The 57671-nt window shown below is 39.6% G+C and carries 50 protein-coding genes and 1 tRNA gene (2 of these 51 cut by a window edge); 37 read left to right on the top strand and 14 right to left on the bottom strand.

All coding sequences use genetic code 11. The annotated features are described in order from the left end of the window. The 8 genes in view from E4T92_RS03490 to yfbR are tightly spaced (at most 51 nt apart) and all read left to right on the top strand, a layout consistent with a single transcriptional unit that may run on beyond the window. Window positions 1–158, top strand: the 3' end of a protein-coding gene (locus tag E4T92_RS03490) for a type II secretion system protein J (RefSeq protein ID WP_077541056.1). Its footprint begins 550 nt before the window's first position; the window shows 158 of its 708 coding nt (coding positions 551–708); the start codon falls outside the window, past its left edge; its stop codon occupies window positions 156–158. Then, window positions 155–847, top strand: coding sequence for a DUF2572 family protein (locus E4T92_RS03485; RefSeq protein ID WP_077541054.1), 693 nt, complete (start codon window positions 155–157; stop codon window positions 845–847). The genes E4T92_RS03490 and E4T92_RS03485 overlap by 4 nt, the downstream gene beginning before the upstream one ends. A 4-nt stretch (window positions 848–851) precedes the next feature. Next, window positions 852–1127, top strand: a complete 276-nt coding sequence (locus E4T92_RS03480; RefSeq protein WP_228063537.1) for a DUF5374 domain-containing protein — start codon at window positions 852–854, stop codon at window positions 1125–1127. Between the two features lie 51 nt (window positions 1128–1178). Beyond that, entirely contained in the window at window positions 1179–4592 is a 3414-nt protein-coding gene (recC, locus tag E4T92_RS03475) for an exodeoxyribonuclease V subunit gamma (RefSeq protein WP_135093458.1), read from the top strand. A gap of 44 nt (window positions 4593–4636) precedes the next feature. Continuing rightward, window positions 4637–5086, top strand: a complete 450-nt coding sequence (gene nrdR / locus E4T92_RS03470; RefSeq protein ID WP_135093457.1) for a transcriptional regulator NrdR — start codon at window positions 4637–4639, stop codon at window positions 5084–5086. A 2-nt stretch (window positions 5087–5088) separates the two neighbouring features. Next, window positions 5089–6210, top strand: a complete 1122-nt coding sequence (gene ribD / locus E4T92_RS03465; RefSeq protein ID WP_135093456.1) for a bifunctional diaminohydroxyphosphoribosylaminopyrimidine deaminase/5-amino-6-(5-phosphoribosylamino)uracil reductase RibD — start codon at window positions 5089–5091, stop codon at window positions 6208–6210. Beyond that, window positions 6211–7233 (top strand): outer membrane-stress sensor serine endopeptidase DegS, encoded by a 1023-nt coding sequence (gene degS / locus E4T92_RS03460; protein ID WP_077541047.1) that lies wholly within the window; start codon window positions 6211–6213, stop codon window positions 7231–7233. It begins immediately after the preceding gene. Between the two features lie 7 nt (window positions 7234–7240). Continuing rightward, a complete protein-coding gene (yfbR, locus tag E4T92_RS03455; RefSeq protein ID WP_135093455.1) occupies window positions 7241–7834 on the top strand; it encodes a 5'-deoxynucleotidase in 594 nt (197 codons plus the stop codon). Window positions 7835–8002: 168 nt separating this feature from the next. Here yfbR and dnaJ read toward each other — a convergent pair whose 3' ends face one another. Together dnaJ and dnaK are read right to left on the bottom strand one after the other, a co-directional pair. Continuing rightward, window positions 8003–9154 carry a molecular chaperone DnaJ gene (gene dnaJ, locus E4T92_RS03450; RefSeq protein WP_135093454.1) on the bottom strand — a complete coding sequence of 384 codons (1152 nt, stop codon included), beginning with the start codon at window positions 9152–9154 and terminating at the stop codon, window positions 8003–8005. A gap of 372 nt (window positions 9155–9526) precedes the next feature. Continuing rightward, entirely contained in the window at window positions 9527–11422 is a 1896-nt protein-coding gene (dnaK, locus tag E4T92_RS03440) for a molecular chaperone DnaK (RefSeq protein ID WP_135093452.1), read from the bottom strand. A gap of 267 nt (window positions 11423–11689) precedes the next feature. Between dnaK and E4T92_RS03435 the strand changes: the two genes are divergently transcribed. Then, window positions 11690–13159: a YdgA family protein gene (locus E4T92_RS03435; protein WP_135093451.1), complete on the top strand. Its 1470-nt coding sequence runs from the start codon at window positions 11690–11692 to the stop codon at window positions 13157–13159. 95 nt (window positions 13160–13254) lie between these two features. Here E4T92_RS03435 and mgsA read toward each other — a convergent pair whose 3' ends face one another. Further along, window positions 13255–13713: a methylglyoxal synthase gene (gene mgsA / locus E4T92_RS03430; RefSeq protein ID WP_135093450.1), complete on the bottom strand. Its 459-nt coding sequence runs from the start codon at window positions 13711–13713 to the stop codon at window positions 13255–13257. A 311-nt stretch (window positions 13714–14024) separates the two neighbouring features. Here mgsA and aceE point away from each other — a divergent pair, with 311 nt between their 5' ends. The 7 genes from aceE to E4T92_RS03395 all read left to right on the top strand — a co-directional run bounded on the left by aceE (window position 14025) and on the right by E4T92_RS03395 (window position 25669). Next, a complete protein-coding gene (gene aceE, locus E4T92_RS03425; RefSeq protein WP_135093449.1) occupies window positions 14025–16682 on the top strand; it encodes a pyruvate dehydrogenase (acetyl-transferring), homodimeric type in 2658 nt (885 codons plus the stop codon). A 63-nt stretch (window positions 16683–16745) separates the two neighbouring features. Next, window positions 16746–18659, top strand: a complete 1914-nt coding sequence (gene aceF, locus E4T92_RS03420) for a pyruvate dehydrogenase complex dihydrolipoyllysine-residue acetyltransferase (protein ID WP_135093448.1) — start codon at window positions 16746–16748, stop codon at window positions 18657–18659. Window positions 18660–18753: 94 nt separating this feature from the next. Next, window positions 18754–20178: a dihydrolipoyl dehydrogenase gene (lpdA, locus tag E4T92_RS03415; RefSeq protein WP_077541028.1), complete on the top strand. Its 1425-nt coding sequence runs from the start codon at window positions 18754–18756 to the stop codon at window positions 20176–20178. Window positions 20179–20341: 163 nt separating this feature from the next. Beyond that, window positions 20342–20890, top strand: a complete 549-nt coding sequence (locus E4T92_RS03410) for an NlpC/P60 family protein (protein WP_135093447.1) — start codon at window positions 20342–20344, stop codon at window positions 20888–20890. Window positions 20891–21226: 336 nt separating this feature from the next. Beyond that, window positions 21227–21769, top strand: a complete 543-nt coding sequence (apt, locus tag E4T92_RS03405; RefSeq protein WP_135093446.1) for an adenine phosphoribosyltransferase — start codon at window positions 21227–21229, stop codon at window positions 21767–21769. 10 nt (window positions 21770–21779) lie between these two features. Then, complete coding sequence (gene dnaX / locus E4T92_RS03400; RefSeq protein ID WP_135093445.1) at window positions 21780–23849, top strand: DNA polymerase III subunit gamma/tau; 2070 nt, start codon at window positions 21780–21782, stop codon at window positions 23847–23849. Window positions 23850–24148: 299 nt separating this feature from the next. After that, window positions 24149–25669, top strand: coding sequence for a catalase (locus tag E4T92_RS03395; protein ID WP_077541022.1), 1521 nt, complete (start codon window positions 24149–24151; stop codon window positions 25667–25669). A gap of 50 nt (window positions 25670–25719) precedes the next feature. Here the strand turns inward: E4T92_RS03395 and E4T92_RS03390 are convergent, their stop codons facing one another. From E4T92_RS03390 to E4T92_RS03380, 3 genes are all read right to left on the bottom strand, one after another. Beyond that, window positions 25720–26373, bottom strand: coding sequence for a hypothetical protein (locus E4T92_RS03390; protein ID WP_135093444.1), 654 nt, complete (start codon window positions 26371–26373; stop codon window positions 25720–25722). A gap of 57 nt (window positions 26374–26430) precedes the next feature. After that, window positions 26431–27684: a glutamate-5-semialdehyde dehydrogenase gene (gene proA / locus E4T92_RS03385; RefSeq protein ID WP_135093443.1), complete on the bottom strand. Its 1254-nt coding sequence runs from the start codon at window positions 27682–27684 to the stop codon at window positions 26431–26433. A 229-nt stretch (window positions 27685–27913) separates the two neighbouring features. Continuing rightward, window positions 27914–28717: a sulfite exporter TauE/SafE family protein gene (locus tag E4T92_RS03380; protein WP_135093442.1), complete on the bottom strand. Its 804-nt coding sequence runs from the start codon at window positions 28715–28717 to the stop codon at window positions 27914–27916. A gap of 202 nt (window positions 28718–28919) precedes the next feature. On the opposite strand from E4T92_RS03380, the gene E4T92_RS03375 reads away from it, so the two are divergent. From E4T92_RS03375 to E4T92_RS03355, 5 genes are all read left to right on the top strand, one after another. Next, the gene (locus tag E4T92_RS03375) at window positions 28920–30599 is read left to right on the top strand and encodes a solute:sodium symporter family transporter (RefSeq protein WP_135093441.1); all 1680 of its coding nucleotides are present in this window, start codon (window positions 28920–28922) and stop codon (window positions 30597–30599) included. Beyond that, entirely contained in the window at window positions 30599–32044 is a 1446-nt protein-coding gene (locus tag E4T92_RS03370; RefSeq protein WP_135093440.1) for a sulfatase-like hydrolase/transferase, read from the top strand. Before E4T92_RS03375 ends, E4T92_RS03370 begins: the two co-directional genes overlap by 1 nt. An 89-nt stretch (window positions 32045–32133) precedes the next feature. Beyond that, window positions 32134–32730, top strand: a complete 597-nt coding sequence (locus E4T92_RS03365) for a Crp/Fnr family transcriptional regulator (protein WP_077462341.1) — start codon at window positions 32134–32136, stop codon at window positions 32728–32730. A gap of 1 nt (window position 32731) precedes the next feature. Continuing rightward, the gene (locus E4T92_RS03360) at window positions 32732–33898 is read left to right on the top strand and encodes an anaerobic sulfatase maturase (protein ID WP_135093439.1); all 1167 of its coding nucleotides are present in this window, start codon (window positions 32732–32734) and stop codon (window positions 33896–33898) included. Further along, window positions 33882–34709, top strand: coding sequence for a D-hexose-6-phosphate mutarotase (locus E4T92_RS03355; protein WP_135093438.1), 828 nt, complete (start codon window positions 33882–33884; stop codon window positions 34707–34709). Before E4T92_RS03360 ends, E4T92_RS03355 begins: the two co-directional genes overlap by 17 nt. Before the next feature lie 209 nt (window positions 34710–34918). On the opposite strand, the gene E4T92_RS03350 is transcribed toward E4T92_RS03355, so the two are convergent. After that, the gene (locus tag E4T92_RS03350; RefSeq protein ID WP_135093437.1) at window positions 34919–35581 is read right to left on the bottom strand and encodes a trimeric intracellular cation channel family protein; all 663 of its coding nucleotides are present in this window, start codon (window positions 35579–35581) and stop codon (window positions 34919–34921) included. A 99-nt stretch (window positions 35582–35680) separates the two neighbouring features. Between E4T92_RS03350 and E4T92_RS03345 the strand changes: the two genes are divergently transcribed. Continuing rightward, window positions 35681–36481 (top strand): hypothetical protein, encoded by an 801-nt coding sequence (locus tag E4T92_RS03345; RefSeq protein WP_135093436.1) that lies wholly within the window; start codon window positions 35681–35683, stop codon window positions 36479–36481. Continuing rightward, window positions 36478–37350 (top strand): DMT family transporter, encoded by an 873-nt coding sequence (locus E4T92_RS03340; protein ID WP_135093435.1) that lies wholly within the window; start codon window positions 36478–36480, stop codon window positions 37348–37350. The genes E4T92_RS03345 and E4T92_RS03340 overlap by 4 nt, the downstream gene beginning before the upstream one ends. Window positions 37351–37427: 77 nt before the next feature. Here E4T92_RS03340 and lysS read toward each other — a convergent pair whose 3' ends face one another. Both lysS and prfB read right to left on the bottom strand, forming a co-directional pair. Further along, entirely contained in the window at window positions 37428–38936 is a 1509-nt protein-coding gene (gene lysS, locus E4T92_RS03335) for a lysine--tRNA ligase (protein WP_135093434.1), read from the bottom strand. Window positions 38937–38995: 59 nt separating this feature from the next. Beyond that, a protein-coding gene (prfB, locus tag E4T92_RS03330) for a peptide chain release factor 2 (protein WP_135093433.1) occupies window positions 38996–40094 on the bottom strand; the annotation gives its coding sequence in 2 pieces (ribosomal slippage) (window positions 38996–40018 and window positions 40020–40094; 1098 coding nt in all). A 131-nt stretch (window positions 40095–40225) separates the two neighbouring features. On the opposite strand from prfB, the gene dsbC reads away from it, so the two are divergent. The 11 genes from dsbC (at window position 40226) to yciH (ending at window position 49573) form a co-directional block, all read left to right on the top strand. Beyond that, window positions 40226–40915: a bifunctional protein-disulfide isomerase/oxidoreductase DsbC gene (gene dsbC / locus E4T92_RS03325; RefSeq protein WP_135093432.1), complete on the top strand. Its 690-nt coding sequence runs from the start codon at window positions 40226–40228 to the stop codon at window positions 40913–40915. A 67-nt stretch (window positions 40916–40982) separates the two neighbouring features. Beyond that, window positions 40983–42710 (top strand): single-stranded-DNA-specific exonuclease RecJ, encoded by a 1728-nt coding sequence (gene recJ, locus E4T92_RS03320; protein ID WP_135093431.1) that lies wholly within the window; start codon window positions 40983–40985, stop codon window positions 42708–42710. Window positions 42711–42720: 10 nt separating this feature from the next. Then, a complete protein-coding gene (locus E4T92_RS03315; RefSeq protein ID WP_167753990.1) occupies window positions 42721–43404 on the top strand; it encodes a thiol:disulfide interchange protein DsbA/DsbL in 684 nt (227 codons plus the stop codon). 3 nt (window positions 43405–43407) lie between these two features. Further along, window positions 43408–44097, top strand: coding sequence for a 5'-methylthioadenosine/adenosylhomocysteine nucleosidase (locus E4T92_RS03310; protein WP_135093430.1), 690 nt, complete (start codon window positions 43408–43410; stop codon window positions 44095–44097). Window positions 44098–44105: 8 nt separating this feature from the next. Next, window positions 44106–44777, top strand: coding sequence for a (d)CMP kinase (cmk, locus tag E4T92_RS03305; protein ID WP_135093429.1), 672 nt, complete (start codon window positions 44106–44108; stop codon window positions 44775–44777). A 96-nt stretch (window positions 44778–44873) separates the two neighbouring features. Next, complete coding sequence (gene rpsA / locus E4T92_RS03300) at window positions 44874–46523, top strand: 30S ribosomal protein S1 (RefSeq protein WP_135093428.1); 1650 nt, start codon at window positions 44874–44876, stop codon at window positions 46521–46523. Window positions 46524–46671: 148 nt separating this feature from the next. Next, the gene (locus tag E4T92_RS03295; protein ID WP_077540982.1) at window positions 46672–46956 is read left to right on the top strand and encodes an integration host factor subunit beta; all 285 of its coding nucleotides are present in this window, start codon (window positions 46672–46674) and stop codon (window positions 46954–46956) included. A gap of 83 nt (window positions 46957–47039) precedes the next feature. Continuing rightward, window positions 47040–47339: a LapA family protein gene (locus E4T92_RS03290; RefSeq protein ID WP_077540980.1), complete on the top strand. Its 300-nt coding sequence runs from the start codon at window positions 47040–47042 to the stop codon at window positions 47337–47339. Beyond that, window positions 47339–48517, top strand: coding sequence for a lipopolysaccharide assembly protein LapB (lapB, locus tag E4T92_RS03285; RefSeq protein WP_135093427.1), 1179 nt, complete (start codon window positions 47339–47341; stop codon window positions 48515–48517). Before E4T92_RS03290 ends, lapB begins: the two co-directional genes overlap by 1 nt. 37 nt (window positions 48518–48554) lie before the next feature. Then, window positions 48555–49250 carry an orotidine-5'-phosphate decarboxylase gene (gene pyrF / locus E4T92_RS03280; protein ID WP_135093426.1) on the top strand — a complete coding sequence of 232 codons (696 nt, stop codon included), beginning with the start codon at window positions 48555–48557 and terminating at the stop codon, window positions 49248–49250. Window positions 49251–49252: 2 nt separating this feature from the next. Next, a complete protein-coding gene (gene yciH / locus E4T92_RS03275; RefSeq protein WP_135093425.1) occupies window positions 49253–49573 on the top strand; it encodes a stress response translation initiation inhibitor YciH in 321 nt (106 codons plus the stop codon). 45 nt (window positions 49574–49618) lie between these two features. On the opposite strand, the gene E4T92_RS03270 is transcribed toward yciH, so the two are convergent. The 3 genes from E4T92_RS03270 to ettA are packed head-to-tail and all read right to left on the bottom strand — an operon-like array spanning window position 49619 to window position 52257. Then, entirely contained in the window at window positions 49619–49960 is a 342-nt protein-coding gene (locus E4T92_RS03270; protein ID WP_135093424.1) for a SirB2 family protein, read from the bottom strand. A 27-nt stretch (window positions 49961–49987) separates the two neighbouring features. After that, window positions 49988–50533 (bottom strand): hypothetical protein, encoded by a 546-nt coding sequence (locus E4T92_RS03265; protein WP_135093423.1) that lies wholly within the window; start codon window positions 50531–50533, stop codon window positions 49988–49990. 53 nt (window positions 50534–50586) lie between these two features. Further along, window positions 50587–52257, bottom strand: coding sequence for an energy-dependent translational throttle protein EttA (gene ettA, locus E4T92_RS03260; RefSeq protein ID WP_135093422.1), 1671 nt, complete (start codon window positions 52255–52257; stop codon window positions 50587–50589). A gap of 339 nt (window positions 52258–52596) precedes the next feature. Between ettA and zevA the strand changes: the two genes are divergently transcribed. Both zevA and zevB read left to right on the top strand, forming a co-directional pair. Continuing rightward, entirely contained in the window at window positions 52597–53217 is a 621-nt protein-coding gene (gene zevA, locus E4T92_RS03255; RefSeq protein WP_135093421.1) for a zinc transporter binding subunit ZevA, read from the top strand. Between the two features lie 12 nt (window positions 53218–53229). After that, window positions 53230–54183: a zinc transporter permease subunit ZevB gene (gene zevB / locus E4T92_RS03250; RefSeq protein ID WP_135093524.1), complete on the top strand. Its 954-nt coding sequence runs from the start codon at window positions 53230–53232 to the stop codon at window positions 54181–54183. Window positions 54184–54292: 109 nt separating this feature from the next. Here zevB and E4T92_RS03245 read toward each other — a convergent pair. Then, a tRNA-Asn gene (locus E4T92_RS03245) sits at window positions 54293–54368 on the bottom strand. Between the two features lie 398 nt (window positions 54369–54766). On the opposite strand from E4T92_RS03245, the gene uvrB reads away from it, so the two are divergent. Continuing rightward, a complete protein-coding gene (gene uvrB, locus E4T92_RS03240) occupies window positions 54767–56803 on the top strand; it encodes an excinuclease ABC subunit UvrB (RefSeq protein WP_135093420.1) in 2037 nt (678 codons plus the stop codon). A gap of 627 nt (window positions 56804–57430) precedes the next feature. Here the strand turns inward: uvrB and E4T92_RS03235 are convergent. Beyond that, on the bottom strand, window positions 57431–57671 hold the final stretch of the coding sequence (locus E4T92_RS03235; protein ID WP_135093419.1) for a cysteine ABC transporter substrate-binding protein. 617 nt of this gene lie beyond the right edge of the window; the window shows 241 of its 858 coding nt (coding positions 618–858); its start codon lies beyond the right edge, outside the window; it ends in the stop codon at window positions 57431–57433.

Genomic DNA, 57671 nt, shown 5'->3' with positions numbered 1-57671 from the left:
CGGATTTACTTGATGAACGGGAATATGAAATCACCCGTTTACAGTTTAATTTTATTGCAGAAAGAAAAGGTGTTGAGATTCAACTTGCCGGTCATTTAAAAAGGTATCCAATGATTCAGTATGAAACGGCTATGGTGGTAGCATTGTGGAATCAATGATTTTATTCCGGGGAAGAAAGGGGATTGTGACACTCACTATTTTGATCTTTCTTTCTGGGTTACTGACGATAATGTTATTTTTTGATGATAGTACGCTGAGTTTTTTTCGTGCTCAACAAATGCAACGTAAAAATTATGTGGAGCGAACCGTGGCACTACAAAAAATGGCATCGAAAGAGAAGCAGAAAGTTTGTTCATTATTGCCTTTGGATAATTCGGATCGGGTTCGGCAAGTTTCTATAAATAGGCAAGGTGCCGAAGATGCCATTCAATATTCTTTATGGTGTCAACGTGTTGGAATATTCAAGAAACCTCCAACGAAAGGCGTCAATCAAGGTTTATTGACAAACTTTATCCACTTAGAAAATCTTGATGAATTTAGACCGCACTTTTTAACGCCTCCGAATCCTTTCATTGAGAATAAAATGCCACGCTTATATTGGTTTCAAAGAAAGCAAGCAGAATGGGACGTGAACGGCACTGTATTGGGAATTTTAGTCGCGGAGGGGGATTTAACCTTGCGTGGTAAAGGTCGGGTGAGTGGTGCAGTGATTACAGGTGGACACCTTGTTTTGGAAGGGGTGAGCGTTGCCTATAGCAAAAAGATCATTGAACCCTTGGTATATCAATACAGTAAATGGCAATTAGCGGAGAAAAGTTGGAGTGATTTTAAAACCCCTAGCGAATAAGGGAATGTCACTGATTTCTGTGATGTTTACACTAATGATGTTAAGTATATTATTTCTCGTATTTAATCGCTGGACGACAAATCAACGTCAAAGTGCGGTGAAAATTTATTATGATTTTCAAGCGTTACAGATTGCAGAAAATCAAGCACAACGGCAATTTTTAGGTTTACCTTGTGAACAACAAGTGAAACAAAATGGCACACAATTTCAGATACAATGTCAAAGTCATCAAGTGGTTATTCGCTCTCATATGGGGGAATTTTCGCTGAAAAATGATTAAAAAACAGGTAAAATTAGCCTTTATTTTTGCTTACTTTGATAGGTTGCCATCGTGTTTATCGTTTACTATTCCAATCAACTTGAAAAACAGAAAGATATTCTTGCCGAATTGTTCAAAACGCTTCCACGAGAGGATCCTTTTCAACAAGATATTATCTTGGTGCAAAGCCCCGGTATGGCACAATGGTTACAGATGGAATTAGCAAAGAAAAATGGTGTTTCCGCTCATTTGGCTTTTCCCATGCCGGCAACCTTTATTTGGCAGCTCTATGCAGATAATTTGTCTTCTGTTTCCTTGCAAAATCCTTTTGATAAAGATTCAATAATGTGGCGTTTAATGAAGCTTATGCCCGATTTTTTAGAACGGGAAGAATTTTTACCACTACGTCATTATTTAGTTTCTTCGCCACATTCCGAACAATATAAACGTTATCAATTAAGTCGCAAGATCGCCGATCTTTTTGACCAATATTTGGTTTATCGTCCCGAATGGATTTTTGCTTGGGAAAAAGGAGAAGATGAGCTTATTGCCACACAAATTAAGGCACAACAAGCTCATTTAAATGAAACTTTGTTACAACAAATTCTCGGTAATGTGGCGTGGCAAGGGGCATTGTGGCGTGCTTTAGTGTCGGATATTAAAGCAGATATGGGAGAATATGCTACCCACCGTGCTGCCTTGCATGAGCAATTTCTTACCTTATTAAATAATAAAAATCAGCCGAAAAAATTGCCAAGTCGCCTTTTTATTTTTGGTATTCCGGCATTACCGGCTGCTTATTTGTCTATTTTACAAGCGATGTCATCAGAAGTGGATATTCACCTCTTTTTTAACAATCCTAGCCAAGAATATTGGGGGGATATCCGTAATTTGCGTATGGATTATCTTTCCGGCCGTACACGCCGGAGCTATCAAAATTCCTCTGAAATTCAACCGCTCTTTTCAGAAGCGCAATGTTCCGCTTTGATACAAGGGAGGGGAGAAACAACTTATCATAATGAACATCTGCAAATTGGCAATCCACTGTTGGCGGCTTGGGGAAAAATGGGGCGTGATTTTCTTTATGCATTGGTTCGAGATGAAGAAAATGTGCCTACTTATTCAGTGAATGCTTATGAAGAAATTTCAGCCTCTACATTGCTTGGACAATTACAATCTCATATTTTGCATTTAGACAATCAGCCTTTAAATTTTGAAAAAAATGACCGCTCTTTGACGGTGCATGCTTGCCATAGCGCTATGCGGGAAGTTGAGGTGCTGTATGACTATCTGTTGCATTTATTCAACCAAGATCCTTTGCTCACCCCGAAAGATGTAGTGGTGATGGTCGCAGACATTAATCAATATACCCCCTATATTCAAGCGGTTTTCGGTCAGAAAAATGGGGAGGCAATACAGATCCCTTTTTCTATTTCTGATAATAAATTATCGGAAAGCGATGTGTTGGTTTCTTGCTATTTAACATTATTGCGTTTAAAAGAAAGCTCATTTACTGCGGAAACCATACTGGCTTTATTAGATATTCCGGCACTGCGTGAGCGTTTTGATATTGCCCTTTCCGATTTACCTTTGGTACGTGAGTGGGTTGCAGAGGTGGGGATTCGTTTTGGTTTGAAGAAAACCCAAGACGGGATCAATTTCAATTCCTGGCAAGCCGGTTTAGAGCGTATGGTATTAGGCTATGCGATGCGAGAAGAGCATGGGATTTGGCAGGATAGTTTGGGGTTTGATAGTAGTTATGGTTTAAAGGGGTTATTAGCTGGGAATTTATCCCGTTTTTTCACCCAGCTGTCTTATTGGCATGATATGCTTCAAGAATCCCATTCAATAGAAAAATGGCATGAAATACTCACCGCACTTTTGGCAAACTTTTTTGCAAAAAATGAAGAAACCAACGATACGATACTTTATATTCAAGAGAAAATTAATGAGGTGGTACAGCAACTCTCCTCACTTCATTTTGATTTAGCGCTACAAGCAGAAGTGATAGCCGATGTGATGACCGGCAAATTGGAAGAAAGCCCGAATAGTTTGAAATTTTTGGCCGGTAAAGTGAATTTTTGCACCTTGTTACCAATGCGTGCCGTTCCTTTTAAAGTGGTGTGTTTGCTTGGTATGAATGAGGCGGATTATCCTCGTTCGCAAACACCAAACAGCTTTGATTTGATGCAATATCATCATCAAAAAGGCGACCGTGTACGTCGTGATGATGATCGTTATTTATTCCTTGAGGCTTTGCTTGCCGCACGTGATTACTGCTATATCAGTTATGTTGGGCGTTCAATTGTTGATAACCAAGAAAGGGAACCTTCCGTATTGGTGAGCCAACTGCTTGATTATATTAATCAAGATAAAACGGACAAGCAGAAGTTACAGGTTCAACTGCATACGATGACAGCATTTAGCCCGAGCAATTTCAGCAATGACGATGATTTCAACCGCTCTTTTGCCAAGAAATGGTTGCCTATGGTAAAAAATGGTGGGAAGGTTGCGCAAAAAGAGTTTGCTTCGGTGATGGAAAATAGAGAAAGCGTGACGGAAATTGAGCTAGAACGTTTAGTTGGATTTATAGAAAATCCCGTAAAATTTTTCTTTGAAAAACAACTCGGTGTGTATTTCCGTGATGAAGATGATCGCATTGCTGATAGCGAAAATTTTACCTTAGACGGATTGGATAACTATAAGCTCAATAATGATCTGGTGTATGCGGATGAACAACAATTTGAGGCATATTTTGCACAAGCTGCTGTGAAAGGTATATTGCCTCGTGCCCAATTTGGGCAGGTCGCAGCTGAGATCGTGCGTGATACCGTGTTGGCGTTTAAACAAAAAATTGTTGATCTAGGAGAGCCATCTCATTGTTCTATTGACTTCATAGTAAATGTGACTTGGCAAGGAAAAGTGCAGCCTATTCGCTTGTTTGGCTATATGGATAATCTTTTCAATGAAATGCAACGGGTGATTGAATGGCGTTTTGCCACCTACAAAGAGCGCTATTGTATTCGCCCTTGGCTTTATTATTTAATTCAATGTGTGACGCAAGAAAATGTAATACCGCCAAAATTAATAACAAAAGACCAAGAAATCGAATTTCCTCAGGTTACGCCTGAAACCGCATGGGCACAGTTGCAAATCTATGTACAGGCTTATTTACAAAGCCAGCTAGAAATTCAGCCTGTTCCAACCATAGAGAAAATATCGGATTTCATTGTAAAAGATGAAAGTGCGGTAGATTTTGATGTAATTTTGATGAAACTACAAAAATTAGCAGAAGATGAAAAACGAGGAAACTATATCAAAAAAGCCGATCCCTATTGGATGCGTATACTCGCCCAAACGACAAAATTTGAACACCAAGAGCATTTATTGGCATTGTTAAAACAAACGACAGATTGGTTTGGGTTATTGTTTCTAAAAGAAGATAAGAAATCAGTCACTGGAAAGCAAAGTAAATCGTCAACATAGACTTTTTTTGCTAAGATAAGCGCCCATTTTCACGAGGATTCCCTATGCGTTGCCCATTTTGTTCCACTGAAGAAACGAAGGTTATTGATAGCCGTTTGGTCTCCGATGGTTATCAAGTTCGCCGCCGCCGTGAGTGTGGCAGCTGTCACGAACGTTTTACTACCTTTGAAACGGCAGAATTGATCGTACCTAAAATTATTAAAACTGATGGATCTCGAGAGCCTTTTAATGAAGAGAAACTTCGTAGCGGCATTCAACATGCGTTGGAAAAACGTCCGGTGAGTTCGGATGATGTGGAAAAAGCCATTAGCCATATTATTTTACAATTGCGTGCTACCGGTGAGCGTGAAGTGCCGAGCCAATTAGTCGGGAAATTAGCGATGAGCGCACTAAAAGAGTTGGATAAAGTCGCTTATATTCGCTTTGCTTCGGTATATTTAAGTTTTGATAATATCAACCAATTTACGAAAGAAATTGAAAGCTTGAAGGATTAATTATGTCTTATCAGTTTACCGATCAAGATCATCAATTTATGCAACGCGCATTAGCTTTAGCCTCGAAAGGAATTTATACCGCAGCACCTAATCCTGCCGTAGGGTGTGTTTTGGTTAAGAACGGTGAAATTGTGGGGGAAGGTTTTCATTTTAAAGCCGGGCAACCTCATGCGGAGCGGATAGCATTGGCACAAGCGGGTGAAAAGGCAAAAGGGGCGACTGCTTATGTCACCTTAGAACCTTGTTCTCACTATGGGCGTACGCCGCCCTGTGCATTAGGTTTGATTGATGCGGGGGTCGCCAAAGTTATTGCGGCAATGCAAGATCCAAATCCACAGGTAGCGGGGAAAGGATTGTGCTTATTGGCTGAGGCCGGTATTGAAAGTGCGGTCAATTTGTTTGAAGATTCCGCAGAAAAGCTCAATAAAGGTTTTTTAAAGAGAATGCGTCAAGGTGTTCCCTTTGTCCAATTAAAACTGGCGATGAGCCTTGATGGAAGAACTGCAATGGCAAGCGGTGAGAGTAAATGGATTACAGGTGGGGAATCCCGTTCTGATGTGCAGAAAATGCGGGCTAAATCATCCGCACTTTTATCGACCTCTGAAACAGTTTTAGCCGATGATCCGAGTTTAAATGTGCGTTGGGAAGATTTTACCGATGATCTCAAAGCAGATTATCCCAAAGAAACAGTTCGTCAACCTGTTAGGGTTATTTTAGATTCTCAACATCGTATTCAACCGACACATCGATTATTTCAGACTGAATCACCGGTCTGGTTGGTTTCTAGTCAGGAAAGAGATCTTTCTACTTTTCCCTCTTTTTGTGAACAAATTGTTTTGCCTAAAGAAAACTTATTACAGGCGCTAATGCTTGAATTAGGCAAACGCCAAATTAACCTTCTTTGGGTAGAGGCTGGGGCAAATTTAGCCGGTAGTTTGATCGAGCAGAAGCTAGTAGATGAATTGATTATTTATATGGCACCGAAATTATTAGGCGATCAAGCACGTGGTTTATGTCAGTTACCTCATTTAGAACGGTTATCTGATGCTCCGGTATGGCAGCTTAACGAATTTCAACAAATTGGCGAGGATATAAAACTCATTTACACGCCAAAAGGATCTTAAATGTTCAAAAAACTTTTTCATTCCGCTCTGTGGGGGCTTGCCGCAGCAGGTGTTATTCTCTTTGCCGTTCCCAGATTAAATTCAAGTCGTATTTTTACTTCAGACGATATTGTGTCCTTCAAAAACGCTGTGCGTATTGCTTCCCCGGCAGTGGTGAATGTCTATAACCGATCTTTTTCTTCCGCTAGCATTAATGATAGTGATCAATTACAAGTCAACAATTTGGGATCAGGTGTGATCATGAGTAAAGATGGCTATATTCTTACCAATAAACACGTGATTCAAAATGCTGATCAAATTGTCGTAGCATTACAAAATGGCAATATTTATGAAGCAAGTCTTATAGGTTCGGATAATTTAACGGATCTTGCCGTGTTAAAAATTCGTGCTGATAACCTTGCTACGATCCCACAAAATTCAACGCGCCAAGTTCATGTCGGAGATGTCGCTCTCGCAATCGGTAATCCTTATAATCTTGGACAAAGTGTTTCCCAAGGCATCATTAGTGCGGTAGGGCGTAGTGCTGTGGGGGATTCCCTTGGCAGACAAAATTTTATTCAAACAGATGCGTCGATTAACCGAGGAAATTCTGGCGGGGCTTTGATCAATTCTGCCGGTGAATTGGTGGGAATTAGTACATTGAGTATAGGCAAAACCTCAAATGAAATCGCAGAAGGACTGAATTTTGCTATTCCAATGGATATCGCCAATGATGTACTTTATAAAATTATTCGTGATGGGCGAGTGATTCGCGGTTATTTTGGCGTACAAAGTGAGATTAGTGCCAGTACAGAGCAAGGAATTTTAATCACCGGGGTGAGTGCCAATAGCCCCGCAGCCAAAGCAGGTATTCAAGTGGGCGATGTGATTTTAAAGCTTAATAATCAAGAGGCAATTTCAACCACTGAAATGATGCAAATTATCTCTAATACTCCGCCGAATACGACAGTGACGGTGACGGTGATGCGTTTAGGGAAAGTGTTTGATTTACCTTTGGTCGTGGAAGAATTACCTTCTAATTAGAGGTTATATGGAAATTAAAACCAGTCACTTTTTTGCTTGTCTGGATCGCCTACGTTTGATTCAACGTTGGTCGCTAATGCGTAATATTGAAAAAGAAAATCTTGCAGAACATAGTCTGCAAGTCGCATTTGTCGCACAAGCACTGGCAATTATCAAAAATAAATTTTTTGGTGGTAAGATGAATTCTGAAAGAATTGCTGTGATGGCAATGTATCATGATACGTCAGAAATTTTTACCGGTGATTTACCCACCCCTATAAAATATTTCAACCCTGAAATTACCCAAGCTTATAAACAAATTGAGAGTGCGGCAGAGCTACATTTAATCAGCCTTTTACCACAAGAACTGCAAGATGATTTTGCGCCCTATTTAGACAGTGAAACTTTTTCTGATGAGGAAAAACATTTAGTCAAACAGGCGGATTTAATTTGTGCTTATATTAAAGCACAATTTGAACTAGACAATGGCAATCAAGAATTTAAAGCCGCAAAAACAAGATTAGAAACCCTAATGCAACAATGGCATACCCAAGAAATGGATTACTTCTTACAAGTCTTTATGCCAAGTTTTGGACGATCTTTGGATGAGATTGCGTTGTAGACTCAACGAAATGTAGGGGTAATACCGCCTCCATATGCATAGACAAAGCCATATTTGTATCGTGGTGTAATTCTGTTTAAATCATCAAGTACGGTCAAAAGCTACCGCATTTTTATCACAAGCAAAATGAAAAAAGCCCGCAGAGTGCGGGCTTTTTTAGTCAAGTTTTTATTTATCGGATTTACCCAGATTATCAAAGAATTTTTTCACACCATCTAAAAAGCCGGAGGATTTTGGGCTATGTTCGCTTAATCCCTTTCCTTGCAGACTTTCTTCAAGTTGTTTGAGTAATTCCTTCTGCTCACTACTTAAATTTATTGGCGTTTCGACTACAATACGGCAGATTAAATCACCCGCATAACCGCTGCGGTTAGACATTACACCCTTGCCGCGCATTCGGAATAATTTTCCTGTTTGGGTTTCGGCAGGAATCTTGAGTTTTACTCGACCGTCTAAGGTTGGGACTTCAATTTCACCACCCAATGCAGCGGTAGCAAAGCTAATCGGTACTTCACAATAAAGATTATTGCCGTCACGTTCAAAGATATGATGTTCTTTTACGTGAATCACAACATAAAGATCACCTGCAGGTGCTCCGTTTTCACCGGCTGTGCCCTTGCCGCTTAAGCGAAGTTGGTTACCGGTATCCACCCCAGCCGGGATTTTAACTGAAAGGCTTTCTTTTTTATGAACGCGACCATCTCCGTGGCAAACGTGGCAAGGTTTTTCAATTTTCTTGCCGGAGCCGTGACAAGTCGGACAAATACTTTCAGATACAAAGAAACCTTGTTGGCGGCGAACACGTCCTGCTCCGTGACAGGTTGGACATGTTTCAACTTTTGAGCCTTTTTCTGCGCCACTGCTATCACAGTTATCGCAATGGGCAAGAGTATTGATTTGAATATCTCTGGTTGTTCCTTTTACCGCTTCTTCTAAGCTGATTTCAAGATCATAGCGTAGGTCTTCACCACGTACGACACGTTGGCGTGAACGACCGCCACCGCCAAAAATATCACCAAACATATCACCGAAAATGTCACCAAAATCTGCGCCGCCGAAACCGCCGCCAAATCCTCCGTTACCGAAACCGCCTTGTTCAAAGGCTGCGTGTCCGTATTGATCATAAGCTGCACGTTTCTCTTTATCGCTGAGAATTTCATAGGCTTCTTGAATGGTTTTAAATTTTTCCTCTTTTTCTTTATCACCCTGAGTACGGTCGGGGTGATATTTCATCGCGAGCTTTTTATATGCACGCTTAATTTCTTTTTCATCTGCACCTTTTGAGATGCCAAGCAGTTCGTAGTAGTCTTGTTTTGCCATTATATTTTAGTCATTATTGTTTAATAATTTTTGTAGTAGTTTTCTATGCTCTTAATTAAATAGTAAGATAGACCTAATAAAATAGGAAAACCTATAAATTTAGAAAACACGGCTTCCTTTATTCCCCTAATGCCAATAGATTCGAAATAACTCTCTAATGCTATGAGTTGAATACTATCTATATGTTGAGATATTCCCATAAAGTTCATTATATAAATTCCCACAGTATCATATAGAAAACCTGAAATTATATAAGCCACTATCAATATAAAAAAACAACGTAATGGTTTTTTTTCCATTTAATACCTTAAATAATTACTAATTAGACTAAAAGGGCGTTTTGCAACGCCCTTGTTAGTATTAACAAATGAATTATTTGTTATCTTTCACTTCTTCAAACTCTGCATCAACAACATCATCATTTGGTTTGCTGTTGCTTTGAGCTTGTTCGCCTTGTGGTTGGGCGGTTTGAGCAAGTTTTTGTGCTGCTTCTGCAAGAGCTTGGATTTTCGCTTCAATTGCTGCTTTATCTTCACCTTTTGCCGCGGTTTCTAGGTCGCTTAATGCGCTTTCAATTGCACCACGATCTGCTGCTGGCACTTTGTCACCCGCTTCTTCTAATTGTTTGCGGGTGCTGTGTACAAGGTGATCCGCTTGGTTACGAGCTTGTACCAATTCTTCAAATTTGCGATCAGATTCCGCATTGGCTTCCGCATCACGCACCATTTGTTGAATTTCTTCATCACTTAAACCGGAAGAAGCTTTAATGGTGATTTGTTGCTCTTTACCTGTACCTTTATCTTTCGCAGAAACGTGGATAATACCGTCAGCATCAATATCAAAGGTTACTTCAATTTGTGGCATACCACGTGGAGCTGGGTTAATGCCTTCAAGGTTGAATTGACCTAAAGATTTATTTGCTGACGCTTGTTTACGTTCACCTTGTAATACGTGGATAGTTACCGCACTTTGGTTATCTTCTGCTGTTGAGAAAACTTGAGATTTCTTAGTCGGAATCGTAGTGTTTTTCTCAATGAGGGTAGTCATCACACCACCCATGGTTTCGATACCAAGTGATAATGGGGTAACGTCTAACAATAATACGTCTTTCACATCACCGGCTAACACACCGCCTTGTACGGCTGCACCGATTGCCACCGCTTCATCCGGGTTGACATCTTTACGTGGTGCTTTGCCAAAGAATTTTTCAACCTCTTGTTGTACAAGTGGCATACGGGTTTGACCGCCCACTAAGATCACATCGTCAATTTCAGAAGCATTTAAACCGGCATCTTTTAATGCTGTGCGAACCGGCTCAAGAGATTTCGCTACTAAATCTTCAACTAAAGATTCTAATTTCGCACGGGTTAATTTAATGTTTAAGTGTTTTGGCCCCGTTGCATCTGCAGTGATGTAAGGAAGGTTTACATCGGTTTGTTGTGAAGAAGAAAGCTCAATTTTGGCTTTTTCTGCTGCTTCTTTTAAACGTTGCATAGCAAGTGGATCGTTGCGTAAATCTACGCCTTGTTCTTTTTTAAACTCATCTACTAAGTAGTTGATCACACGGGTATCAAAGTCTTCACCCCCTAAGTGGGTATCACCATTGGTTGCCAATACTTCAAAGGTTTTTTCACCGCCAACTTCATCAATTTCAATAATAGATAAATCGAAGGTACCGCCCCCTAAGTCATATACCGCGATCGTTTTGTTACCTTGACCTTTATCCAAGCCATAAGCTAATGCTGCTGCAGTTGGTTCGTTGATGATACGTTTAACTTCTAAACCTGCGATACGACCGGCATCTTTGGTGGCTTGACGTTGTGCATCGTTAAAGTATGCCGGAACGGTGATCACGGCTTCTGTCACTGATTCACCTAAGAAATCTTCTGCCGTTTTCTTCATTTTTTTCAATACTTCAGCAGAGATTTGTGGTGGTGCCAGTTTATCACCTTTCACATTTACCCATGCATCGCCGTTGTCTGCGCGAGTGATTTCAAATGGCATAATATCAATATCGCGTTTTACTTCTTCATCTTCAAAACGACGACCGATTAAACGTTTGATCGCAAATAATGTATTTTTCGGGTTGGTCACCGCTTGACGTTTTGCCGGTTGACCGACCAATGTTTCGTTGTCATTTGTATAAGCAATAATTGATGGCGTGGTACGATCGCCTTCTGCGTTTTCAATCACGCGAGGTTTGTCACCATCCATTACAGCGACACAAGAGTTGGTTGTTCCTAAGTCAATACCAATAATTTTTCCCATTTTGTTCTCCTAATTAAATTTTTAAATTTAGTGTCATTTGTTACGAGTTGTAAGATGTGGATACTTCTTCGCATTTCAAGAGAAAATTAAAAAATTTTTTATTTTTCTCAATAAAAGTGCGGTTGTTTCCGTTCTTGTTTTGCAAGATAAGAGCAAACTATCAAACTTCAAGGGGGAAGCATGTTTTTTTATAAACAAGTGGATAAAAAAGAAAAGTAAGGTAGAATTGGCGAAGTTTTTTATGTTTTATAATCAAAAGGATAACTGATGAAAAAATCAAAAATTGCGATGAGTGTTGTGGCAGTTCTTGCACTTGCCTGGGTGGGGGGAACATGGTTTACCGGTCAAAAAGCAGAGATGGCGTATCAACGTCAAATTGATCAGGCAAATCAAAGGTTTCAAACTTTGGGGCTGTCGGATACGTTCAAGGTTGAATTTAAAAATAAGCAATTTGAACGTGGTTTTTTTAGTTCTCAAATCGAAGATGAGGCTGTGATTACGTTACCACAGGACGAAAAACAATGGATAATTCCTTTTTCCACGACACTTTATCATGGGCCGCTGCCTCTTAATCAATTGGTTAAATTTAATTTGATGCCGACAATGTTTTCTTTAGAAGGCACGATGGGTAAAAATGAGACGACACAACCATTGTTTGATGTGATTAAATCAGATAAGCCTATTCAGTATCAATCCTCAACAAGTTATGATTTAACAACAAAAGGCGCACTGAAGGTATTAGCCGGAGAGTTTGTAGGGCCTAAATCAGACAAAAATAAATTGATTTGGTCAGATGTGGCCATTGGCTTTGAGGTCAATAAAGATCTTTCGGGTATGTATGATACTTCAATTGATAATGTGGTATTTGAGACAAAAAATCCTAGCGATGAAAATAATCTTGAATCAGCGAAACTTCAATGGAAAGGTATTAAGTCTAGTACGACTTTTGCACCAACGAAGTGGGCATACCTCTATACGGGAAAAGGAACATCCTCTATTGAAAGTGTCGAAATGACGAATCTGGCTCAAAATGGAACGGCAATATCTTTTATGGAAAAAGGTGTAAGAGGAACATCAGAGGTGACTTTAGATAGCGATTTTTTAAGTCTTAAAGGCACAAATAATATAGATTCTTTCATCATTGATAGTAAAAACTTAGGTAAAGTAGCCTACAATTTTGAACTCAATCATCTTGAAGCAAATGCGATTAATGCGTTGTTTGAATCTCTCATTAAAGTATTAAAAGAGGGAAGTATCGGCAATATCTCAATGCTAAACCAAATTGTTGAAACATGGGGTAAGCAATATGGAATGGCGATTTTCAATCACCAACCTCAGCTGAAATTTAATCCTATTTCAGTTTCCGATGACCAAGGAAAAGTGGCATTAGAGCTGAATGTAGCCTTAGCCAAAGGGCCTAAATTTGATTTTATGCGCAGTCATTTATATCAACAATTTACGGATTTTTCTATTGATATTCAGGTAGATAAAGCAACGGCTGAGAATCTTATGATGAAGTTTGTTTCAGAAGAAGATAAAGCAAGTACTAAGGCTAAAATTGAGGAAATGGCAGCTGAAGTGGCGAGCAAGGGCATTGCCGTAAATAATGAAAAATCCGTGGTGATGAAACTGGTGCTGGAAAATGGGGAGTTGAAATTAAATGGTCAACCTGTGCCTGAAGAACAAGTTCAAGGTGTAATTTTTATGTTGTTAATGGGCGCAGCGATGCAGCGTTAAGTTTCTTCGGGTTTACATTGATGGTGTTGATTAAAGGAGATAAAGGTGATTTATCTCCTTTTCGTATTTTAAAGTGCGGTTAATTTTACCTGATTTTATCCTAAACGTTCTTTTAGATAACCTTCGTAATCCGGAATTTCAATATCCATGCTTTGTTTAAAAAGAGGTGAAGTGAGTAAAAAATCAGCTGAGGCTTGATTGATTGCAACAGGAATATTCCAGACGGTTGCAATACGCATTAGGGCTTTCACATCAGGATCATGAGGCGCTGCATTCATGGGATCCCAAAAAAAGATCATCATATCCATTTTCTTTTCTGCAATAAGCCCGCCTAGCTGTTGATCGCCGCCCATTGGCCCGCTTAATAAAGGTTGAATGGTTAAAGCTGTTTCCCGTCCGAGCAAGTGTCCTGTTGTGCCTGTTGCATAAAGTTGATGTGAGCCGAGAGCAATTTGATGTTTTTTGGCCCATTTTATGAGGCTTTGTTTGCAACTATCATGTGCCACTAAAGCAATACGTTTATGTGGTGAGAGCGAGCGAAGTGTTGATTTCATCGTGATTTCCTTATGTTAAAAGATGAGAAAACTTTAAATTAAAGACAAGGGCTATGCAAGGTTTTGAGCATTGCTTTCATTACTTCGTTAAAACTTTTCAGAAAAGAACCGCACTTCTATGATATCGCGTAATGTTTTGCGGATAAAAGCGTCAGTTTGGTGAAAATTTACTATCTTTATTTAAAAAAATCTTCTAAAATTTACAAGATTTGTTAAATGTTTGTAAATCGAAACAGGCATTTTGATATTCGTGTTTGACTTTAATAAGTAGTCGAACTAATTTTCACTTGATTAACAGATAAGGAAAACCTATGTCTGAGATTTTAAAAAATGACGTTGATCCAATTGAGACGCAAGATTGGTTACAATCATTAGATTCTTTGATTCGTGAAGAAGGCATTGAGCGTGCGCAATACATCATTGAGCAAGTAATCGGTCAAGCGCGTACTAGCGGAGTTTCGTTGCCAACAGGCGTGACTACGGATTATGTGAATACTATTCCGGTATCTGAGCAACCGGCTTATCCAGGTAATCGCGAAATTGAACGTCGTATTCGTTCAGCGGTGCGTTGGAATGCGATTGCGATGGTTTTACGTAGCCAGAAGAAAGATCTCGACTTAGGTGGTCATATTTCTACATTCCAATCTGCGGCAACCATGTACGAAGTATGCTACAACCACTTCTTTAAAGCTGCAACCGAGAAAAACGGTGGTGACTTGATTTTCTTCCAAGGTCATGCGGCTCCGGGTATGTATGCTCGTGCTTTTTTAGAAGGTCGTCTAACGGAAGAACAAATGGATAATTTCCGTCAAGAAGCCTTTGTTGATGGATTATCTTCATATCCACACCCGAAATTAATGCCTGAATTCTGGCAATTCTCAACTGTGTCAATGGGGTTGGGCCCGGTTAATGCAATTTATCAAGCCCGTTTCTTAAAATACTTAGATAACCGTGGTTTAAAAGATACGAAAAGCCAAAAGGTCTATGCCTTCCTAGGTGATGGTGAAATGGACGAGATTGAGTCTAAAGGTGCATTAACCTTTGCTGCACGTGAAGGCTTGGATAACCTCATTTTCACCGTAAGCTGTAATTTACAACGCTTAGATGGTCCGGTAAATGGTAACGGTAAAATCGTTCAGGAATTAGAGGGACTATTTACCGGTGCCGGTTGGGAAGTGATTAAAGTATTATGGGGCGGTAACTGGGATAAATTATTTGAGAAAGATACTTCCGGTAAATTAACCCAGTTAATGATGGAAGTGGTCGATGGCGATTATTTAACTTTCAAATCCAAAGATGGCGCTTATGTTCGTGAACATTTCTTCGGTCGTTATCCGGAAACAGCTGCATTAGTCGCCGATATGACAGATGATGAAATTTGGGCGTTACGTCGTGGTGCACATGATTCTGAAAAACTGTATGCCGCTTACGCTAAAGCTCAAAATGCAACAAAACCGGTTGTGATTTTAGCGCAGCAAGTGAAAGGTTATAAAATTCCTGAAGCGGAAAGTAAAAATACCGCTCACCAATCGAAAAAAATGTCTTATGAGAGCCTTAAGGGGTTCCGTGATTATTTCCAACTACCATTAACTGACGAGCAAGTTGAAAATCTTGAATACATTAAATTCCCAGAAGGATCTGAAGAATATAATTACTTGCATGGTCAGCGTAAAGCACTAGATGGTTATGTGCCGGCACGTAAACCGAAATTTGATGTGGAATATCAAGTGCCAGCATTAGATGAATTTAACGCTTTATTGGATGCTCAACCTCGTGGTATTTCGACCACTATGGCATTTTCACGTGTATTAAATACCTTATTAAAAGACAAAAATATTGGTAAAACAATTGTGCCGATCATTGCAGATGAAGCGCGTACTTTCGGTATGGAAGGCTTGTTCCGTCAAATTGGTATTTACAATCCACATGGTCAAAATTATGTGCCTTCAGATCGTGATTTAGTGGCGTACTATCGTGAAGCGAAAGATGGCCAAGTATTGCAAGAAGGGATCAATGAATTGGGTGCGACGGCGTCTTGGTTAGCAGCAGCGAACTCATACTCAGTGAATAATCAACCAATGATTCCATTCTTCATCTATTACTCAATGTTTGGTTTCCAACGTGTGGGTGACATGATGTGGCTAGCGGGCGACCAATTGGCTCGTGGTTTTATGATTGGAGGGACATCAGGTCGTACAACCTTAAACGGAGAAGGTTTACAACACGAAGACGGCCATAGCCACATTCAAGCGGGTGTGATTCCTAACTGTGTGACTTACGATCCATCATTTGCCTTTGAAGTTGCTGTAATCATTCAAGATGGTATTCAACGTATGTACGGTGAAAAACAAGAAGATGTGTTCTACTACATCACCACATTGAATGAAATAACAGAGCAACCGGCAATGCCTGAAGGTGCGGAAGAGGGTATCCGCAAAGGTTTATATAAATTTGAAACGGTAGAAGGTAAAGGTAAAGGCCATGTTCAATTGTTAGGCTCCGGTGCGATTATGCGTCACGTTCGTGAAGCGGCACAAATCCTTGCCAATGACTATGGTGTCACTTCGGATGTCTTCTCGGCACCATCATTTAATGAATTGGCACGTGATGGCCATGATGTTGCACGTTGGAACTTATTACACCCAACTTCAGAACAACGAATCCCTTATGTTGCACAAGTACTTGCAGATTTACCAACTGTGGCGTCAACGGATTACATTAAAGGTTATGCAGATCAAATCCGTGCCTTTGTGCCAACGAAACATTATCACGTATTAGGTACGGATGGTTTTGGTCGTTCTGACAGCCGTGCAAACTTACGTGAACATTTTGAAGTCGATGAGCGTTATATCGTTGTTGCTGCCCTTTCTCAATTGGCGAAAGAGGGGACTGTAACAAATCAAGTTGTTGCAGATGCTATTGCAAAATTCGGTTTGAATGTTGAGCGTATCAATCCGCTCTATGCGTAATTGATGGAAAACTGCGGTCAAAAATTTTTGTAAATTTGACCGCACTTTATAAAGGAACAAAATATGTCAAAACAAATTCAAATTCCTGATATTGGTAGCGATGAAGTTACTGTAACGGAAGTCATGGTAAAAGTCGGTGATACTATTGCGGTAGATCAAAGTATTATTAATGTAGAAGGTGATAAGGCTTCAATGGAAGTACCGGCACCGGAAGCGGGTGTAGTAAAAGAAGTTTTAGTGAAAGTCGGCGATAAAGTCACTACCGGTACACCAATGTTGATATTGGATTCTGCAGAAACAGTGGCTCCGGTATCAGCAGCGCCGGTACAAGAAGTGAAACCGGTTGATGCACCTGCGGTAGCAAGCGTAATAGAAGTCAATGTGCCTGATATTGGTTCTGATGAAGTCAATGTCACTGAAATTATGGTGAAAGTCGGTGATTCCGTTGAAGTGGATCAATCTATCATTAACGTAGAAGGTGACAAAGCATCTATGGAAGTGCCTGCACCAATTGCTGGTGTGGTAAAAGAAATTTTAATCAATGTGGGTGATAAAGTTTCTACCGGTAAATTGATTATGAAATTTGAAGTGGCAGGCTCAGCTCCGGCTGTTTCTGCACCGGTTCAAGAGTCAGCTCCTGCGACAGTTGCACCGGCAACATCTTCAGTTAAAGATGTAAATGTACCGGATATCGGTGGCGATGAAGTCAATGTCACTGAAATTATGGTTGCAGTAGGCGATACAGTTTCGGAAGAGCAATCTTTAATTACGGTTGAAGGTGACAAGGCTTCAATGGAAGTTCCGGCACCATTTGCGGGGGTCGTAAAAGAAATTTTAGTGAAATCAGGTGATAAAGTTTCTACCGGCTCATTAATTATGCGCTTTGAAGTGGCGGGGGCTACACCGGTTCAAGCTACAGCACCTGCGCAAGTTGCACCTACAGCACAAACAACAGCGGCTCCGTCTCAATCCTCCAAAACAGAAAGTGGCAATGTATCAGGTTTAAGCCAAGAGCAAGTAGTAGCAAGTGCAAGTTATGCGCATGCAACCCCTGTTATTCGCCGTTTAGCCCGTGAATTTGGTGTAAATTTAGACAAAGTAAAAGGTACGGGACGTAAAGGACGTATTGTTAAAGAAGATATTCAAGCTTATGTTAAGACTGCGGTTAAAGCTTATGAAAGTGGAACAACAGCGTCTTCAGCCGCTGGAAACGGTGTGGCAAATGGCGCGGGTCTTGGTTTATTACCATGGCCGAAAGTAGATTTCAGCAAATTTGGTGAAATTGAAGAAGTAGAATTAAGCCGTATTAATAAAATTTCCGGGGCAAACTTACATCGTAACTGGATGATGATTCCACATGTAACTCATTTCGATAAAGCGGATATCACCGATTTAGAAGCGTTCCGTAAAGAACAAAATGTGTTGGCTGAAAAACAAAAATTAGGTGTGAAAATTACCCCTGTTGTATTCATCATGAAAGCTGTGGCAAAAGCGTTGGAAGCTTATCCACGTTTTAACAGTTCAATTACTGAAGATGCACAACGCCTGATCTTGAAAAAATATATCAACATCGGTGTGGCGGTGGATACACCAAACGGTTTAGTGGTACCGGTGTTCAAAAATGTGAACAAAAAAGGGATTATTGAGCTTTCCCGTGAATTAATGGAAGTGTCGAAAAAAGCACGTGAAGGTAAATTAACCGCCTCTGATATGCAGGGTGGTTGTTTCACTATTTCAAGCCTCGGTGGTATCGGTACAACGCACTTTGCACCAATTGTAAATGCACCTGAAGTCGCGATTTTAGGGGTTTCCAAATCCTCTATGGAACCGGTATGGAATGGTAAAGAATTTGCACCTCGTTTAATTCTTCCAATGTCATTGTCTTTCGATCACCGTGTGATTGATGGCGCTGACGGCGCTCGTTTTATTAGCTATATTGGTGCTGTATTAGCGGATTTACGTCGTTTAATTATGTAATAAGTAACGCCTCTCGTGATTGAGGGGCGTTTTTTAAATGTTCCTGATTGCTCAAAAGAGCGGTCAATAATTTCAACGTTTTTACGAGGTAAAAATGAGTAAAGAAATTAAAACCCAAGTTGTTGTACTTGGTGCCGGTCCGGCTGGTTATTCCGCTGCGTTTCGTTGCGCAGATCTTGGCTTAGAAACAGTGCTTGTTGAACGTTATTCTACGCTTGGTGGTGTATGTTTGAATGTAGGTTGTATTCCATCCAAAGCCTTATTGCACGTTGCTAAAGTGATTGAAGAAGCAAAACATGCGGAGAAAAATGGGGTTTATTTTAGTGAACCTAAAATTGATTTAGACCAAGTTCGTGCGGGTAAAGATGCTGTAGTAGCAAAATTAACCGGTGGTTTAGCGGGTATGGCGAAACAGCGTAAAGTCACCGTCGTTGAAGGTTTAGCGACATTTGCTGATCCAAATACTTTAGTCGCCCGTGATCGCGATGGTAATCCAACCACGATCAAATTCGACAATGCGATCATTGCGGCAGGTTCTCGACCAATCGAATTACCTTTTATTCCACACGAAGATCCACGTATTTGGAATTCAACCGATGCACTTAAATTAAAAGAAGTACCTAAAAAATTACTTATCATGGGCGGCGGTATTATCGGTTTAGAAATGGGAACGGTTTATCACGCATTAGGCTCAGAGATTGAAGTGGTTGAAATGTTTGATCAAGTTATCCCTGCTGCGGATAAAGATGTCGTTGCCATTTATACCAAACAAATTGAGAAAAAATTTAAGCTCATGCTTGAAACTAAAGTTACAGCTGTTGAAGCGAAAGATGATGGTATTTATGTTTCAATGGAAGGTAAAGCCTGCAACGATACGAAACGTTATGATGCCGTATTGGTTGCTATCGGTCGTGTACCAAATGGTAAATTGATTGATGCAGGTAAGGCCGGTGTTGAAGTTGATGAACGTGGTTTCATTCATGTAGATAAACAAATGCGTACTAATGTACCGCATATCTTTGCGATCGGTGATATTGTCGGTCAGCCAATGCTTGCTCATAAAGGTGTTCACGAAGGTCATGTTGCGGCAGAAGTTATTGCGGGACAAAAACATTATTTCGATCCAAAAGTGATTCCATCAATTGCTTATACCGAACCAGAGGTTGCATGGGTTGGTAAAACAGAAAAAGAATGTAAGCAAGAGGGGTTGAATTACGAAGTCGCGAAATTCCCATGGGCAGCGTCTGGTCGTGCTATTGCCTCTGAATGTTCAGAAGGGATGACAAAACTTATCTTTGACAAAGATACTCATCGTCTCTTGGGGGGGGCTATTGTTGGCTCCAATGGTGGGGAGTTACTTGGTGAAATTGGTTTAGCGATTGAAATGGGATGTGATGCAGAAGATATTGCATTAACCATTCACGCCCACCCAACTTTACACGAATCTGTCGGTTTAGCGGCTGAAGTATTTGAGGGATCTATTACTGATCTACCAAATGCAAAAGCGAAGAAAAAATAATTAATCATTATGCTAAAAAGGCAATCTTTATGGATTGCCTTTTTTGTGAAATATCTCACAAAAATGTATAAAAATGCAATTTTAACTGGCTATTTACTTTTATATTTGATAGCCTTCCGCAAATTTTATTTTTATGTCTTTTAGTTATTTTAAATTTTTTACTATGTTAAAGCGATTTTTAACCATTTTGGGGATTGTCACCCTTGCTACAGCCTGTTCAAGTCGTGTTCATCATACTAATAGCAAAATTTCAGAAAGTGATGATGCTCAGTTGACGGGATTAATCAGCCATTTAGAAAAGGCAAATCGTGGTGCTCATCAGACATTAAAAACAAATCGTCCTCGATCCGGTTTAATTAGTGATAAAGCACTTGCCGGTGTCTATAATGAATGGGTTGGGACTCGTTATAGAATGGGTGGGACGAGTAAGCGGGGTATTGATTGTTCTGCATTTATGCAAACCGCATTTTGGTCTGCTTATGGTATTGAATTACCTCGTTCTACGGCAGAGCAACGTTATCTAGGACGCAAAATCAGTAAACATGAATTACAGAAAGGTGATCTTGTTTTCTTCCGTCATAATAATCATGTTGGTGTGTATATTGGCAATAACCGGTTTATGCATGCGAGTACGAGCAAAGGTGTTACTATTAGCTCTTTAGATGAAAGTTATTGGGCGAGAACCTACACCCAGTCTCGCCGTATCATGTAAAGTGCGGTCATTTTTACAAAAGAATTCAGTAATGTAGTAAATGTACAGATAGAAAAATTTATAGACGGCCATATTGGCGTTAGGATTTTAACATATTGAAATTATTTATTTTTTATTAAAGTTCATTCGTTTCTAACGGATAAGTGAAATTTAAATTTGTACAACGAGCACATAATGGTGAAATAATTTAAGCTGAATTGGAGAGTCTCCATTTCAGCTTTTTTATGCGAATTTACCTTTTAATGTTATGTCAGTAATTTTCCATTTTCTCTTATGTTTTATGATAGAATGACAGCCCAAAAATATTGATTTCCTCTCATTTTATTGAGTTTATTTATGAATACAAAACTTGAACTTATCAAATCTTCTATCAAATCCATTCCTAATTATCCGAAAGAGGGTATTATTTTCCGCGATATTACGGCACTATTAGAAGTCCCAGACGCTTTTAAAGCGAGCATTGATTTAATTGTTGACCGGTATCGTGACAAAAAAATTACTAAAGTGCTTGGCACAGAATCTCGCGGTTTTATTTTTGGTGCGCCGGTTGCTCTTGCATTAGGTTTGCCTTTTGAATTGGTACGCAAGCCAAAAAAACTCCCACGTGAAACGATTTCTCAATCCTACCAATTGGAATATGGTCAAGATACCTTAGAAATTCATGTTGATGCTATTTCGGAGCAGGATAATGTCTTAATTATTGATGATCTACTCGCCACCGGGGGAACGGTTGAAGCAACGGTCAAATTGGTTGAACGCCTAGGCGGAAAAGTTAATCATGCCGCATTTGTGATTAATTTACCGGAGCTTGGCGGTGAGAAACGTTTGAATGATTTAGGTGTAAATTGTTATACCTTAGTTAATTTTGAAGGTCACTAATACATAATTTATGAGCTATCAAGTCTTAGCACGAAAGTGGCGTCCTCAAACCTTTGAAGATGTGGTAGGACAAGGTCATATTCTCACCGCACTTTCTAACGGGTTAAAAGAACAGAGACTCCATCACGCTTATCTATTTTCCGGTACACGAGGCGTGGGAAAAACCTCCATTGCACGCCTTTTTGCCAAAGGATTAAATTGTATTAAAAATGGTATTACAGACCACCCTTGTGGCGAATGTGAAAACTGTAAAGCCATTGAACAAGGCTCGTTTATTGATTTGATTGAGATTGACGCAGCTTCTCGAACTAAAGTTGAAGATACGCGTGAACTGTTGGATAACGTGCAATACAAACCTGTAGTTGGACGCTTTAAAGTGTATTTGATTGATGAAGTGCATATGTTGTCACGACATTCTTTCAATGCCTTACTGAAAACCTTAGAAGAGCCGCCTGAATATGTAAAATTTTTGCTTGCTACAACGGACCCACAAAAGCTTCCTGTCACGATTTTATCGCGTTGTATGCAATTTCATCTCAAGGCGTTAGATGAAACGCAAATTTCACAACATCTTGCCCATATTTTAAGTCAAGAAAACATTCCTTTTGAGACACTGGCTTTAGACAAGTTAGCAAAGGCAGCACAAGGGGGTATTCGTGACAGTCTCAGCCTTACGGATCAAGCTATTGCGATGGGGGATCGCCATATAACGGTAAACCTAGTTAACACGATGTTAGGACTATTGGACGATACCCAAGCAATTGACATTATTTATGCCCTACACCAAGGCAATGGCGAAGCTTTAATGAAAACAATTCAAGCGGTTGCTGAAAAGGCCGGCGATTGGGATAGCTTGTTAGCAGAAGTGGCTGAAAAGCTACATCAAATTGCATTAATGCAGCTTCTTCCACAACATTTAACTAATGAAAGTGGGCATCTTTCTTTCCTTGCAAAACATATCTCTCCGGAAGATGTACAGTTTTTCTATCAAGTGATCATCTCAGGTAGAAAAGAATTGAATGTGGCACCAAATTATCGTGTCGGTGCTGAAATGACATTATTAAGGGCATTAGCATTTCACCCAAAGTTCCTTACGGCAGCACCCAAGATTCAGTCATCTGAATATCAGACCCCTTCTCTTGAAAAAAGTGTGGTTGAAAATCACACTAAAGATATTGATGTACCGGTGCTGTCGCAAAATATTAAAGCAACTTACGGCGCAGAAAACCAGCCTATTTCTGCTTCCTCAAATCAGCCACTTAATCTTGCAAGCCTTGCTGCTTTAGATGCGTTAAAGCAACTGAATCAAATTGAAGAGGGGGAACGCCAAGCTCATCAAAAAGAAATGAATAATGCTGTGAGTGAAACCATGCATCGCATACAATCACTTGATGGGCAAAAAATAGAAAGAAAAATGACCGCACTTCCGGTACTTGAGATGACTCCGCCAAATAAAACGGCTGCTAATCTTTCAGTTTCTAGAGTGCCAAAAAATATTCAAACTATGGAAAATACCGTAGAGGATAATACGGAGCGAGAACAGGAAGAGCAAGAACTGGTTGATGCGGAAACCTACCGCTGGGAATGGCGAAATCCAGAGTTGGCAAAGGAAACGGAGGCTATTCGACCATCTGATATTAGACAAGCCATCTTGAAAGATATAACACCGGAATTGCGCTTGCGTATTGTTAATATTACACAGAAACAGGATGAATGGACGGATATTGTCGAGCGTTCCGGGGTAACAGGGTTTTCAAAAGAATTAGCGTTAAATTGTTTCTTACTGAATAAAACTGAAGATCGCATTCAGCTTGGTCTTCATTCGGAAAAAGCCCACTTACGCCAAGATCGTAATATAGATGTATTAGCCGAATCACTCAGTCGGCTTTATGGCGTTCAGATAAAGGTTGATATTCAATTTGATGATCGTCGTATCGCTACGCCAATGGAACATCGTAAACAAGTGTATCAAGATCTCTGTGAACAAGCCCGTGATGAACTTCAACAAGATAAAAAATTACTTCTTTTACAAAAAGAGTTTGATGCAACGCTCGATGTTGAGAGTATTCGACCGGTATAAAATTTGATTTTATTCATCATTTTTTTAATTGAGACCGTTTTCCAATAGTTGAATAAATCATATTGATTGTTGAAAAAGTGGCTTGTTTTAATGAAGTGATGCCTATGCATTAAAGAAAAAACATTTATAAAAATGACCGCACTTTAACTTTATGGCTCACTTAGAACAAGTATCGCTTTTTTACAAAGAAAATCTGTTAAATTGGTTTTTTTGATTAATTTGATAGATTTTAATCGTTAAAACCTTTCTATATAATGCGCAAGAAGTTTACATTCACTAAAGATAAAGAGGAGCATCCTATGACTTCAAAATGTCCATTTTCTCATTCCACATCTTTGACAATGGGAAATGGCGCACCTGTCGCCGACAACCAAAATAGTTTAACAGCAGGTCCACGTGGCCCATTACTTGCACAAGACTTATGGTTAAATGAAAAATTAGCAGATTTTGTACGTGAAGTGATTCCTGAGCGTCGTATGCACGCAAAAGGTTCAGGTGCATTCGGTACCTTTACCGTTACTCATGACATTACCAAATATACCCGTGCTAAGATTTTTAGCGAAGTGGGTAAAAAAACTGAGATGTTTGCACGTTTTACTACCGTAGCGGGTGAACGTGGTGCGGCAGATGCAGAACGTGATATTCGTGGTTTTGCATTAAAATTCTATACTGAAGAAGGTAACTGGGATATGGTGGGTAACAACACGCCGGTATTCTTCTTACGTGATCCTCGTAAATTCCCAGATCTTAACAAAGCAGTAAAACGCGATCCTCGCACTAATATGCGTTCAGCAACCAACAACTGGGATTTCTGGACATTATTACCTGAAGCCTTACACCAAGTGACTATCGTAATGAGTGAGCGTGGTATTCCGGCAAGTTATCGTCATATGCACGGTTATGGTTCACATACTTACAGCTTCTGGAACGAAGCAGGCGAACGTTTCTGGGTGAAATTCCATTTCCACACCCAACAAGGCATTAAGAATTTAACTGATGCAGAATCTGCAGCGATTATCGCAAACGATCGTGAAAGTCACCAACGTGATTTATATGAAGCGATTGAACGTGGGGATTTCCCGAAATGGAAGATGTTTATCCAAGTTATGCCGGAAGCGGATGCAGAAAAAGTTCCTTACCATCCGTTTGATTTAACTAAAGTATGGCCGAAAAAAGACTACCCATTAATTGAAGTGGGTGAGTTCGAACTTAACCGTAATCCTGAAAACTTCTTTGCTGATGTTGAGCAATCTGCATTTGCACCAAGCAACCTAGTACCGGGAATCGGTGCAAGTCCGGATAGAATGTTGCAAGCACGTTTATTCAACTATGCTGATGCACAACGTTACCGTTTAGGTGTGAACTTCCGTCAAATTCCGGTAAACCGTCCTCGTTGCCCTGTTCACAGTAACCAACGTGATGGTCAAGGTCGTGTAGATGGTAACTATGGTGGCTTACCGCATTATGAACCAAATAGCTTCAATCAATGGCAACAACAACCTGATTTCGCTGAGCCACCACTTCGCATTAACGGTGATGCTGCATTTTGGGATTATCGTCAAGATGATAATGACTACTTCAGTCAACCGCGTGCATTGTTTAACTTAATGAACGCAGACCAAAAACAAGCATTGTTTAACAACACTGCTGGAGCAATGGGTGATGCGCCTGACTTCATCAAATATCGTCATATCCGTAACTGTCACTGGTGTGATCCTGCATATGGTGAAGGTGTAGCGAAAGCATTAGGTTTAACGGTAGAAGATGCGTTAAAAGCACGTGATACTGACCCTGCTTTAGGCCAAGGCGGTTTACTATAATTCGCTAAAAAGCAAAAGGTTGATGTCAAAATGACATCAACCTTTTTTGTTTATTGTGCCGATAATATTGGATAAGCTTTGATAAAGTCTGGTAAGCGATAAGCTTTACTAAAAATTAAGGTATAAGTATTACGATCATTATTGACGGCGATGGTGTCAGGAATTGATTCATCTAAACCAAATCGCCAAGGTTGATTGCCTATACGTGTAATCAAATATTCATTACTCACCTCAAAAGGTCCTTCATAGGGTTTTCCAGCTATTGCTACGGTTTTATATTCAATGGGTAAACTCACGGAACCATAAACAGTTTTCCAAAAGAAATAAGGCGAGGCAGTTGGGTTTAAGATAGAGCGGTTTGTTCCTTCTTTCTGTGTTAATTCAATCACTTTACCATCACTCAATTCCAAGCGATGTTGTCCTGGTTCTAACATGAGTTTTTGGGTTTGATGAGCGGCAAGGGTGATTTCTTTTTCATCTAATTTAAATGTCACGGCAGTGTCTGTTGGATTATCAGCATAAACAATATTTTTATCGTACCATGCAACAAGATCTTCCGCTTCAAACGGAAAATATTTTGCCACGAGCGAAACCACAAAATTTCGTTTGCCATCGTCAGCATTGTTATCGGTTGCAGAAGGTTGTACAGCGGCAATGCCGATTAAGGCAGCAATGATAATAAGTAATGAAAGTAATTTTTTCATAAAATTCTCCTAAAAATAACCGCACTTTATTGATGAAAAGTGCGGTAGAAATAATCGTTATTTTCTTGTGGTGTAGTTTCCTTCACACACCCATTTGTAAGTGGTAAGAGCTTCTAATCCCATAGGGCCACGAGCATGAAGTTTTTGGGTGCTGACGGCGACCTCTGCGCCTAAGCCAAATTGTCCGCCATCAGTGAAACGTGTGCTTGCGTTCACATAAACCGCTGCGGCATCCACTTGGTTCACAAATTGGTGTGCCAGAGTTTGAGAGGAAGTTAAAATGCTTTCGGAATGTTGCGTGCCATATTCACGAATATGGGCAATTGCAGCCTGAATGTCCTTCACGATCACGACATTTAAATCAAGAGAACCCCATTCTTCACGTAATTGCTGCTCGGTGATTTCATCTACTGTTGCTCCAGCTTGTTTTAATATTTCAAGTGCGGTTGATTTTGCGTGATATTTTACCTTTTTCGCTGCAAGTTGCGCCACGAGTTTAGGTAAGAATTCAGTAGCAATAGACTCTTGAACAAGTAGGGTTTCTAGGGTATTACAGGTGCTTGGACGCTGAGTTTTCGCATTGTCGATAACTAAAACGGCTTGATTTTGATCCGCACTTTCTTCCACAAAGGTATGGCAAACACCGACACCGCCTATAATCACGGGAATCGTAGAATGTTGTTTACAAAGTTCGTGTAAGCCCGCACCACCACGAGGAATAATCATATCTACATAGCGATCCAGTTTTAATAATTGCATCACGAGATCACGATTAGGATCGGTAATGGCTTGTACCGCAAATTTTGGTAATCCTGCTTGCTCAAGGGCATTTTGCACTACGTTCACCAAAATATGATTAGAATATTGGGTTTCTTTTCCCCCTCGTAAAATGACAGCATTGCCCGTTTTTAAACAAAGACTTGCCACATCAATGGTGACATTCGGGCGTGCTTCATAAATGGTACCAATCACCCCAATAGGTGTGCGGACACGTTCGATTTTAAGACCGCTATCTAGTGTTCCTCCATCAATAATTTTACCCACCGGATCGGCAAGTGAAACCACATGACGTACGTCATTGGCAATACCTTGTAAACGCTCGGGGGTGAGTAAAAGGCGATCAATCAATGCGTCTGATAGCCCGTTTTGTTTTGCCTGTTCAATATCCTTTGCATTCTCTTCTAAAATGCTCGCCGATTGTTGTTCTAACTGTTCGGCAATAATATTTAAAGCACGGTTTTTTTCCGATGTACTCAGCTGTGCCAATATAAAAGCTGCCTCTTTGGCTTGTTTGCCCATTTGTTCTAACATAGTCTGTCTCTCTAACAATAAAAAATAATGATGCGTAGCTTATCTGAAAAATAAAGAAGGTCAAATAGTTAAGCTAAAAGATTTAGCTTGTGGCATTCGGCGTGTTGATATCGCCTTAATTATTAAATAAAGTGCGGTTAAAATTAGCGTGTTTTATATCCGATTATCTAAAAAGTGAAGATTTTAGACAGATTTATTTCTTTAAGAATAAGATGATGGTTATGCTGTTTTATCCTTTCAATAAATGTAACATCAGCATATATCCGGCGATGATAAACAGAATAAGGGCGAGCAATTTTCGTGTAAGCGAGGGGGAAAGTTTGCCGCGAATTTTCATTGAGAAAAAACTCATCATAAATGCGCTTAATACCACAATGGCAACAATAGAGAAATTAACATAACCGACTTGCCAGCTTCCTGTTAGATAAAAAGGTGGGGATTTTGTCAAATAGCTGTACAGACTGCCGCTGCCGCCAATCACCATCATATAATTGGTATAAGGGGCGATTTGTTGGGGCTTAATACTTTTTAATTGACCGATTAAAGGTGCCATAATTGAACCGCCACCAATACCGGTTAGCCCTGCGATTAACCCGCCGAATAAGCATAGTCCGCTACCTTTCCATATTTCACCCGATATTTGTCCGTGATGTGGCAGGCTTTCTGAACTAAACATTATTTTTAGCGCCAGCAGGCTTAACGTTCCGACAAAAATACTAATAATTAGAATATCCGATAAGAAAAAACTAATTTCAAAGCCGGATTGCACACCGATAATGGTTGAAAATGACCAAAACAACACCGCTTTTATACGAATTTGAATTTTTTGCTGATAAAAATAAATCAAATTAATGATTGATGAGCCGATAACAATGGTGAGTGAGGTGGCGGCAATCATTTGCAGTGGAAAATCGGGAAATAATGTATAGAGAATCGGCACCATTAACACGCCACCGCCGATACCAAAAACCGCTGACATTAAATTGGTAAAAAAACCGCATAGCACTAAAATCGAAATTAGCTGTAAACTCATCATTCCTCCTGTTTTTTATTATTATGCTGAATAGGATGCCGCTTGCTTTATGATCCTGCTCATATTATTGAAAAAAAGAATGTCAAATTTGTGATCTAATTCACACCAATTTGGTTGGGGTTATGATGATTATCATAAAACTTCTTTTCTCTCTATATTATTCTAAGTATGCAGTTATATTGGATCAAAATGAGGAGGAGCTATGTTTATAACGATTGCCAGTTTTCTGGTAGTAACGGGAATTGTGGCGTTTATTTCGTGGAAAAAAACAAAAAATGATGATTTAACCACGTCTAAAGGGTATTTTTTAGCGGGAAGGGGATTAAGCGGCGTCGTGATTGGCTGTTCAATGGTATTGACATCATTATCAACCGAACAGTTAATCGGGGTGAATGCGGTATCCTATAAGGGCAATTTCTCGATTATTGCGTGGACGGTTCAATCGGTCATCCCACTATGTTTTTTAGCACTTTATTTACTGCCGAAATATATTAAAAACGGCTATACCACGATTCCTGAATTTTTTGAGAATCGTTTTGATCGCCAAACTCGTTTAATTATGTCTGCGCTGTTTTTGGTGTTTTACCTTTTCATCGTCATTCCGACCGCACTTTATACCGGTGCGATAGCCTTTAATAAAATTTTTAATTTGGAAACCTATTTTGGCTTAACCTATGCCGAATCCATTGTTTATATGGTCATGGCGATTGGGATTGTGGGCGCAATTTATGCCATTTTTGGCGGTTTAAAAGCGGTTGCGGTATCCGATACGATTAATGCGGTGATTTTAGTTATCGGGGCATTATTAGTCCCTATTTTTGCGCTCATTTATTTGGGCGAGGGCAGTTTTATTGAGGGATTAAAAACCATTACAACTTCTCATATTGAGAAATTTAATGCGATAGGCGGTAAGGATGATGCAGTGCCTTGGCCGGCAATGTTTACTGGTATTTTGATTGTTAATTTCTTCTATTGGACGACCAATCAAGCTATCGTACAGCGTGCATTAGGCGCTAGAGATCTGCAAGCGGGGCAAAAAGGTATTCTTATTGCGGCGTTATTTTTATTAACCCTACCGATTATTCTTAACCTACCCGGCTTATTAAGTTTCCATATTCTTGGTGGCGATTTAAATCCAATTGATACCTCTTATCCGACCTTAGTAAATAAAGTGCTGCCAACCTTTTTACAAGGCTTTTTTATTGCTGCATTGTTCGGGGCGATTTTAAGTACTTTTAATTCTTTTTTAAATTCTGCGGCAACCATTTATTGTAAGGATTTATTACCGTCCATTAGTAAAAAAGTGTTTTCCGATCAAGAACTGATTGCCCACGCGAAAAAAGTATCAACGGTCATGGCGATATTAACAATGGTTATCGCACCGTTATTAATGTTCGGTACTGACGGAATTTTCTTATTAACCAAACGTTTTGCCGGCTTTGTGAATATCCCCATTGTGGCACTCTTTGCCGTAGGGCTTTTCAATAAAACTGTTTCCGGATTAGCCGCCAGAATCGCCTTATTACTTCACGTTGTGCTTTATTTCTGTATTGTTTGGGTATTTAATGTCAAAGTGAATTTTGTTTATGTGATGGCGGCATTATTTGTGTTTGATGTAGTTGTGATGTTGATATTAGGGCAATTCCTCAAACGCGAGCCTTATCAAGAAAGCAAGGAAAACAAAGAGGGAGTGGATTTAACTAATTGGAAATATGCACCGCTGACAGTCGTTTCTTTGGTGTTAGGATTGATTACTCTACATGCGTTACTTTCTCCGCTTGGTTTAGCCTCCTACGACGGCAGTCCAAAACTCATTTTAGCAGGCTATGCAATATGCCAAGTGCTACTATTTGTTGTCATGCGTAAAAAAGAGGTGAAGTGATGAATATTATGTATATTTTGCTCGATCAAGTTCGCAAAGATATGTTGGGGACTTACGGGCATCAAATTGTTAAAACACCGAATTTGGATCGGCTGGCACAAGAGGGGATTCGTTTTAATAACGCATTTACACCTGCTTCGGTATGCGGGCCGGCACGAACCTCTTTATTTACCGGATTAATGCCGTCTTCGCACGGCATTATAAAAAACGGCGAAAAAGGCGGAACGGGTGAAATTCATCGAGAAGCACCGAATATTGCCAAATTAGACGGCTATAATTGCTATGTGGTGGGGAAATGGCACGTCGGTACGCAATCCGTGCCGGAAGATTATGATATTAAAGGACATAATTTTGACGGTTATGGCTATCCGGGGAGTGGTGTTTATCATAATTTAGTCTTTAACCAACCACCAACCCATTCTAACCGCTATCAAGAATGGTTGGCTGAAAAAGGCTTTGAGATCCCGACCGTCAGACAAGCCTATTTTGGTGAAAATCCACATCTTCGTGTGCAGGAGCTTTGCGGATTATTGTCCGGCAGTAAAGAGCAAACCATTCCTTATTTTATTATTGATGAAGCCAAACGTTATATTCAAGAATCCTTAGCCGAAGGCAAACCGTTTTTTACTTGGATTAACTTTTGGGGGCCGCATACCCCTTGTATCGTGCCGGAACCTTATTATTCAATGTATTCAAAAGATGATGTCGTTCTAGACGAAAGTTTTTTTAAACCGTTAGAGGGCAAACCTGGGCATTTCCGCACCATTTCAAAAATGTGGGGAATGTGGGAGGCGAGCGAAGATCGTTGGAAAGAAGTGATTACAAAATTTTGGGGTTATATCACATTAATTGACGATGCAATTGGTGAATTATTGGCGTATTTAGAGAGTAACGATCTTTATCATCATACCTTTATTGTCGCCACCGCCGATCATGGCGATGCCATGGGGGCGCACCGAATGATCGAAAAAGGCGAATTTATGTTTGATACCACTTACAATATTCCCCTGATTGTACGCGATCCGTTGTCCGAACGAAAAAATCAGCAAGATGATAACCTGATTTATCTGCACGATTTAACCTCGACGGTTTATGATATTGCCCGACAACCGATTCCGACGGAATTTGAGGGCGAAACCTTGTTACCGATTGTTCGTCAGAAACAAAATAATCAGCGCAAAGGGGTTTTAGCTCAACTGGCTGGGCATTTTGTTTATTTTGAACAGCGAATGTGGCGGCGTAAAGATTACAAATTAGTATTTAATGCGACGGATATTTGCGAACTTTATGATGTACGCCGAGATCCGCAAGAAATGAATAATTTGTTTTATGATGAAAACTATAAAGAGATAAAGCAAGAAATGCTGGAGGAAATGCGTTTAGAAATGCAAAGATTAAATGATCCTCTCGAGAATTGGGTTTATCGAATTATTAATGAAATCTAAATCGTATTTACCTGAAATAAAATCGTTTCGGGTAAATATGATGTTTCTGATAAAACAAAATTCATTTAACCTATTTAAAAGGAACGATAATGAACAAAGGATTGATTGTACCTACTGAACTTGCGCAGTGCCAATTAAACCGGCTTTCTCAAATGAACAAGGGAACGGTGATTTACCAACAGGGTGAAAAAGCGCACGAGTTTTATTATATCAAGCAAGGTCTTATCGGCCTTTATCATACCCTTGATAACGGAAAAGAGAGCTTAGTCAGACTTTATTCTCAAGGCGATTATTTCGGTTTCCGCACATTATTCGGTTTAGGCAACAATCATTATCACTGCACGGCGAAAGTGTTAATTGAATCGGAACTGATTCAAATCAAATTAGATAATATCGATCAATTTTTTCTACATAATAGTGCAATGACAAAATATTTATTGCAAACCTTAGCGGAGGAGTTAAGAGAAGCGGAACAGCGCTTAGCCAAAAGTGCCTATTTGCGTACTTTTGATCGTGTTATCGACAGTCTTTATTTTCTTACTCAACATTTCCCCTACTATAATTGGACTTACCGAGAAATTGCCGAATATGCCGGCTGTGAAACGGAAACGGCAATTCGTATCGGCAAAGAATTAAAACAAAACGGCTTATTTAAAGACGCATTAAATCATCACAAAGGCAAGTAGTATGTCATTTTTTTCGCCGAAAGCGCATTTTCATTTAATGGCAAAACCCAGTAGTTTCCATTGTAATATTCAGTGCGAATACTGTTTTTACTTGGGAAAATCGCAGTATTTTGGCAACAATGCCGCATTTATGTCGGAACATACTCTCAAAAATTATATTAAAAATTACATCGAATCACAGGCGGGAGATCGGGTTGAATTTATGTGGCAAGGCGGCGAACCAACCCTGCTTGGTCTGGATTTCTTCAAAAGTGCGGTCAATTTTCAGCGAGAATTTGCCAACGGTAAAACTATAACCAATGGGTTTCAAACTAATGGTATTGCGCTTAATCAACAATGGGCGGCATTTTTTAAGCAACATCAATTTTTAATCGGACTTTCCATTGATGGTTTAAGTGTCGTGCATAACCGTTATCGTATGACGAATAATGGCAATCCGACCTTTGAACGAGTGGTGAATGCGTTGAAATTACTAAAATCGAATCAGGTAGAATTTAACACCTTAACGGTCGTCAATGATCAAAACTGGCAAAAAGGCAAAGAAACCTATCTGGCGCTCAAATCATTGGGTTCGACATTTATGCAATTTATCCCCATTGTTGAAACGCATTTTCCGACAAACTGTACGACTGAGTTGAAAACAACAGCGTTTTCCGTGCCGCAACAAGGATACGGACATTTTTTAGTCGATGTTTTCCAAGAGTGGAAAAAACAGGATGTTGGTAAAATTTTTGTGTTGGAATTTGAAAATCTACTTGGACAATGGTTGGGTTATCCCTCAAGTAGCTGCATTCATCGCCCGACCTGCGGGCAATCCTTAGTTGTTGAAGCGAACGGCGAGGTTTATTCTTGTGATCACTATGTTTACCCAAATTACAAATTAGGAAACTTAAATGAAACCTCATTAGTGAATCTTGTTTTATCTGAGAAACAGCGCCGATTTGGGCAGTATAAGCAAAATAGTTTGACTCAGACTTGTCGGCAATGTGAATTTCGTGCCTTATGCCACGGCGGTTGCCCGAAACACCGCATTTTGCCGCAAGATAATGACGAGTGGAAACAAAACTATCTGTGTGCGTCTTATCAATATTTTTTTAAACAAACCGCCGATTATATGCAACAAATGAAATGGCAAATTCAAGGAGCTAAACATGCCGATTATCAATAAAATCACCCATCTCACGCCGGAATTAAGTTTATATCATTACAATGAGATTCCGGTTATTTGTTTGGATCATCAGGTCGGGAAAGCGAAAATTGCCTTACAAGGCGCACAGCTATTAAGCTGGAAACCGTATGACGAACAACAAGATTTGCTTTGGTTAAGTGAAATCGAGCCATTTGAATTAGGTACGGCAATTCGAGGCGGTGTGCCGATTTGCTACCCTTGGTTCGGCACAAAACAGTCGCCGGCGCACGGCACGGCAAGATTACGCCTGTGGCAGCTTTCCGATTATGAGATTCAACCCGATAAAGTGCGGTTGGTTTTTGCCTTATTTGATCAAAACCATATTATTGAAGCCAAAATGGAAATGGTATTTGAACAGAAATGCCAGCTGCGTTTTACCCATTACGGACAGCGACCGGCGGAAGTGGCGTTGCATAGTTATTTTCATATTGGTGATATTCGTCAGGTTGAGGTTTTAGATTTACCGACAAGCTGTTTTAATTCCCTGACTCAACAAATGGAAGACGTGCCGAGCAGACGAACAATCAATGAAAATGTGGATTGCATTTATACGGGCAATTTTCATCAGAATCTGATTAGCGATCATCAGTCTAAGCGCGATATTACCATTGAGCATCATAATGCGAGCGAATTAGTGTTATGGAATCCGTGGCATAAAGCCACGAGTGCCATGCAGGAGACGGACTATCAAAACATGCTCTGTTTAGAAACGGCGCGAATCAGTAAACCTTTGAATTTTGGTGAAACCGTTGGCGTGGATATTTTTGCAGATAACGATTTTTCTCGTTAATGATCTATTAAAAATAGACTCAACATTGACCGCACTTTAATACGGCACAACAACGTTGGGTTGTAGAGGGTTAGGTCTTAAACCGTAATGATAAAATGTCTGACTGATTCCAATGGATTTATTCCTGTGAGGGAAAGGATTTCTTTCTTGCATTATGATACTGAAATGGCACTAATGTATTTTCAGCAATTTTATCTTCTTTATGAGCATTATTTCTTTTTCTTTGGGGATTTATCTTTATGATCAACGGTGAGTTCTTGATAGTTAAACACGGGTAATCCCCATTCAAAGCGAATGGCTAAAATTCTCAGTGTAAAGCTACTAATTAGGGTGATTAACACCGCAAGGGTTTGTTCCACCTGTAAAGCTGACAGCCCAAAGTAGGTGAGGGTTGCACAGAGAGAAACACTGGCATAAAGTTCTTTTTGGAAAACGAGGGGAATACGGTTACAAAGCATATCTCGTAATACACCGCCAAATGCACCGGTAATGCAGCCTGCGATACAGACAATCGTGACGCCATGCCCCATATCCATCGCAATTTGAGCACCAATGATAGAAAATACCACTAAGCCCATGGCATCTAAGACTAAAAAAATCATACGGAAATAACGCATAAAATGATTGATAAAGGGGGCAATATAAACAGTCATCACTGCTGCACCGGCAACTACTAAAAAATATTCCGGATGTTTGACCCAGCCTAAAGGGTAGTGACCTAATAATACATCTCGTACAGAACCGCCACCAATAGCCGTTACTGAAGCAATGATAATCACACCAAAAATATCCATTTTTTCTCTACCGGCAGCTAATGCGCCGGTCATCCCTTCAGCGGTAATACCAATGATATATAAAATGCTCAGTAACATTCAGGTTCCTAAAGTGAGGTTAGAATCGATCGTCATTCTACTTTAAAATGAGATGAATTTTTAGCATAATGGCGTATTATTTTTTTCATATTTTTTATTATGTCAGAGCAATCTTCAAAATCCTTTTCCACACAATTTTCAATACTTGCCATCGGTATTGTGCTTGCCGTCGATCTTTTTATATTTTCTTTGCAACCTCAAAACCAAGTGATACCTCATTTAGGGTTGGCTGTGTTTGTTGTACAGTTAATTTCTTTACTGGTGTTTTATAAAGGGGAGATTTGTCCGGGACAGCGTGGGCGTTTAATTAGAGTAAATTTGGCATTTTCACTTTATTGGCTGGTATGGTTAGTGATGGGGCTTTTATTTTCCCACCCGACCTTTACAAACGTGATAAGTCTATGCGGTTTATCTGTTTTGTATTTTACTTGGAAACAACCAAAAGAGGAAAAACTTCGCAACAGTTTTTTGTTTATGGCGGCTTTGGTTGCCGGTTTGGGTGTGTTGGGATATGCGATGTCCCTTAGCCTGTTTCCTTTGCCTGCTTTTGCTGAATATAATCCGATAGCCCCTATTTTAGCTGGTGTGGTTTTATCTAATTTATTTCTCTTGCTAGCGAAAAGCCGATTACAGGGGTTGATTGCATTACTGCCGTTAGTGATGATTATTTTACTGATTTTAAATGCATCAATCATTTTTATTTTTTTGATTTTGAATGGCTTGGAAAGTGCGGTTAATTCCGAAAGTATTTTTGCCTATATCATTTATTTTGTCTGTCATTTAGTGATTGCGGGCGTTTTAGCGATTCATAGCATTCAAAAATGGACTTTAAGTGTGAATACATTATTTATTTTACTCTTTATTACGGCCTGCTTACCATTGTGGATGATATTTGTATGAATCAGAACCAACATCATTATGCCGCTGGCATGTTAGTTGTCGGATGTATTTTATTCGGTTTAGGGAGCATTATCGTTAAATTTGTACCCATAGGCGGTTATGCCATCGCATTCTGGCGTTTACTTATTGCCTCGGGTATTTTCTGGGGTTTAATGAAATTAAAATATCAACATTTCCCGAAAAGTAGAAAAGCATTATTGTATGGCTGTCTATCCGGTATTTTTCTCGCCTTTGATCTTGCCTTTTGGCACGAAAGTATTTATGCCGTAGGGCCGGGTATTTCCACTTTGTTAAATAGCTTACAAATTTTCTTTTTAGCTGTAATTGGGTTTATTTTCTTCTCGGAAAGACAAAGTAAATTACAACTATTCAGCTTGGTGTTGGCGATGGTTGGAGTGGCATTGATTGCCGGTGAAGAGTTGCAGCATAATATTGAAGGTATTTATGGTATTGTTATTGGGGTGATTTCAGCCGTAATGTTGGCGGCGTCAATGGTTATGGTGAAAAAGGTTCACCAAGAGGAAGAGGTTGCATTGTTTCCTCTCATGTTAATCATTAGTTTTAGTGGTGCCATCGTGTTAATTATTCCCTCATTAATATTTAATGCAGACAAACTTTATCCTACTCATTTTCAAGATTGGGGACTAATCGTGATTTATGGCGCTATTATGCAGTGTGTAGCTTGGGGAATGATAGCTTATGCAATTCCATTGCTTTCTTTAGGATTAACAGGGTTATTGTTACTTTCCGAGCCGGTTGCTGCATTGGTTATTGATTATTTTTATTTGCACAAAGCGATTAATCTATGGCAATGGATTGGCGCTGTCTTGACATTGTTTGCTATTTATCTGGGTTCAGTAAAACATTAAAACAAAAAAGTGCGGTTAAAAATAACCGCACTTTGGCATAGTATAAAAGACAATTAATTATTGCTTTTTTCTGCGTTTTATTTTTGACGCATCGCTGGGAATAAAATCACATCACGAATAGATGGCGCATTGGCATAAAGCATAGCGAGTCGGTCTATTCCTAAGCCTTCTCCTGCAGTTGGTGGTAAACCATGTTCAAGTGCAACCACAAAGTCTTCATCTTTAAACATTGCTTCATCATCTCCCGCTTCTTTTGCGGCAACCTGTGCATCAAAACGTTCATTTTGGTCTTCTGCATCGTTTAATTCGGAGAAACCATTTCCAATTTCACGACCTCCGATGAAGAGTTCAAAGCGATCGGTGACATCCGGATTTTCATCATTACGACGGGCAAGTGGTGAGATTTCCGCAGGGTGGGCCATTAAAAATGTTGGTTGAATTAAGTGATGTTCTGCGACTTCCTCAAAAATAGCATTCACAATACTCCCTAATCCCCAAGATTTTTGCACTTCAATACCTAAACGCTCAGCGGTTGCTTTGGCACGATCGAAATCATATAAGTCCTCTTTTACAATGCCTTTGTCTGCACCGTATTTGAGGGTGGCATCGTGTAAAGTAATACGCTCGAACGGTTTGCCAAAATCAAATTCGTATTCACCGTATTTCACGATGGTTGTACCGAGAATATCAATAGCTAATTTGCGTAACAATTCTTCAGTATTGTCCATTAAATCATGATAATCCGCATAAGCTTGATAGTATTCAAGCATGGTAAATTCAGGATTATGGCGAACAGAAACGCCTTCATTGCGGAAATTGCGATTGAGTTCAAATACACGTTCAAAGCCACCCACGACTAAACGTTTTAAATAAAGCTCCGGTGCAATGCGCAAGTACATATCTACATCAAGTGCATTATGGTGGGTCACGAAAGGGCGGGCTGCCGCACCACCGGGGATGACTTGTAGCATCGGGGTTTCGACTTCCATAAAGCCTTTTGAGATGAAATATTCACGAATACCGGCTACTACTTTAGAACGGATAATAAATGTACGGCGGGATTCTTCGTTAGAAATTAAGTCTAAGTAACGTTGGCGATAACGTACTTCTTGGTCTGTTAAACCGTGGAATTTATCCGGTAGTGGGCGAAGTGCTTTGGTTAACAATTGAACTTCACTTGCTTTAACCGTGAGTTCGCCCGTTTTAGTTTTAAATAATGTTCCTTTAACCCCAATAATATCGCCTAAATCCCAGGAGCCCACATCTTCTTTATAGACGCCTTCAGGAAGGTTATCACGTGCCACGTAAAGTTGAATTTTGCCGCTCATATCTTGAATCGTGATGAACGTGGCTTTACCCATTGCACGACGGGTCATAATACGACCTGCAACAGTGACTTCAATATTTTTTTCTTTTAAGGTTTCACCCTCTTCCGATTCATATTGATTATGTAAATCTTGTGCAAGCGAATCACGGCGGAATTTGTTAGGGAACGCATTTCCTTTAGCACGCAACGCAGCTAATTTTTCACGGCGTACTAACATTTCGCCGTTCAGGTCTAATTCTTTTACTTCTTGTTCTGACATTTTTGTTTACCTTAGTGAATTTTTAACTTTAAAAAACATGATTTAAAATGACCGCACTTTTATAATCCGGCTTTTAAACTGGCTTCAATAAAACGATCTAAATCACCGTCTAACACGGCTTGTGTATTGCGGTTTTCTATTCCTGTGCGTAAATCTTTTATCCGGGAATCATCTAACACATAGGAACGAATCTGACTACCCCAACCGATGTCTGATTTATTATCTTCCATCGCTTGTTTGTCGGCATTTTTCTTTTGCAGCTCCAGTTCATACAATTTTGCTTTTAACTGCTTCATTGCCTGATCTTTATTTTTGTGTTGGGAACGGTCATTTTGACATTGCACCACAATTCCGCTTGGCATATGGGTAATACGTACTGCACTCTCCGTTTTATTCACGTGCTGACCGCCTGCTCCAGAAGCACGATAGACATCAATACGTAAATCAGCAGGATTGATTTCAATATCAATATCATCATCAATTTCAGGATAGACAAAGGCTGCACTGAAGGAGGTATGGCGGCGATTATTGGAATCGAACGGGCTTTTTCTCACTAAGCGATGAATACCGGTTTCAGTGCGTAGCCAACCAAAGGCATATTCACCCGTTATTTTGACGGTGGCTGATTTTAATCCTGCTACATCACCATCGGAAACTTCCATTAATTCAGTTTTAAAGCCTTTACTTTCTGCCCAACGTAAATACATCCTCAATAACATTTCAGTCCAGTCTTGTGCTTCAGTACCACCTGAACCGGCTTGTAAATCAATGTAACAATCACAAGCATCGTGTTCGCCGCTAAACATACGACGAAACTCTAATTTTTCGAGTTGTTGTTCAAGCTCGGTTAATTCTGATTCGGCTTCATTGAAGGTTTCTTCATCCTCGCCTTCTATTGCAAGCTCAAGTAGTCCGTCAACATCTTCCAAGCCTTGTTCTAAACTTTTGATTGTATTGACAACCTGTTCAAGCGCAACACGCTCTTTCCCTAGAGCTTGGGCTTTATCGGGATCGTTCCATACATCGGGTTGTTCTAATTCAGCATTGACTTCTTCTAAGCGTTCTACTTTACTATCAAAGTCAAAGATACCCCCTAAGCACAGCGGTGCGCTCAGAAAGGTCTGCGATTTTATTTTTTACAGGATTTATTTCAAACATAATCAATTTACTTTACTCAGAATTTGGCGGATTATATGCTATTTTCTGATTTTTGGGTAGCGAGGCTTGCACAAATTAGCAATCTCTTTATAATCTCAGCCTTTCTTGTTTAGCAAATTTAGGGATCGAAAATGAAGAAAATTTTAACCGCACTTTTATGTGGAATATGTGGAATCGCCGTGAATGCGATGGCTGATGATGCGGCGATTAAAAGCCAATTAAAGGCATTGGGTGCTAAAAGTATTGATATAAAAGATTCACCTGTTTCAGGCGTTAAAACAGCGGTAACCGATGAAGGCATTATTTATGTCACAGAAGATGGAAAATATGCTTTTCAAGGTAAACTTTATGAATTAACGAATAAAGGCCCGCTGGATGTTTCAGGTAAACTTTTGATGGATAAACTTAATTCCTATAAGCATGAGATGATCGTTTATCCTGCGAAGAATGAAAAACACGTCGTGACGGTATTTATGGATATCACCTGCCATTATTGCCATTTATTGCATCAACAAATTAAAGCCTATAATGATCTCGGAATCACCATTCGTTATTTGGCTTTCCCTCGTGCTGGTATGAACACTGCAACAGCAAAACAGATGGAAGCAATTTGGACTGCAAAAGATCCTGTGTTTGCACTAAATGAAGCGGAGAAAGGTCATTTGCCGAAAGAAGTAAAAACGCCGAATATTGTGAAAAAACACTATGAGTTAGGTATTCAATTTGGTGTGAGCGGTACGCCAAGCATTGTGGCCTCAACAGGTGAAGTGATTGGAGGATATTTGAAACCCTCTGATCTATTGGCAGCGTTGGAAGAATAAGACAAAGGTGGGCTTAATGCCCACCGATTTTTTAGTTTATTTTTATACCGTCTGATTTATTATTGTTGTGAATAAACTCATCAAACGTCGTGAAGTATCAGGAGGGGATTTCGTTAGTGAAAATCCCCTGTTAGATCGTCTTTATCGTGCACGTCATATCCAAAATCCTCAAGAATTAGACCGCACTTTGAAATCAATGTTGAACCCAAATCGGTTATATGGCATTGAACAAGGTGTGGAATTGTTAATATCCGCTTATCAAACACAGCAAAAAATTATTATTGTGGGCGATTTTGATGCCGATGGTGCAACAAGTACAGCATTAACCGTATTGGCATTGCGACAGCTTGGTTTTAAAAATGTGGATTATTTAGTGCCGAATCGCTTTGAGCAAGGCTATGGTTTGAGTATTCCGGTCGCTGAAATGGCGATTGAAAAAGGTGTGCAATTGTTGATGACCGTAGATAATGGCGTGTCTTCTTTTGATGGCGTAGTATTTTTGAAACAAAAGGGCGTGCAGGTTTTGGTGACTGATCATCATTTGCCTCCTGAACAGTTGCCGCCGGCTGATGCGATTGTCAATCCAAATTTGGCTCAATGTGGTTTTCCGTCAAAATCCCTTGCCGGTGTGGGAGTCGCATTTTATTTGATGCTTGCCCTACGGGCAAAATTTCGTGATATTGGGATTTTTAATGCAGAAACCCAACCTAATTTTACGGAATTACTTGATCTTGTCGCATTAGGTACAATTGCCGATGTGGTGGCGCTTGATCAGAATAACCGAATTTTAGTGCATCAAGGATTAATGCGTATTCGTGCTCAATATTGTCGTCCGGGGATTGTCGCCTTGGCAGAAGTAGCGAATCGCAATCTTGAGCAAATGTCAGCAGGTGATCTTGGATTTTCTATCGCCCCCCGTTTAAATGCTGCCGGGCGATTGGATAATATGTCTCTTGGTGTAGAATTACTTCTTGCGGAAAATATGCAAAAAGCACGAGAATTAGCGTTGGATTTAGATCAGCTTAATCAAACACGTAAAGAAATTGAAGCAGGAATGAAAATTGAGGCGTTAGAAATTTGCCGAAATTTGACCGCACTTTTCAATGAGCCACCAGTTGGTATCACGCTCTATCAGGCTGATTGGCATCAAGGTGTGCTTGGGATTGTTTCCTCTCGTTTGAAAGATTTATATCATCGTCCCGTGATTGCTTTTGCGCAAGATGGTGAAGGCGTGTTGAAGGGCTCGGCACGCTCTATTGAAGGGCTGCATATGCGTGATGTGTTAGAGAGAATACATTCTTCGCACCCGGATATGATTTTAAAATTTGGTGGCCATGCTATGGCCGCCGGTTTGAGTATTCGAGAAGCTTGTTTTACCGAGTTTCAGCAAGTTTTCAATCAAACGGTTTCTGATTGGTTAGGTGAAGCGAATTTACAACATATCGTCTGGACGGATGGTGAATTACAGGCTCATGAATTAACCCTTGGAATAGCAGAATTGCTAAAAGCGGCTGGGCCTTGGGGACAAGCCTTCCCAGAGCCTTGTTTTGATGGTGAATTTAAAATTCTAGATCAGCGTGCAATCGGACAGAATAAAAATCATCTAAAAATGTTGGTTGAACCGAAACAAGGCGGGCCGCTTTTGGATGCGATAGCATTTAATATTGACACTCGATTGTATCCTGATTTGTCTGTTAGGCTGGCTCGTTTGGTCTATAAATTAGACATAAATGAATTTCGTGGTAATCGTAGCGTACAGTTATTGGTTGATTATATTGAGCCTATTGATGATTAAAAGAATAACAATGTGGCGGTGGGGGTATCTTGCGTTGTTGGGATTGCCTCAAGTGGCTTTTTCTGCTCCTCATCCCAAGGATTTTTCCACACAAAACCAACCGTTATTACCTTCAGCGGATACATTAAAATTTGAAGATGGGCGGGATTATTTTTCCTATCAAGAGCCGGTAGGAGAGGTTTTTCGTGCGGATAAAAAAATTCCTGTTCAATTCTTTTTTGATTACGATTGTCGGGTATGTTCGTCGGCACAGGATATTTTGTCTCTTTATAGCCAGATACGGGCAGATAAAATTGTGCTGGAACAATACCCCGTTGCAACAGCAGAAAGTCAATTTAGTGCGAAGGTGTTTTATACATTGAAGGCGTTGAAAGCGGATGAATTATCTCATGTTTTATTGTTTGAAACCTCGGAAAAATCACGATATGTAGAGTTGGCTTCATTGGAAAAAATTTTAAAATGGGTAGAAGATAACGGGGTGGATAAGGCGCGATTTATTCAAACTAAAAATTCTACCAATATTAAAGAGCAAGTGGAAAAGGCGATTGAACTCACAGAGGAATATGGTGTTTTTACTTATCCTTATGTTGTGATTGGAGGGCGATATGTCCTCACAGCAAGTACACTTTATAACGATGATTACAGTGTGGCAGTATTAGATTATTTAGTGAATAAGTTGGAAAAGGGAAATTAAAAAATGAAGATTGGTATTGTTGGCGCAATGGCACAAGAAGTTGATATTTTGAGTGGCTTAATGACGGAAAAAAATGAAATTCGTGTAGCAAGTGCGGTCATTTTTGAAGGTAAAATTAATGGAAAAACGGTTGCTTTGTTGCAATCGGGCATTGGGAAAGTTGCTGCTGCAATCGGGACAACGGCTTTATTACAACTAACCAAACCGGATCTGGTGATCAATACAGGCTCTGCAGGTGGCGTGGCGAAAGGATTAAAAGTTGGTGATATTGTCATTTCCGATGAAACCCGTTATCACGATGTTGATGTCACCGCATTTGGCTACGAAAAAGGTCAACTTCCGGCTAATCCCGCCTCATTTTTATCTGATAAAAAATTAGCAGATTTAGCCCAAAATATTGCGGAACAGCAAGGGCAAGCCGTGAAAAGAGGGCTGATTTGTTCAGGGGATAGCTTTATTGATAGCGAAGAAAAACTCTCAAGAATAAAAACTGATTTTCCTCATGTGACGGCGGTAGAAATGGAGGCGGCAGCCATTGCACAAGTATGCCATGCTTTTAATGTCCCTTTTGTTGTGGTACGAGCTATTTCTGATGGGGGCGATGGCGAGGCAACGCTATCTTTTGAAGAATTTTTACCTTTAGCGGCGAAGCAGTCCTCCACATTGGTTTTAGGTATGTTAGATAAATTATAGGATTTCTTATGGGAACAATTATTACCGTTGATGGGCCAAGTGGTGCGGGCAAAGGGACATTATGTTATGCTTTGGCTGAAAAATTGGGTTATGCCTTGCTAGATAGCGGTGCAATTTATCGTGTAACCGCTTTAGCAGCATTAAAAAGTGCGGTTGATTTAACGGATGAATTGGCTTTGGCCCAACTGGCACGCAATTTGAATATTCAATTTATTCCAGAGGACGGAGAAGTCCATATTCTTTTGAATGGTGAAATGGTGAGTCATCTGATTCGAACACAAGAGGTCGCAGAGGCTGCGTCCCAAGTGGCAGTTTTTCCTGAAGTTCGGGCTGCGTTGCTGCAACTTCAGCAAGATTTTGCTAAAAATGACGGATTAATTGCTGATGGACGTGATATGGGAACAGTAGTATTTCCTCAGGCTCAAGTAAAATTATTTTTAGATGCCAGCTCAGAAGAACGCGCAAAAAGACGTTATAAACAGTTGCAAAGTAAGGGAATTAATGGTAACTTTGCGCAGATTTTAGCCGAGATAAAAGAGCGTGATTTTCGTGACCGAAATCGTGAGATTGCGCCACTGAAACCTGCTGAAGGTGCGTTGTTGCTTGATAGTACAACATTAAGCATTGATGAAGTGATTGATCAGGCTTTGGTCTATATTCAACAGCGCATCAATCTTTAAACCCTGTTTATTCAAGGATGAATAGACGTTTATTTTCAACCCCGCATCTTAAGGATTAAATGTGGATGTTATTAACTTTTAAAGAAGATTATTTATATGTCAGAATCTTTTGCTCAACTTTTTGAAGAATCATTAAAAGGCCTTGAAACCCGTCAAGGTTCAATCGTTAACGGTACTGTAGTAGCTATCCAAAAAGGTTTTGTCCTTGTTGATGCAGGTTTAAAATCTGAGTCAGCTATTCCTGTTGCTGAATTTTTAAATGCGCAAGGCGAGCTTGATATTCAAGTTGGCGACACTGTGAATGTTGCATTAGACGCTGTTGAAGACGGTTTTGGTGAAACTAAACTTTCTCGTGAGAAAGCAGTTCGTCACGAATCTTGGATTGAGTTAGAAAAAGCTTATGAAGAAAAAGCAACTGTTATCGGTTTAATCAACGGTAAAGTGAAAGGTGGTTTCACAGTTGAGTTAAACGGTGTTCGTGCATTCTTGCCAGGTTCTTTAGTTGATACTCGTCCGGCACGTGATGCCGATCACTTACTCGGTAAAGAGTTAGAATTCAAAGTTATTAAACTAGATCAAAAACGTAACAACGTTGTTGTTTCTCGTCGTGCTGTAATTGAATCTGAAAATAGCCAAGAACGCGAACAAGTGTTAGAAAACCTTGCAGAAGGTTCCGAAGTTAAAGGTATTGTTAAAAACTTGACTGACTACGGTGCATTTGTTGATTTAGGTGGCGTTGACGGTTTATTACATATCACTGATATGGCTTGGAAACGTGTTAAACATCCAAGTGAGATCGTAAATGTTGGTGATGAAGTAACGGTTAAAGTCTTGAAATTTGATAAAGATCGTACTCGTGTATCTTTAGGCTTAAAACAATTAGGTCAAGATCCTTGGGTTGCTATCGCTGAGAATCATCCGGTAAACAGTAAATTAACCGGTAAAGTCACTAACTTAACAGACTATGGTTGCTTTGTTGAAATTTTAGATGGTGTTGAAGGTCTTGTTCATGTTTCTGAAATGGATTGGACAAACAAAAATATCCATCCTTCTAAAGTTGTCAGCTTAGGTGATACTGTTGAGGTCATGGTATTAGAGATTGACGAAGAACGTCGTCGTATTTCTTTAGGTTTAAAACAATGCAAACCAAACCCATGGACTCAATTTGCTGAAACTCACAATAAAGGCGATAAAGTAACTGGTAAAATCAAATCTATCACTGATTTCGGTATTTTCATTGGTCTTGAAGGTGGTATTGACGGCTTAGTTCATTTATCTGATATCTCTTGGAATGTCTCAGGTGATGAAGCTGTTCGTAACTACAAAAAAGGTGATGAAGTTTCTGCCGTTGTGCTAGCTGTTGATGCAGTGAAAGAGCGTATTTCTTTAGGTATCAAACAGCTTGAAGAAGATCCATTTAATAACTTTATTGCTATCAACAAAAAAGGTGCAGTAGTTTCTGCAACAGTTGTTGAGTCCGATGCTAAAGGTGCAAAAGTTGAATTAGTTGGTGGTGCAGAAGGTTACATTCGTGCTGCTGATTTAACAGGTGAAGTATCTGCAGGTGATGTTGTTGAAGCAAAATATACTGGTGTAGATCGTAAAGCTCGTATCGTTCACTTATCTGTAAAAGCAAAAGATCAAGCTGAAGAAGCAGCAGCGGTTGCAAATGTGAATAATAAACAAGAAGAAGTTGCTATTCCAAATGCTATGGCTGAAGCTTTCAAAGCTGCTAAAGGTGAATAATTAATATTTGGGCAAGGCTGGGGAAGTCCCAGCCTTATTTTTTAGGGTTTATTGCTAATTCATCCGGCATTCATAGTAATGATGACTGACTTATCAATAAATCTTATTGTCATAAATCAGCATATAATAGAAATAAGGGAGAAATAGAATGACCAAATCAGAACTTATTGAAAATTTATCCATTAACCATCCTTCCTTATCCGTAAAAGAAGTTGAAGGAATGGTAAAAGATATTTTAGAGCTTATCTCACAGTCATTAGAAGAAGATAATCGTGTAGAGATTCGAGGATTTGGTAGTTTTTCCTTACATTATCGTCAGCCCCGTCTTGGGCGAAATCCTAAAACCGGTGATTCTGTCAAATTAGATGCGAAATGCGTACCACATTTCAAAGCGGGAAAAGCACTGAAAGAAAGGGTGGATATATTTGCGTAGAAATAGATGAAATAGCGACACTTAGGTGTCGTTTTTCATAGGAAACTTTGGCATAATTAAGAAAATTTTTTGAGGGATTCATTATGATTAAATATATTTTAGGATTTGTTATTGTACTGGCTATCGTGATAGTGGCTATTACGGTAGGGGCTAATAATAATCAAATTATCACATTCAATTATATTGTGGCAGAAAGTCAATTCCAACTTTCAACATTGGTTGCCATTTTATTTGGTTTAGGCTTGCTCTTAGGATGGTGTATCACCGGTTTTTTCTATTTAAAACTGAAACTCAAAAATATGTCTCTTAATCGACAAATTAAACGACAAGCCTTACAGATAAACGATTTAACCACAGCTCGTGATAAAACTAGGGCTGAATAATGCTTGAACTACTCTTTCTGCTTTTGCCTATTGCGGCAGCCTATGGTTGGTATATGGGGCAGCGTAGTGCAAAAAAAGATCAGGAAGATATTAGTAATAAACTCTCCCGTGATTATGTCACGGGGGTTAATTTTTTACTTTCTAATCAAACAGATAAAGCAGTTGATTTGTTTTTGGACATGTTGCAGAAACAAGAAACTGAGAATGAAATAGAAAGTCATTCCCAATTTGAAGCGGAACTTACTCTTGGTAATTTATTCCGCTCTCGCGGCGAGGTAGATCGCGCACTTCGCATTCATCAAACGCTAGATCGTAGCCCTAATTATTCTTTTGAACAAAAACTTTTAGCTAAACAGCAGCTTGCCTGTGATTTTATGGCGATAGGTTTTTTTGATCGTGCAGAAAGCCTTTATATTTTATTAGTGGATGAACCTGAATTTGCCGAGAATGCACTACAACAGCTGCTATTAATTTATCAAAAAACAAAAGAGTGGAAAAAGGCTGTCAATATTGCAGAAAAGTTAGCGAAAATTAGTCCAAAAGAGAATGATATTGAACTTGCACAATGTTATTGTGAGTATTCTGAAAGTTTGAGTAGGGAAAGTGCGGTTGAAAAACGCAATTTTTTGCAAAAGGCGCTCCAAGTTTCTTCCAGCTGTGTCAGAGCATCAATATTATTGGCAGATATTGATATTGAAGAAAAATCTTATCCACAGGCAATTAAAACATTAGAAAATGTACTTTATCAAAACCCTGACTATATTGGTGAAGTGCTATCAACTTTAAAATCTTGCTATAAAATACTAAACCAGCTTGATAATTTTGAGTTATTTTTGATTCGTGCAGGACAAATGGTTAAAAATGATGAAGTTAATTTAGCTCTGACAAAATTAATTGAAGAAAAAGATGGAAAATCTGCTGCACAAGCTAAGCTTTATCACCAATTAACAAAAAAGCCAAGTACGCTTATTTTCTATCATTTTATCCAATATCAAATTGATGATGCAGAAGAAGGGAGAGGAAAGGAGAGTCTTACTCTACTTCATAAAATCGTCGGTGAGCGTATTAAACAAAGTGCCACTTATCGCTGTTCAAATTGTGGCTATCAGGTTCATAAATTACTTTGGAATTGCCCATCATGCCGTCATTGGGAAACAATAAAGCCATCATCAATATAATTTATACATAATAAAAGGTACACAGAGAGGTAAAATTATGAGTAGTAAAGTTATTGTCGCACTTGATTATGAAACGGAAGCAGAAGCTCTTGCGTTAGTTGATCAAATTGATCCGAGCTTATGCCGTTTAAAAGTTGGTAAAGAAATGTTTACCACTTTGGGAACAAATTTTGTTAAACAACTTCATCAACGTGATTTTGAAGTTTTCCTTGATCTTAAATTCCATGATATTCCAAACACGGTTGCACGAGCAGTGCGCTCTGCGGCAGATTTAGGCGTATGGATGGTAGATGTTCACGCTAGCGGTGGTTTGAAAATGATGGAGGAAGCGAAAAAAATTCTTGAACCTTATGGTAAAGAGGCGCCGCTTTTAATTGCTGTAACGGTTTTAACCAGTATGGAAGATTTGGATTTACTTCAAATTGGTATTAATGCCTCCCCTATGGAACAAGTATTACGTCTTGCTCATCTAACCCAACGAGCCGGATTAGACGGGGTAGTTTGTTCACCGCAAGAAGTGGAAATTTTACGTAATAGCTGTGGTGCTGATTTCAAATTAATTACCCCTGGTATTCGTCCAATTGGTGCTGATTTTGGTGATCAACGCCGTGTTATGACGCCGGCAGCCGCAATCCGTTCAGGCTCGGATTATTTAGTGATTGGACGTCCAATTACACAAGCAGAGAATCCGGCAGATGTGCTTCGTTCTATTAACGCCTCTATTGTGCAGTAGTTATGTCTGATTCTGTTTTAGTTTATTCCACAGAAAGTGGGCGAATTAAAGAAGAAAAGGTTCAGCGACCAAGACCTAAAGGTGATGGTATTGTGCGTATTCAGAGGCAAACCAGTGGCAGAAAGGGGGCTGTGGTTTCTGTCATTACTGGCTTAGATTTACCGGATGAGGAATTGAAAAAACTTGCTACGGTACTCAAGAAACGCTGCGGTACAGGTGGTTCAGTAAAAGACGGTAATATTGAGATTCAAGGTGAAAAACGAGATTTGCTCAAAGGATTACTTGAAGAAAAAGGTTTTACCGTTAAACTGGTGGGCGGCTAGAAAAGCAAAAATCCATCTTATTAAAGATGGATTTTTTATCTGATTTTAGTGAATATAAGCAATAAGAATCGCACTAATAAAGCTTATTAGAGCAAGGAGTAGGAATATTGGATTGGCTTTTACCACCTTTCTGCCAAAGAATTTTGCTGAAAAGATAACATACAAAATAAGTAGGCAGAATTTGGCGATAAGCCAAGTTTCCAACTCAAAAGGTAATAGGAAAAATATCACTAAACCACTTACGATTAAGGCCGTATCTGCTACGTGCGGTAAAATTTTTAACAATTTTATAGCTCGCCAATCTCCCCCCTTTAATTGCATTATGCCGCGGATAAGCAAAAGTCCTAAACTTAAAAATGCACAGAAAATATGTAAAGAAATTAACATAATCACTCCTAAATAGATATTATATTTCTATTTAATTTCATAAACAGTAACACCACACTCCCGATCAGTGCTTATTGGTGCAACCTCATAGTCTTTACCTGCTTCAGGAATAAAGGTGACAGTATTTCCTTTGCAGCTTTTTCCTTTGATAACAGTCGTAATTTTCTCAGTTGCGGTGTAGTGCGTATGAGTGCTGTCCATTGAAATAATTTCATTAGTGACCTGTACTTCTGCGTTAGCCGGAATAACAAATTCTTTAAAAAAGATACTTGATAATAATTTTGAATGTGCAGATGGATTCTTGCTTAATGGAGTTTCCGGCATTCCAATACTTTCGTTGTCTTTGGCTCCAACCATTGAACTAAAGGCTTGCCCTAAACCGCCACCAACGGTTACTTTTTCTTTTTTGCCATCAATATTTACTGTTAAAAAAGATGGTCGTCCATTTTGTCCGTATAAACGAATTCTGGCATCTTTTGTTGCATCATAGGGGGCATGTTGATTAGATAGCTCTGTTGAAACACAGGCTGCCGCTCCCAATGTCATGATTGAAATCAGCAATAAATTTTTCATTTTGACTCCTCAATTTATAAAGTGCGGTCAAAATTAACCGCACTTTCTTCTTTTTATTTCGCAATACGTTTATATTTCATACGATGTGGTTGCAACGCTTCGGCTCCAAAGGTTTTCTTTTTCCACTCTTCGTAGTCGGAGAAGTTACCTTCATAGAAGGTCACTTTACCTTCATCGCCATAGTCTAAAATATGGGTTGCAATGCGGTCTAAGAACCAACGGTCGTGTGAAATCACCATGGCACAGCCCGGGAATTCCAAGATGGCATTTTCTAATGCACGCAAAGTTTCTACATCAAGATCATTGGTCGGTTCGTCCAGTAAGAGTACATTGCCGCCTGCCTGTAGTAATTTTGCTAAATGTAAACGCCCACGCTCACCACCGGAGAGTTCACCTACCCGTTTTTGTTGATCCACACCTTTGAAATTGAAGCGTCCCACATAGGCTCGGCTTGGAATTTCAAAGTTACCAATAGTGAGAATATCCTGCCCATTTGACACTTCTTCCCACACGGTTTTCTTATCATCCATCGCATCACGGAATTGATCTACGGAGGCGAGTACAACAGTTTCTCCCATGGTGATTGAACCGCTATCAGGTTGCTCCTGTCCTGAAAGCATACGGAATAGAGTAGATTTACCCGCACCGTTTGCCCCGATAATCCCCACAATCGCCCCTTTAGGAATAGAGAAAGACAGGTTATCAATTAACGTGCGATCACCATAGGATTTGGTCAAGTTTTGCACCTCGATCACTTTATCACCTAAGCGTGGACCAGGTGGAATAAAGAGTTCGTTGGTTTCATTACGTTTTTGATATTCTCCGGAATTGAGTTCTTCAAAACGAGCCATACGTGCTTTGCTTTTCGCTTGGCGACCTTTCGGATTTTGGCGAACCCACTCTAATTCTTTCTCAATAGATCTTTGACGAGCTGATTCCGCTGCTTGCTCTTGGGCTAGGCGTTTTTCTTTTTGTTCTAGCCAAGAAGAATAGTTACCTTCCCAAGGAATTCCTTCACCACGGTCAAGTTCTAAAATCCAACCGGCAACATTATCCAAGAAGTAACGGTCGTGGGTAATTGCTACGACTGTCCCCTCATAATCGTGGAGGAAACGTTCTAACCATGCCACAGATTCTGCATCTAAGTGGTTAGTTGGTTCATCTAATAAGAGCATATCCGGTTTTTCTAACAAGAGACGACAAAGTGCGACACGGCGGCGTTCACCACCCGACAAATGCTCAATTTTTGCATCCCAATCAGGCAAGCGTAATGCATCGGCGGCACGCTCTAGCTGATTATCTAAATTATGCCCGTCTTGTGCCTGAATGATTGCTTCTAACTCGGCTTGTTCTGCTGCGAGTTTATCAAAATCTGCATCAGGATCGGCATAAAGGGCATAAACTTCATCAAGACGAGTAAGCGCATTTTTAACTTCAGAGACGGCCTCTTCCACGGCTTCACGTACGGTTTGTTGTGGCTCAAGTTTCGGCTCTTGTGGCAGATAGCCAATTTTAATGCCCGGTTGTGGACGGGCTTCCCCCTCAATCTCTTTATCAATCCCCGCCATAATACGGAGTAGAGTAGATTTACCTGCCCCGTTTAAGCCAAGCACCCCGATTTTCGCTCCGGGGAAAAAACTCAAAGAAATATCTTTCAAAATATGCCGCTTCGGTGGGACAACCTTCCCGACACGGTGCATGGTATAAACAAATTGTGATGACATAATCGTTCTTTCTCACTGGTTAAAAAAGTGCGGTCATTTTACTTGATGTTTAGCAAATAAGCTAATGAGAAGGCAAAAAAAAACCACCCGAATCGGGTGGTAGGAAAGTAGTTTAGCTATATTTATGATTATTTTATTTAGGAACTTTATGAATATCAAGCAATCACTTGACTGTGCGGATGATACAGAAATTTTCTTTTCAAATAAAATCCAATCTCATTGTTTCTTGATTTATATCAATAAATTTCAGTGATTTATGCAATTTCGATTATAAAGTAAACATTTTTTAGAATTTTTTTGTCTATGCTAAAATGAGTGGTCTTTTATTGGGAGCTAAACGTGAAAAAATTATTACTCTTTTCTTTATTTTATTCAGGGATAGCATTTGCTCACCCTCATGCGTTTATTGAAATGCAAACGAAAGTGCTGGTCGAAGAAAACCAATTAGTGGGATTTTCGATGAATTGGATGTTAGATGAAGCGAGTTCTTCAGCGGTATTGTACGATATGAAACAGGCTAGGGGAGAGGGCGAAAAGCAAAAGTTAGTTGATGACGTGATGGACAATGTAGTGAATGAACACTATTTCAGTTATTTCTTCAATAAACATAACAATAAGATCAAATATAAAAAGCAGGTAAAAAATTATGGTGTAAGCGTAAAAGGTAGGCGGATTCAATATTATTTTGATTTCTTTCTCTCCCAGCCACAGTCATTACAGGATAATGCCTTTACACTTATGACTTATGATCGCACTTACTATGTTTCGATGTACTATCCAGAAGATCAAAGTGCGGTCGATTTTTCAGCGCTTCCGAAAAATTGCAAGGGAAGTCTTGACGCTCCCAATGTTGATGAAAAGATACAATCTTATGCAGCATCTTTAGATAAAACGCAGAAAGATGAGGATGATTCTTTAGGCGTGATGTTTGCCCAAAAAATAAAAATTCAGTGTGAGTAAATTATGAAACCGATTTTTCCATTCAAATGGCTCATCACTCTCATTGTGGCGCTAGTGGGTATTTTCTGGTTTTTTCCTTGGCTTTTTGTGAAAGTTGTGGCATGGCAACAGATATTTAATCAGCTGATTACTGAAAACCTTCATGAGATTCAGCAACAGTCGGTATCTGCAGGGATAATATTAATTAGCGTGAGTTTTCTTTATGGCGTGCTACATGCACTTGGACCGGGCCATGGTAAATTTATTATTGCAAGTTATTTATCTACACACGAAAGTGAACTGAAACAAAGTGTGAAATTAAGTTTACTTTCTTCACTTATGCAGGGGATTGTGGCAATTACTGCAACCTCTATTATTGTGGTGATTCTAAATCTCTCCTCTCGCTATTTCAAATTGAGCCAATTATGGTTGGAACGGAGTGCGTTGATTCTATTAATGGGATTGGGCTGCTATTGGATTTATCAAGGTGTGCGAAAGCCATCGGGTTTTCGTATTAATTCCATTCAGCCGAGCGATTTAGCATTACAAAGTGCGGTCAAAATTAACCGTACTTTTAACGCGAATTGTGGTTGTGGGCATCAGCATTTGCCGAATGCGGTTCAATTAAAACAAGCTGATACTTGGAAAAGCCAATTTCTGGTGATGGTGAGTATTGGTTTACGCCCTTGCACCGGTGCAATTTTTGTTCTTTTCCTTGCTTATATGCTTGATTTATTTATTTGGGGGATCGTTGCAACTTTTGCGATGTCTTTTGGTACAGGGCTAATGTTAGCTTGCTTTGCGATTCTCGTGCGTTATGCCAAGAATGCGGCAATACGGATTGGGCAGTGGTATGATGTCAAAGGGTTAAAGAAATATAGTGGGCGCAGAGTAAAAATCATTGCCGGTGTCATCATGCTCTTTTTTGCGATCACGTTATTTTATGGGACGACTCTTGACGTGAGGGGCGGAGTGGTATTGTTTTGAAAATAGCAGATAAAAATAAAGCCCATCAGCATGATGGGCTTAAAATCTTTTGGTTGTTAATTTAGGATTCGTAAAAGGAGACAAACGAAAACTAAACCAAAAGAGAAATTGGCTCCTCCTGCTGGACTTGAACCAGCGACATATGGATTAACAGTCCACCGTTCTACCGACTGAACTAAGGAGGAATAATTCTGTATCACAATGAATCGGCGCGCATTTTAATGATCGAGTAATAGTTTGTCAACGGGTAAAATAAAAAAATTCAAAAAAATTTTAACGTATTTTTCTATCCACAAAGGCTGTGGATAACTTTGTGGATTAAAATAAAATAAGATCCTCTAATGCTGATAAATACTGGGATTGTACAAGGTGGAGTAAAAATTGACTGCAAAATAACATTTCTTTATTTATCAATTAGTTAAATAAAGTCCAGCAAAAAATATAAAAAAAGTTTTCAATTTTGTGAGGTTTTTCTCTTGACATCGCTAACACTGTGTAAAACTTACCTTTTTCACTCTATACGGAGTAAGAAATATGTTAGAATAGCGCCAGTAAAAACTCATGCAATTTTAACCGCACTTTTATGGCAGAAAAAATTAACAGTAAACCTTTTATTCTTCATTCCGATTTCAATCCTTCCGGTGATCAGCCTCAAGCTATTGAAAAACTTGCTGAAAATTTAGATGACGGGCTTGCCCATCAAACACTTCTTGGGGTGACAGGATCGGGTAAAACTTTTACTATCGCCAACGTGATCGCAAAATTGAATCGTCCGGCGATGTTACTTGCACCAAATAAAACCCTTGCCGCCCAGCTTTATGCGGAAATGAAGGCTTTTTTTCCTGAAAATGCCGTGGAATATTTCGTCTCCTACTATGATTATTATCAACCTGAAGCCTATGTGCCAAGTAGTGATACCTTCATTGAAAAAGATGCCTCCATTAACGATCAAATTGAACAAATGCGTCTTTCTGCCACCAAATCTTTTTTGGAACGCCGTGATACGATTGTGGTGGCTTCGGTTTCTGCCATTTACGGCTTGGGTGATCCGGATAGCTATTTGAAAATGATGTTGCATCTGCAACAAGGTGCGATCATTGACCAACGCCAAATTCTTGCCAAATTGGCAGAATTGCAATACACGCGTAACGATCAAGCGTTCCAACGGGGAACTTTCCGAGTTCGTGGTGAGATTATTGATATTTTCCCTGCAGAATCTGACGATATTGCCGTTCGCATTGAATTATTTGATGATGAAATTGAACGCTTAAGTTTATTTGATCCACTGACCGGGCATCATTTAGGTGCGGTGCCACGCTATACGGTGTATCCGAAAACCCACTATGTGACACCACGTGAACGCATTTTAGATGCCATTGAAAAAATCAAAGCGGAGTTGGTACAACGCCGTGAATATTTCATCAAAGAAAATAAATTGTTGGAAGAACAGCGTATTAGTCAGCGAACAATGTTTGATATTGAAATGATGAACGAATTGGGCTATTGCTCCGGCATTGAAAATTACTCGCGCTATCTTTCCGGTCGAAATGAAGGTGAACCGCCACCGACATTGTTTGATTATATGCCTTCTGATGCTATTTTGATTATTGATGAATCCCACGTGACCGTCCCACAAATCGGCGGAATGTATCGTGGCGACCGTTCACGCAAAGAAACGTTGGTAGAGTATGGTTTCCGTTTGCCTTCAGCCTTAGATAACCGCCCGTTGCGTTTTGAAGAATTTGAACGCCTTGCACCGCAAACTATTTATGTTTCCGCTACACCGGGACCTTATGAATTAGAAAAATCCAGCGATGAAATTATCGATCAAGTGGTGCGTCCGACAGGCTTGCTTGATCCGGAAATTGAAATTCGCCCTGTTGCTATTCAGGTGGACGACTTACTTTCCGAAGCACGTCAAAGAGCGGACAGAAATGAGCGTGTTTTAGTGACGACCCTTACCAAAAAAATGGCGGAAGATCTCACGGATTATTTGGATGAACATGGTATTCGGGTACGTTATCTCCATTCGGATATCGACACCGTTGAACGGGTAGAAATCATCCGTGATTTACGCTTGGGTGAATTTGATGTGTTGGTTGGGATCAACCTATTGCGTGAGGGGTTAGATATTCCGGAAGTTTCACTGGTGGCAATTTTAGACGCGGATAAAGAAGGTTTCTTGCGTTCTGAACGTTCGCTTATTCAAACCATTGGTCGTGCTGCACGTAATCTGAAAGGAAAAGCGATTTTATATGCCAATAGCATGACTAAATCTATGGAAAAAGCCATCACGGAAACCAACCGCCGCCGTGAAAAACAAATGAAATACAATGAAGAAAAAGGCATTATTCCACAGGCATTGAATAAAAAAGTAGGCGAATTGTTGGATATTGGTCAGGGTGTTACAAATAAAGGAAAAGGCAAATCACGAACCAAAACAGTAGCAGAACCGACCGCACTTTATAATGCACCGAAAAATGCCAAAGAATATCAACAACAAGTCAAAAAACTGGAACAGCAAATGTACAAATTTGCTCAAGATCTGGAATTTGAAAAAGCAGCTGCTATTCGAGATCAACTTCACCAATTAAGAGAACAATTTGTGATGAGTGAGTAGGGGAAAGTGCGGTTAGAATCTCTGCGATTTTTCGGTATTATGTAGCCAATGCAGAAAAACAGAAATTGTAACAAAACGTAGGGACATACTGTGTGTATCTGTTACAAAAACCAAATTATTTCAATAGATTAAAATTCGGACACACTCAGTGTGTCCCTACAAGAGAACAAAAAAACTTCGGATGAAATGGATATGGTGGAAGGTAGAATCGATGGGATTATTGTTGGTGTTGATAAGATTTCTAAGCCACTAGTAACATTTAGCTCTCTTTCTATGCCCACTACTTCAAAAAAATCTCATTAGATAAACTAAATCTCAGGTCAGCTAAAAAGGGTAGTTTACCAAGAGTTAGTGTAACGGAAGATGATTATGTCTTATTTAGAGAGGATCAGAGGGATAAGAAACTGATTGATAGTGAGATAAGTATAGGGATCCTCTATGTGCTAGAGGCGACTAGACGATTTGAAAAAATAAAATCTCAACTTGAAGAGTAAGGTTAAAACCCGATAAGAGTTAGGGGTTATGTTAACATAAAACCTCTAGAGTTTTTCTAGAGGTTTAGTTTAATAAAATCTGTTTCATTAGAGAATGGCTCTACAACTAAAAAACATCTCCAATATTTTAATGCTATTTATAGTCCACCAAAATATCACTTTCAGTTACGCTATCACCATAAACTGGCAATAAGGTTTTTTCGTAGGCTTGTTTGAGTACGCCTTCTTTTGACAGTTTTTCAATTTCAGTGTTGAGCCAATTTAATAAATCCACAGCATCTTTACGAACAGCAGGGGCAATGACATCTTGATCGCCGAAACTTTTCACGCCCACAGTATAACTCGGATTTTGTTTTACCCAAGCAAATAAGAAA

It is taken from the genome of Pasteurella sp. WM03 (genome assembly GCF_004570945.1).
Taxonomy (GTDB): domain Bacteria; phylum Pseudomonadota; class Gammaproteobacteria; order Enterobacterales; family Pasteurellaceae; genus Rodentibacter.
This window is presented reverse-complemented; position numbering and strand designations above follow the sequence as displayed.

Bases quoted from the DNA above. Each gene is read 5' to 3' on its own strand.
- nrdR (WP_135093457.1), top strand. From the start codon at position 4,637: ATGCGTTGCCCATTTTGTTCCACTGAAGAAACGAAGGTTATTGATAGC.
- E4T92_RS03410 (WP_135093447.1), top strand. From the start codon at position 20,342: ATGTTAAAGCGATTTTTAACCATTTTGGGGATTGTCACCCTTGCTACA.
- E4T92_RS03315 (WP_167753990.1), top strand. From the start codon at position 42,721: ATGTGGCGGTGGGGGTATCTTGCGTTGTTGGGATTGCCTCAAGTGGCT.
- E4T92_RS03375 (WP_135093441.1), top strand. From the start codon at position 28,920: ATGTTTATAACGATTGCCAGTTTTCTGGTAGTAACGGGAATTGTGGCG.
- yciH (WP_135093425.1), top strand. From the start codon at position 49,253: ATGTCTGATTCTGTTTTAGTTTATTCCACAGAAAGTGGGCGAATTAAA.
- rpsA (WP_135093428.1), top strand. From the start codon at position 44,874: ATGTCAGAATCTTTTGCTCAACTTTTTGAAGAATCATTAAAAGGCCTT.
- aceF (WP_135093448.1), top strand. From the start codon at position 16,746: ATGTCAAAACAAATTCAAATTCCTGATATTGGTAGCGATGAAGTTACT.
- dnaX (WP_135093445.1), top strand. From the start codon at position 21,780: ATGAGCTATCAAGTCTTAGCACGAAAGTGGCGTCCTCAAACCTTTGAA.
- E4T92_RS03355 (WP_135093438.1), top strand. From the start codon at position 33,882: ATGCCGATTATCAATAAAATCACCCATCTCACGCCGGAATTAAGTTTA.
- lapB (WP_135093427.1), top strand. From the start codon at position 47,339: ATGCTTGAACTACTCTTTCTGCTTTTGCCTATTGCGGCAGCCTATGGT.
- cmk (WP_135093429.1), top strand. From the start codon at position 44,106: ATGGGAACAATTATTACCGTTGATGGGCCAAGTGGTGCGGGCAAAGGG.
- E4T92_RS03365 (WP_077462341.1), top strand. From the start codon at position 32,134: ATGAACAAAGGATTGATTGTACCTACTGAACTTGCGCAGTGCCAATTA.
- E4T92_RS03380 (WP_135093442.1), bottom strand. From the start codon at position 28,717: ATGAGTTTACAGCTAATTTCGATTTTAGTGCTATGCGGTTTTTTTACC.
- E4T92_RS03480 (WP_228063537.1), top strand. From the start codon at position 852: ATGTCACTGATTTCTGTGATGTTTACACTAATGATGTTAAGTATATTA.
- E4T92_RS03360 (WP_135093439.1), top strand. From the start codon at position 32,732: ATGTCATTTTTTTCGCCGAAAGCGCATTTTCATTTAATGGCAAAACCC.
- E4T92_RS03370 (WP_135093440.1), top strand. From the start codon at position 30,599: ATGAATATTATGTATATTTTGCTCGATCAAGTTCGCAAAGATATGTTG.
- dnaJ (WP_135093454.1), bottom strand. From the start codon at position 9,154: ATGGCAAAACAAGACTACTACGAACTGCTTGGCATCTCAAAAGGTGCA.
- E4T92_RS03270 (WP_135093424.1), bottom strand. From the start codon at position 49,960: ATGTTAATTTCTTTACATATTTTCTGTGCATTTTTAAGTTTAGGACTT.
- lysS (WP_135093434.1), bottom strand. From the start codon at position 38,936: ATGTCAGAACAAGAAGTAAAAGAATTAGACCTGAACGGCGAAATGTTA.
- E4T92_RS03390 (WP_135093444.1), bottom strand. From the start codon at position 26,373: ATGAAAAAATTACTTTCATTACTTATTATCATTGCTGCCTTAATCGGC.
- E4T92_RS03435 (WP_135093451.1), top strand. From the start codon at position 11,690: ATGAAAAAATCAAAAATTGCGATGAGTGTTGTGGCAGTTCTTGCACTT.
- dsbC (WP_135093432.1), top strand. From the start codon at position 40,226: ATGAAGAAAATTTTAACCGCACTTTTATGTGGAATATGTGGAATCGCC.
- E4T92_RS03345 (WP_135093436.1), top strand. From the start codon at position 35,681: ATGTCAGAGCAATCTTCAAAATCCTTTTCCACACAATTTTCAATACTT.
- lpdA (WP_077541028.1), top strand. From the start codon at position 18,754: ATGAGTAAAGAAATTAAAACCCAAGTTGTTGTACTTGGTGCCGGTCCG.
- uvrB (WP_135093420.1), top strand. From the start codon at position 54,767: ATGGCAGAAAAAATTAACAGTAAACCTTTTATTCTTCATTCCGATTTC.
- E4T92_RS03485 (WP_077541054.1), top strand. From the start codon at position 155: ATGATTTTATTCCGGGGAAGAAAGGGGATTGTGACACTCACTATTTTG.
- degS (WP_077541047.1), top strand. From the start codon at position 6,211: ATGTTCAAAAAACTTTTTCATTCCGCTCTGTGGGGGCTTGCCGCAGCA.
- E4T92_RS03340 (WP_135093435.1), top strand. From the start codon at position 36,478: ATGAATCAGAACCAACATCATTATGCCGCTGGCATGTTAGTTGTCGGA.
- E4T92_RS03310 (WP_135093430.1), top strand. From the start codon at position 43,408: ATGAAGATTGGTATTGTTGGCGCAATGGCACAAGAAGTTGATATTTTG.
- ribD (WP_135093456.1), top strand. From the start codon at position 5,089: ATGTCTTATCAGTTTACCGATCAAGATCATCAATTTATGCAACGCGCA.
- dnaK (WP_135093452.1), bottom strand. From the start codon at position 11,422: ATGGGAAAAATTATTGGTATTGACTTAGGAACAACCAACTCTTGTGTC.
- yfbR (WP_135093455.1), top strand. From the start codon at position 7,241: ATGGAAATTAAAACCAGTCACTTTTTTGCTTGTCTGGATCGCCTACGT.
- pyrF (WP_135093426.1), top strand. From the start codon at position 48,555: ATGAGTAGTAAAGTTATTGTCGCACTTGATTATGAAACGGAAGCAGAA.
- mgsA (WP_135093450.1), bottom strand. From the start codon at position 13,713: ATGAAATCAACACTTCGCTCGCTCTCACCACATAAACGTATTGCTTTA.
- ettA (WP_135093422.1), bottom strand. From the start codon at position 52,257: ATGTCATCACAATTTGTTTATACCATGCACCGTGTCGGGAAGGTTGTC.
- E4T92_RS03395 (WP_077541022.1), top strand. From the start codon at position 24,149: ATGACTTCAAAATGTCCATTTTCTCATTCCACATCTTTGACAATGGGA.
- proA (WP_135093443.1), bottom strand. From the start codon at position 27,684: ATGTTAGAACAAATGGGCAAACAAGCCAAAGAGGCAGCTTTTATATTG.
- E4T92_RS03265 (WP_135093423.1), bottom strand. From the start codon at position 50,533: ATGAAAAATTTATTGCTGATTTCAATCATGACATTGGGAGCGGCAGCC.
- E4T92_RS03350 (WP_135093437.1), bottom strand. From the start codon at position 35,581: ATGTTACTGAGCATTTTATATATCATTGGTATTACCGCTGAAGGGATG.
- E4T92_RS03290 (WP_077540980.1), top strand. From the start codon at position 47,040: ATGATTAAATATATTTTAGGATTTGTTATTGTACTGGCTATCGTGATA.
- E4T92_RS03295 (WP_077540982.1), top strand. From the start codon at position 46,672: ATGACCAAATCAGAACTTATTGAAAATTTATCCATTAACCATCCTTCC.
- aceE (WP_135093449.1), top strand. From the start codon at position 14,025: ATGTCTGAGATTTTAAAAAATGACGTTGATCCAATTGAGACGCAAGAT.
- apt (WP_135093446.1), top strand. From the start codon at position 21,227: ATGAATACAAAACTTGAACTTATCAAATCTTCTATCAAATCCATTCCT.